Annotated in this window: 40 protein-coding genes and 8 pseudogenes (1 of these 48 running past the window's edge); 24 read left to right on the forward strand and 24 right to left on the reverse strand. The window is 73.3% G+C overall.

Annotation, left to right across the window (positions count from 1 at the left end):
* Positions 1 to 118: 118 nt before the first annotated feature.
* Positions 119 to 889, reverse strand: coding sequence for a hypothetical protein (locus tag AB0L74_RS03335; RefSeq protein ID WP_365645089.1), 771 nt, complete (start codon positions 887 to 889; stop codon positions 119 to 121).
* 275 nt (positions 890 to 1,164) lie between these two features.
* A pseudogene (locus tag AB0L74_RS03340) lies at positions 1,165 to 1,403 on the reverse strand (chaplin).
* A gap of 302 nt (positions 1,404 to 1,705) precedes the next feature.
* On the opposite strand from AB0L74_RS03340, the gene AB0L74_RS03345 reads away from it, so the two are divergent.
* The 8 genes and pseudogenes from AB0L74_RS03345 (at position 1,706) to AB0L74_RS03380 (ending at position 11,640) form a co-directional block, all read left to right on the forward strand.
* Complete coding sequence (locus AB0L74_RS03345) at positions 1,706 to 2,905, forward strand: glycosyltransferase (protein ID WP_365645091.1); 1,200 nt, start codon at positions 1,706 to 1,708, stop codon at positions 2,903 to 2,905.
* Positions 2,902 to 4,362 carry an exopolysaccharide biosynthesis polyprenyl glycosylphosphotransferase gene (locus AB0L74_RS03350; RefSeq protein WP_365645093.1) on the forward strand — a complete coding sequence of 487 codons (1,461 nt, stop codon included), beginning with the start codon at positions 2,902 to 2,904 and terminating at the stop codon, positions 4,360 to 4,362. Before AB0L74_RS03345 ends, AB0L74_RS03350 begins: the two co-directional genes overlap by 4 nt.
* A gap of 74 nt (positions 4,363 to 4,436) precedes the next feature.
* Positions 4,437 to 5,678, forward strand: a pseudogene (locus AB0L74_RS03355) (O-antigen ligase family protein); the annotation flags it as partial.
* Positions 5,679 to 5,980: 302 nt separating this feature from the next.
* Complete coding sequence (locus AB0L74_RS03360; RefSeq protein ID WP_365645095.1) at positions 5,981 to 7,648, forward strand: lipid II flippase MurJ; 1,668 nt, start codon at positions 5,981 to 5,983, stop codon at positions 7,646 to 7,648.
* 196 nt (positions 7,649 to 7,844) lie between these two features.
* Entirely contained in the window at positions 7,845 to 8,534 is a 690-nt protein-coding gene (locus tag AB0L74_RS03365; RefSeq protein WP_365645532.1) for a polysaccharide deacetylase family protein, read from the forward strand.
* A gap of 12 nt (positions 8,535 to 8,546) precedes the next feature.
* Positions 8,547 to 9,701, forward strand: coding sequence for a glycosyltransferase (locus tag AB0L74_RS03370; protein WP_365645097.1), 1,155 nt, complete (start codon positions 8,547 to 8,549; stop codon positions 9,699 to 9,701).
* Positions 9,698 to 10,501 (forward strand): lipopolysaccharide biosynthesis protein, encoded by an 804-nt coding sequence (locus AB0L74_RS03375; RefSeq protein ID WP_365645099.1) that lies wholly within the window; start codon positions 9,698 to 9,700, stop codon positions 10,499 to 10,501. The genes AB0L74_RS03370 and AB0L74_RS03375 overlap by 4 nt, the downstream gene beginning before the upstream one ends.
* Positions 10,498 to 11,640, forward strand: a complete 1,143-nt coding sequence (locus tag AB0L74_RS03380) for a GNAT family N-acetyltransferase (RefSeq protein WP_365645101.1) — start codon at positions 10,498 to 10,500, stop codon at positions 11,638 to 11,640. Before AB0L74_RS03375 ends, AB0L74_RS03380 begins: the two co-directional genes overlap by 4 nt.
* A 23-nt stretch (positions 11,641 to 11,663) precedes the next feature.
* Here AB0L74_RS03380 and AB0L74_RS03385 read toward each other — a convergent pair whose 3' ends face one another.
* Positions 11,664 to 13,148, reverse strand: a complete 1,485-nt coding sequence (locus AB0L74_RS03385) for a glycosyl hydrolase (protein WP_365645103.1) — start codon at positions 13,146 to 13,148, stop codon at positions 11,664 to 11,666.
* 217 nt (positions 13,149 to 13,365) lie between these two features.
* Between AB0L74_RS03385 and AB0L74_RS03390 the strand changes: the two genes are divergently transcribed.
* On the forward strand, positions 13,366 to 14,727 hold the full coding sequence (locus AB0L74_RS03390; protein WP_365645105.1) for an ATP-grasp domain-containing protein: 1,362 nt from the start codon (positions 13,366 to 13,368) through the stop codon (positions 14,725 to 14,727).
* Between the two features lie 294 nt (positions 14,728 to 15,021).
* On the opposite strand, the gene AB0L74_RS03395 is transcribed toward AB0L74_RS03390, so the two are convergent.
* The 8 genes and pseudogenes from AB0L74_RS03395 to iolC form a co-directional block, all read right to left on the reverse strand.
* The gene (locus AB0L74_RS03395) at positions 15,022 to 15,822 is read right to left on the reverse strand and encodes a chaplin family protein (protein ID WP_365645107.1); all 801 of its coding nucleotides are present in this window, start codon (positions 15,820 to 15,822) and stop codon (positions 15,022 to 15,024) included.
* A gap of 156 nt (positions 15,823 to 15,978) precedes the next feature.
* Positions 15,979 to 16,173, reverse strand: coding sequence for a chaplin family protein (locus tag AB0L74_RS03400; protein WP_365645109.1), 195 nt, complete (start codon positions 16,171 to 16,173; stop codon positions 15,979 to 15,981).
* Between the two features lie 182 nt (positions 16,174 to 16,355).
* Entirely contained in the window at positions 16,356 to 18,281 is a 1,926-nt protein-coding gene (locus tag AB0L74_RS03405; protein ID WP_365645111.1) for an AMP-dependent synthetase/ligase, read from the reverse strand.
* Between the two features lie 143 nt (positions 18,282 to 18,424).
* Positions 18,425 to 19,357, reverse strand: a complete 933-nt coding sequence (locus tag AB0L74_RS03410; RefSeq protein ID WP_365645113.1) for an ABC transporter permease — start codon at positions 19,355 to 19,357, stop codon at positions 18,425 to 18,427.
* Positions 19,354 to 22,002: a CocE/NonD family hydrolase gene (locus AB0L74_RS03415; RefSeq protein WP_365645115.1), complete on the reverse strand. Its 2,649-nt coding sequence runs from the start codon at positions 22,000 to 22,002 to the stop codon at positions 19,354 to 19,356. The genes AB0L74_RS03410 and AB0L74_RS03415 overlap by 4 nt, the downstream gene beginning before the upstream one ends.
* A 299-nt stretch (positions 22,003 to 22,301) precedes the next feature.
* Positions 22,302 to 23,804 carry a CoA-acylating methylmalonate-semialdehyde dehydrogenase gene (gene mmsA / locus AB0L74_RS03420; RefSeq protein ID WP_365645117.1) on the reverse strand — a complete coding sequence of 501 codons (1,503 nt, stop codon included), beginning with the start codon at positions 23,802 to 23,804 and terminating at the stop codon, positions 22,302 to 22,304.
* 229 nt (positions 23,805 to 24,033) lie between these two features.
* A pseudogene (locus tag AB0L74_RS03425) lies at positions 24,034 to 24,147 on the reverse strand (5-deoxy-glucuronate isomerase); the annotation flags it as partial.
* A 218-nt stretch (positions 24,148 to 24,365) separates the two neighbouring features.
* Positions 24,366 to 25,316, reverse strand: a complete 951-nt coding sequence (iolC, locus tag AB0L74_RS03430; RefSeq protein WP_365645119.1) for a 5-dehydro-2-deoxygluconokinase — start codon at positions 25,314 to 25,316, stop codon at positions 24,366 to 24,368.
* 412 nt (positions 25,317 to 25,728) lie between these two features.
* Between iolC and AB0L74_RS03435 the strand changes: the two genes are divergently transcribed.
* Together AB0L74_RS03435 and AB0L74_RS03440 are read left to right on the forward strand one after the other, a co-directional pair.
* The gene (locus AB0L74_RS03435) at positions 25,729 to 25,929 is read left to right on the forward strand and encodes a MerR family transcriptional regulator (RefSeq protein WP_365645121.1); all 201 of its coding nucleotides are present in this window, start codon (positions 25,729 to 25,731) and stop codon (positions 25,927 to 25,929) included.
* Positions 25,930 to 25,995: 66 nt separating this feature from the next.
* Positions 25,996 to 26,604, forward strand: a complete 609-nt coding sequence (locus AB0L74_RS03440) for a GNAT family protein (RefSeq protein ID WP_365645123.1) — start codon at positions 25,996 to 25,998, stop codon at positions 26,602 to 26,604.
* On the opposite strand, the gene AB0L74_RS03445 is transcribed toward AB0L74_RS03440, so the two are convergent.
* A complete protein-coding gene (locus AB0L74_RS03445) occupies positions 26,573 to 27,628 on the reverse strand; it encodes a zinc-dependent alcohol dehydrogenase family protein (RefSeq protein WP_365645125.1) in 1,056 nt (351 codons plus the stop codon). The two genes, AB0L74_RS03440 and AB0L74_RS03445, sit on opposite strands and share 32 nt — an antisense overlap.
* Positions 27,629 to 28,117: 489 nt before the next feature.
* Here AB0L74_RS03445 and AB0L74_RS03450 point away from each other — a divergent pair, with 489 nt between their 5' ends.
* Both AB0L74_RS03450 and AB0L74_RS03455 read left to right on the forward strand, forming a co-directional pair.
* Positions 28,118 to 28,357, forward strand: a complete 240-nt coding sequence (locus tag AB0L74_RS03450) for a heavy-metal-associated domain-containing protein (RefSeq protein WP_365645127.1) — start codon at positions 28,118 to 28,120, stop codon at positions 28,355 to 28,357.
* 140 nt (positions 28,358 to 28,497) lie between these two features.
* Positions 28,498 to 30,756 carry a heavy metal translocating P-type ATPase gene (locus AB0L74_RS03455; RefSeq protein ID WP_365645129.1) on the forward strand — a complete coding sequence of 753 codons (2,259 nt, stop codon included), beginning with the start codon at positions 28,498 to 28,500 and terminating at the stop codon, positions 30,754 to 30,756.
* A 712-nt stretch (positions 30,757 to 31,468) separates the two neighbouring features.
* Here the strand turns inward: AB0L74_RS03455 and AB0L74_RS03460 are convergent.
* Together AB0L74_RS03460 and AB0L74_RS03465 are read right to left on the reverse strand one after the other, a co-directional pair.
* Entirely contained in the window at positions 31,469 to 32,758 is a 1,290-nt protein-coding gene (locus AB0L74_RS03460) for a citrate synthase (RefSeq protein ID WP_044381654.1), read from the reverse strand.
* A gap of 262 nt (positions 32,759 to 33,020) precedes the next feature.
* The gene (locus AB0L74_RS03465) at positions 33,021 to 35,297 is read right to left on the reverse strand and encodes an ATP-dependent RecD-like DNA helicase (RefSeq protein WP_365645132.1); all 2,277 of its coding nucleotides are present in this window, start codon (positions 35,295 to 35,297) and stop codon (positions 33,021 to 33,023) included.
* Between the two features lie 307 nt (positions 35,298 to 35,604).
* Between AB0L74_RS03465 and AB0L74_RS03470 the strand changes: the two genes are divergently transcribed.
* A complete protein-coding gene (locus AB0L74_RS03470; RefSeq protein ID WP_365645134.1) occupies positions 35,605 to 40,293 on the forward strand; it encodes a DUF6531 domain-containing protein in 4,689 nt (1,562 codons plus the stop codon).
* A 71-nt stretch (positions 40,294 to 40,364) separates the two neighbouring features.
* Positions 40,365 to 40,916, forward strand: coding sequence for a hypothetical protein (locus AB0L74_RS03475; RefSeq protein WP_365645136.1), 552 nt, complete (start codon positions 40,365 to 40,367; stop codon positions 40,914 to 40,916).
* A gap of 136 nt (positions 40,917 to 41,052) precedes the next feature.
* Here AB0L74_RS03475 and AB0L74_RS03480 read toward each other — a convergent pair.
* The 5 genes and pseudogenes from AB0L74_RS03480 to AB0L74_RS03500 all read right to left on the reverse strand — a co-directional run.
* A pseudogene (locus AB0L74_RS03480) lies at positions 41,053 to 41,181 on the reverse strand (DUF397 domain-containing protein); the annotation flags it as partial.
* 10 nt (positions 41,182 to 41,191) lie between these two features.
* Complete coding sequence (locus AB0L74_RS03485) at positions 41,192 to 41,404, reverse strand: hypothetical protein (protein WP_365645138.1); 213 nt, start codon at positions 41,402 to 41,404, stop codon at positions 41,192 to 41,194.
* 120 nt (positions 41,405 to 41,524) lie between these two features.
* A pseudogene (locus tag AB0L74_RS03490) lies at positions 41,525 to 41,641 on the reverse strand (IS5/IS1182 family transposase); the annotation flags it as partial.
* A 99-nt stretch (positions 41,642 to 41,740) separates the two neighbouring features.
* Positions 41,741 to 42,014 (reverse strand): annotated as a pseudogene (locus tag AB0L74_RS03495) (transposase); the annotation flags it as partial.
* Complete coding sequence (locus tag AB0L74_RS03500) at positions 41,951 to 42,154, reverse strand: winged helix-turn-helix domain-containing protein (protein WP_365645140.1); 204 nt, start codon at positions 42,152 to 42,154, stop codon at positions 41,951 to 41,953. The pseudogene AB0L74_RS03495 and the gene AB0L74_RS03500, both read right to left, overlap by 64 nt.
* A 634-nt stretch (positions 42,155 to 42,788) precedes the next feature.
* Here AB0L74_RS03500 and AB0L74_RS03505 point away from each other — a divergent pair.
* The 3 genes from AB0L74_RS03505 to AB0L74_RS03515 all read left to right on the forward strand — a co-directional run bounded on the left by AB0L74_RS03505 (position 42,789) and on the right by AB0L74_RS03515 (position 46,782).
* Entirely contained in the window at positions 42,789 to 44,864 is a 2,076-nt protein-coding gene (locus AB0L74_RS03505; protein ID WP_365645142.1) for a hypothetical protein, read from the forward strand.
* A gap of 1,087 nt (positions 44,865 to 45,951) precedes the next feature.
* Complete coding sequence (locus AB0L74_RS03510) at positions 45,952 to 46,212, forward strand: hypothetical protein (protein WP_365645144.1); 261 nt, start codon at positions 45,952 to 45,954, stop codon at positions 46,210 to 46,212.
* A 12-nt stretch (positions 46,213 to 46,224) separates the two neighbouring features.
* A complete protein-coding gene (locus tag AB0L74_RS03515) occupies positions 46,225 to 46,782 on the forward strand; it encodes a hypothetical protein (RefSeq protein WP_365645146.1) in 558 nt (185 codons plus the stop codon).
* A 74-nt stretch (positions 46,783 to 46,856) separates the two neighbouring features.
* Here the strand turns inward: AB0L74_RS03515 and AB0L74_RS03520 are convergent, their stop codons facing one another.
* Entirely contained in the window at positions 46,857 to 47,039 is a 183-nt protein-coding gene (locus AB0L74_RS03520; RefSeq protein ID WP_365645534.1) for a DUF397 domain-containing protein, read from the reverse strand.
* Positions 47,040 to 47,061: 22 nt separating this feature from the next.
* Positions 47,062 to 47,160: pseudogene (locus tag AB0L74_RS03525) on the reverse strand (transcriptional regulator); the annotation flags it as partial.
* 24 nt (positions 47,161 to 47,184) lie between these two features.
* Here AB0L74_RS03525 and AB0L74_RS03530 point away from each other — a divergent pair.
* The 6 genes and pseudogenes from AB0L74_RS03530 to AB0L74_RS03555 form a co-directional block, all read left to right on the forward strand.
* Positions 47,185 to 47,497, forward strand: a pseudogene (locus tag AB0L74_RS03530) (ATP-binding protein); the annotation flags it as partial.
* Between the two features lie 112 nt (positions 47,498 to 47,609).
* On the forward strand, positions 47,610 to 48,539 hold the full coding sequence (locus AB0L74_RS03535; RefSeq protein WP_365645148.1) for an SMP-30/gluconolactonase/LRE family protein: 930 nt from the start codon (positions 47,610 to 47,612) through the stop codon (positions 48,537 to 48,539).
* A gap of 159 nt (positions 48,540 to 48,698) precedes the next feature.
* A complete protein-coding gene (locus AB0L74_RS03540; RefSeq protein ID WP_365645150.1) occupies positions 48,699 to 49,733 on the forward strand; it encodes a LacI family DNA-binding transcriptional regulator in 1,035 nt (344 codons plus the stop codon).
* Entirely contained in the window at positions 49,730 to 51,268 is a 1,539-nt protein-coding gene (locus tag AB0L74_RS03545; protein WP_365645152.1) for a sugar ABC transporter ATP-binding protein, read from the forward strand. Before AB0L74_RS03540 ends, AB0L74_RS03545 begins: the two co-directional genes overlap by 4 nt.
* Positions 51,258 to 53,201, forward strand: coding sequence for a substrate-binding domain-containing protein (locus tag AB0L74_RS03550; protein ID WP_365645154.1), 1,944 nt, complete (start codon positions 51,258 to 51,260; stop codon positions 53,199 to 53,201). Before AB0L74_RS03545 ends, AB0L74_RS03550 begins: the two co-directional genes overlap by 11 nt.
* Positions 53,202 to 53,258: 57 nt before the next feature.
* Complete coding sequence (locus tag AB0L74_RS03555) at positions 53,259 to 54,200, forward strand: ribokinase (protein WP_365645156.1); 942 nt, start codon at positions 53,259 to 53,261, stop codon at positions 54,198 to 54,200.
* A gap of 1,136 nt (positions 54,201 to 55,336) precedes the next feature.
* On the opposite strand, the gene AB0L74_RS03560 is transcribed toward AB0L74_RS03555, so the two are convergent.
* The 3 genes in view from AB0L74_RS03560 to AB0L74_RS03570 are tightly spaced (each overlapping or abutting the next) and all read right to left on the reverse strand, a layout consistent with a single transcriptional unit that may run on beyond the window.
* Complete coding sequence (locus AB0L74_RS03560) at positions 55,337 to 56,173, reverse strand: sugar phosphate isomerase/epimerase family protein (RefSeq protein WP_365645158.1); 837 nt, start codon at positions 56,171 to 56,173, stop codon at positions 55,337 to 55,339.
* Positions 56,170 to 57,321 (reverse strand): dihydrodipicolinate synthase family protein, encoded by a 1,152-nt coding sequence (locus AB0L74_RS03565; protein WP_365645160.1) that lies wholly within the window; start codon positions 57,319 to 57,321, stop codon positions 56,170 to 56,172. Before AB0L74_RS03565 ends, AB0L74_RS03560 begins: the two co-directional genes overlap by 4 nt.
* Positions 57,318 to 57,671 carry the 3' end of a Gfo/Idh/MocA family oxidoreductase gene (locus tag AB0L74_RS03570; protein WP_365645162.1) on the reverse strand. It continues 798 nt past the right edge of the window, so the window shows 354 of its 1,152 coding nt (coding positions 799–1,152); its start codon lies beyond the right edge, outside the window — the gene reads right to left on this strand; it ends in the stop codon at positions 57,318 to 57,320. Before AB0L74_RS03570 ends, AB0L74_RS03565 begins: the two co-directional genes overlap by 4 nt.

The following is a 57,671-nucleotide window of genomic DNA, read 5'->3' on the forward strand; positions in this document are numbered from 1 at the left end:
CCGCACGGGGATGAAGCCGGGGGCGAAGAAGGTGCACAGGCGCAGCAGGTCGACCGATTCGGGGACGGTCTCGCCCCGCCCGGATAGGCGGGTGCGACGGCCCGTCGGGCCGGGTCCGTCAGGAGGGGTTCACCGGTGTGTTCACCGGGGTGTCGGCCGGGGTCTTCACCGGCGTCGTGCCGTTCGGGGCGGCGGGCAGCGGCGGCAGTCCGGCCAGGTTGGGAGCGGGCAGCCCGCCGCCGAGCAGCGTGGCCGCGACCACGTTGACGACGTCGGTCACCACACCGGTGGCCGCCGGGCGCACCTGCTCGGGCTGGGCGGCCGTACTGGCCCCGAGCAGGGTCTCGACCGACTTCCGCAGCGAGTCCAGCGCCACCCCGAGGAGACCGGTCGACGCCGTAGCGGACTCGCCCGCGGCGGGAGTGACCGGGGCCGGCAGCGTGGTGGCCGGCTCCTCATCGCTCGGCTGGGCCACTGCCGGGGGCTGGAGCGCCACCGGCGGCTGGGCCGGCATGCCGATACCGGGGACCGTGGCGCCGGGCGTGGTCGTGCCCGGCGCGATCGGCGTGCCCGTCGCCTGGGCCTTGGCGAGCGCGTCCTCCACGGCCTTGGCGAGCCGGTCCGCCTGCTCCGCGCTGAGACGGCCGTCGTCGGCCTTGAGTACGGCGCCGAGCAGGTCGGTGACCGGCGTCACCACGCCGCCCAGGCCGGTGAGCGCCTGAACCTGGGCGTTGAGCGCGTCGGCGTCGGGCAGGGGCGCCCGGGACGCCGCGCCGGCGCGCTCCCGGGCCGAGTCGCCGTCGGCCGCCATCGCCGCCGGCCCGGTGACCCCGAGCAGGAGAGTGGCGCAGAACGCGGAGGTGGCGATTGGCCGTACGGGCAGACGCATGAGGGGTTCCTTTCGGTGGTGTGCAGGGTCGTACTGCCACCGTGAGAGCCACCCTCGCGCTCTGCAACCGATCCCTCGCGCGGCGTGGTCGCCCGGTCGTCACCGCGACGCGTCCCTACCTGCTCAGACGGTATGGCGGAGCCGCGCGCCGGGCCGCTCTCGCCACCCCCCGTTCGGGGCAACGGGCGGCCTGCGAGCGGCCCCCGCACCCGCCCGCGGGCCGCCCCGCCCACAGGGGAACCTCCGGCCGGCCGGGCGGGGGCGGGGAGCGCGGATCAGGCGGTGGGGCACTTGTTGCCGAACGACGGGTTCAGCAGACCGATGAAGTCCACCGTGTCGCCGCAGATGTTCACCGGGGCGTACACCGGGACCTGCACGACGTCGCCGGTCAGTTCCCCGCGGAGTCCGCGGCGGTCGCCTGCGCGCCGACGTCGGCGGCCGCGACGTCGGCGGTGCCCGTCACCGCTCCGGCGACGAAAGAAGTCAGGACCAGGCCCTTCGCGATACGCGACATGGAGAGGTGCTCCTCGGCTTTGACGACCATCTGGGCGAACGCCCGGCGCACTGTCAACGCGGGGCGTCCACACGAGTTGCGCCGCCATCGGGGTGACGCCGCGCGGCACGCTTGTCACCCGATCCGAGACACTCATCCGGTTTCGCGGTATTAGTCCCCTCTTGGGGACTAGGGTTGCTCACCGTCCGACGCACCCCCGGTGCCGGCATTGCCATCACCGTGCCGGCGTATCGCACTCGGGCGGCCACCCTCGGCGCGTTCCCGCCCGTACCGAGCACCATCCGTGAGCGAGGAAACCGCGCATGCACCAGCCCGCGACCGACCCTGCGCCGCGAGTCCTTCACCTCACCCAGCCCGTGGACGGCGGGGTCGCCCGGGTCGTGGCGGATCTGGCGCGGGCGCAGCTCGCCGCCGGGCTGGGCGTCACGGTCGCCTGCCCCGACGGCTCCCTGGCCGCCGTACTGCGCTCGCTGGGCGCGGACGTACGGCTGTGGCGCGCGGCGCGCTCGCCGGGCCCGTCGCTCGGCGACGAGGTGCGGCGGCTCGCGCGGATCGTCGAGGACGTACGGCCCGACCTGGTGCACGCGCACAGCGCGAAGGCGGGACTCGCCGGGCGGCTCGTCGTCCGGGCGCGGATCCCGACCGTGTTCCAGCCGCACGCCTGGTCGTTCGAGGCGGTCGGCGGGGCCACCGCCGCCCTGGCGCTCGGCTGGGAGCGGTGGGCGGCGCGCTGGGCCTCGCGGGTGGTGTGCGTCAGCGAGGCGGAGCGGCGCCGGGGCGTGTCGGCGGGGATCCGCGGGCGGTGGGCGGTGGTGCCGAACGGCATCGACCCGGACCGCTTCCGGCCCGGCCTCGGCGTACGGCCGGCGCTGCTCGCGGGCCTCGGTCCGCGGGCCCGGCTCGTGGTCTGCGTGGGGCGGCTGTGCCGGCAGAAGGGGCAGGACGTCCTGATCGCCGCCTGGGACCGGATCGCCGAGCGGGTCCCGGACGCCCGGCTGGTGCTGGTCGGGGACGGGCCGGACCGGTCGCGGCTGCGGGCGCTCGCCCCGCCGTCCGTGCGGTTCGCGGGGGCCGTCGCCGACGCCGTCCCCTGGTACCGGGCCGCCGACCTGGTCGTACTGCCCTCGCGCTGGGAGGGCATAGCGCTCGCCCCGCTGGAGGCCATGGCGTGCGGGCGGCCCGTGGTGCTGACCGACGTGGACGGCGCCCGGGAGGTGCTGCCGCCCGCGCTCGCGCCGCACTGCCTGGTGCCGCCCGCGGACCCGGCGGCGCTGGCGGGCGCCGTCACCACGCTGCTGCTCGACCCGGCGCTGCGCGCCTCGGCGGCCCGTCAGGGGCGAGCCCACGTCCTGTCCGTCCACGACGTACGGCGCACGGCCGAGGCCGTCGCGGCCGTGTACGGCGAACTCCTCGGCGGCGGGCCGGGCGCGGCTGGCCCGCCCGCCGTCGCCAGCGAGTACTCCGCCGTCCCCACCGAGTACAGGGAGTCCATCAAGTCGTGACCGCGGAAAGCACCGTCCCCTCTCCCGCGGGGCAACCGCGGGACCTGGGGCTCTCCCCCCTCCGGGTCCTGCCGCCGCGCACGCGCCGGGCCGGGTTCCCGCTGCCCGCCCGGCGCCCCGCGGCGCGGCCGGCCTCCCCGCTGCCGCTGCTCGCCGCGGACGGCACGGCGGCCCTGCTGGGCGCGCTGGCGCCCACCGGTGTCGCGGACCGCCCGCTGCTCGCGGTCCCGCTGGTGACGGTGACGCTGCTGCTGCGCCCTCGCGGACTTCCCCGGGTGCCGGCCGGCGTCCTGGACGAAGTGCCCGCCGTCTGCGGCCGGATCGCCGTCGCCTGGCTCGCGCTGGCCGCGCTGGTGGCGGCGTACGCCCCGCACCACGCGCTGTCCGCCCGCGGCCTGCTGCTCGGCTTCACCGTGCAGGCGGCGGCGAGCTGCGCGGGCCGCGGCGCGGTGCACTGGCGGCGCCGCGCGGCGCTGCGCAGCCGCCCGCACGCCGCGCTCGTCGTGGGGCCGGCCGGGGTGGCGCAGCGCGTGGCCGCGGCGGTGCTGCGCCACCCGCGCTGCGGGGTGCGCCCGGTGGGTGTCGTGGCCGGGGGGCTGTTCCCGTCCTCCCCGCTCGGCGGGCCGGGCAGGGGCGCCGCGACGCTGCCGGTCCTGGACACGGAGGAGGAGGTGCGGCGGGCGGTCGTCCAGAACGGGGTGCGGGAGGTACTGGTAGTGCATCCCTCGGAACGGACGCGGCGGGCGCCGCTGCTGCGGGCGCTCGCCGAGTCCGGCTGCGCGGTCTGGGAGCTCGACCCGCGGTCCCCGTCGTCCGGGAGCCGCGACGCGATCGCCGGGTTCTCCCGCCGGCGGCTGGAGCCGGGGGCCGGGCGGCCGGGCGGCACCCCCGGCAAGCGGGTGCTGGACGTGGTGGTGTCCGGGGTGCTGCTGCTGACGGTCAGTCCGCTGCTGCTGGTGTGCGCGGTGGTGCTGCGGGTCAGCGACGGTCCGGGGGTGGTGTTCCGGCAGGTGCGTGTGGGCCAGGGAGGAAAGACGTTCACCCTGCTGAAGTTCCGCACCCACCGGCCGGTGAGCGAGCACGAGTCGGCGACCCGGTGGACGGTGGCGGACGAGCGGCGGATGCCGTGGTTCTGCCGCTTCCTGCGCCGCACCTCGCTGGACGAGCTGCTCCAGCTGTGGAACGTGTTCCGGGGCGACATGAGCCTGGTCGGGCCGCGCCCCGAACGCCCGTATTTCGTCACCAAGTTCAGCGAGACCTATCCCGGTTACGCGGCCCGGCACCGGATGCCGGCCGGCATCACCGGGCTCGCCCAGATCCACGGGTTGCGCGGGGACACCTCCATCGAGGACCGGGCCCGGTTCGACAACGCCTACATCGACAACTGGTCGCTGTGGCAGGACGTCTGCATCCTGCTGCGCACGGCCGCCACGCTCGTGCGCCCCACCGGAAGCTGACCGCGGTGAGCCACGCGCTGACCCCGCACCGGCACCCGTACCGGCGCCCGTACTCGTCCCTTCACCGGCCCTGCGTGCGGACGCTGCCGCCCGTGCTGGCCGTGGCCGCCGTGATCGCCCTGCTCGCGGTGCCGCCCGCGCCGGGCGGGGCGGGCGGGGCGCATCCGGTCGACGCGGCCTCCGCGCTGGTCGTGGTGTACTGCGCGGCCCGGCTGGTACGGGACCGGCGGCGCCCCCTGTCCCGTACGGCGGCCGTGGTGCTCGCCCTGCCCGTGGCCGGGATCGCCCTGGCCGCCGTGGAGGCGCCGTCCCCCGGCGCCGGGCTCACCGGGCTGGTCCGCTACCTCCAGATCTTCGTGCTGTTCCCGGCGGCCGTCGCCCTGCTGGTGCGCGAGCGGCGCGACGCACGGCTGCTCGCCTGGTCGCTGGTGGGGCTGGCGCTGTGGCAGGGAGCGGTCGGCGCGCACCAGTACGCCACCGCGACCGGCGCCTCCTACCAGGGGGAGCCGATCCGGGCGGTGGGCACGTTCGGGGCGCAGGACGTGATGGGGATGGCGACGGTCGTCGCCCTGGGGCTGGTGGCGGCGCTCGGCCTCGCGCTGGGCCGCACGCCGGTGGGGCAGCGGGTCGTGGCCGCCGGATGCGCGGTGGCGCTGCTGCCGCCGCTCGCGGTCTCCTTCAGCCGGGGGGCGTGGATCGCCACGGCGGTGGCGTGCGCGGCACAGCTGCTGCTGGCCGGGGCGCGGCGGGCGCTGGGCGTGGCGGCGGGCGTCACCGCGGCCGGGATCGTGCTGGTGGGCGGGCTGGGGGTCGGCACGGCGATGCTCCACGAGCGTCTCGACAGCATCACCCGGGTCGCCGACGCCCCCGACCAGTCGGTCACCGACCGGTACGCCATGTGGGCGGCGGCCGGCGACATGTGGCGCGAGCGGCCGCTGACCGGCGTCGGGCTCAAGGGTTTCCCCGAGCACCGGGACGCGCACGCCTCCCTCGCGCTGTCCTCGGGCAGTGACACGGAGGGCGCGGGCGCGGCCTTCCGCCGGCAGCCGCTGCTGTCGCCGCACAACATGTACCTGCTCGTCCTCGCCGAACAGGGCCTGACCGGGCTGCTCGCGCTCACCGGGAGCTGGCTCGCCCTGCTGGTGCGCGGGGTGCGGAAGGTCAGGCTCCGCGGCGCCGCCGCGCGGGACTGCGGGCTGGTCGCGTGCGGGCTGCTGGTGTGGCAGCTGACCAACTTCGCGTACGCCGACATCGGCGGGCCGTCGACCGTGCTGACCGCCGTGTGCCTCGGGCTGGCGGCCTGGTGGGGCGTCGGGGGCGGCCGTGGCGGGGGCGCCTCGGGACCGGTCGCGGGCGGCGGGGCGGGCGCCGCGACCGGGCCCGGCGCGGGCAACGGGGGGAGCCCGGCCACGGGAGCCGGTGCGGACGGAGGGGACAGAGCCTCGACGGGGCTCGGGGCGGGCGGCGCGGCGGAGGTGCTGGCGGGGGCGGTCGCGGGCGGCGCGCGGGGAACGATGACGGAGGCGATCGCGGGCGGCGCGGCGGGAACGGTCGCGGGCGGCCGGGAGGGTGCCGGGGCCGGGACGGCCGGGGGCGGTCCGTGGGAGGCGCCGGCGCGATGAAGGTGACGCCTCCCCGGGCCGGCGACGCGGCGGCGGTGCCGGCCGCCCGGACCGCGGCCGCGCCGGACGCCGCCGGTACCGAACAGGCCGGCGGCTCCCGGCGCTTCCTGGCCCGCGCGGCCCTGCTCACCGCCGCGCTGTCGGTCGCCGCGTCCGTCCTGGGCCTGGCCCGGGACCAGGCGCTGGCCCGGCTGTTCGGGGCGGGGAGCGAGACGGACGCGTTCCTGGTGGCGTGGACGGTGCCCGAGTTCGCCGCCACGCTGCTGATCGAGGACGGGCTGGCCTTCGCGCTGATCCCGATGTTCAGCCTGGCCCTGTCCCGCCGCGCGCGGGGCGCCCCGGGCGACCCGGTCCGCACCCTGGTCACCACCACCCTGCCCCGGCTGGCGTTCGCCTTCGCCACGGTCGCCGCGCTGGCCGTGGTCTTCGCGCCCCAGCTCGTCCGGGCCCTCGCCCCCGGGCTGCCCGGCCACGCCCTCGCGGTGGAGTGCACCCGGCTCACCGCGACCTGCGTGCTGAGCTTCGGCCTGGCCGGGTACTGCTCCGCCGCGCTGCGGGCCCACCGCCGGTTCCTGGCACCGGCGGCCATCTACGTCGCCTACAACACCGGCATCATCACCGCGATGTTCACCCTCGGCGGCCGCCTGGGCGTGCGGTCGGCGGCGGTGGGCGTCGCGGCGGGCGGCTGCCTGATGGCGGCGGCCCAGCTACCGTCGCTGCTGCGGCGGCTGCGGCGGGACGACGCCGGGCGGCCGGAGGCGGCGGACGACGGGGCGTGCCCGCCGGCCCTCGCCCTGTTCGCCACCGTGCTGCTCTTCGCGCTGTGCCGGCAGTCCCAGGTGCTCATCGAGCGGTTCCTCGCCGCCGGGCTGCCCGCCGGTGCCATCTCGCACCTCAACTACGCGCAGAAGGTCGCCCAGATCCCGATGACGCTGTCGCTGATGCTGTGCACGGTCACCTTCCCGGTGGTGGCGCGGGCCCTGGCCGACGGCGACACCGCGCGGGCCCGCGCCCGGGTGGAGCGGGACGTGGCCCTGGCCGCGTGCGTGGTCCTGCTGGGCGCGGCCGTGGTCGTGGCCTGCGCGCCGCAGATCGTCGGACTGCTCTTCCAGCGGGGCGCGTTCACCGCCTCGGACACCGCGGCGACCGCCGGCGTCATGCGCGTGTACGCCCTGGGACTGCTCGGCCAGACCGTGGTCGGCGCGCTGGCCCGCTCGTACTTCTCGGCGGGCCGGGCCAGCTGGTACCCGCTCGGCGCGATGGCCGTCGGCATCGCGGCCACCGCCGGGATCGGCGCGTGCACGGCCGGCTCCTGGGGCGTGACGGGCATCGCCGCGGCCAACGCGGCCGGCATCACCGTGACCGCCGCGCTGCTGCTGGCCGGGATGGGTGAGCGGAGCGTCCCCATCCGCGTCCGGCGCGTCCTGGCCGGGCTGGGCGGTCCGGCGGGGGCGGCCGCGGTCGCCACCGCGGCGGGGGCGCTGGCCGCGGGCCGGTGCGGCTCGCCCGCCCTGGGTCTCCTCGCCGGTGCCGTGACCGTCACGGCCGTCTTCGTCCTGCTCGGCCGGGCCCTGGGCGTCCAGGGCGTCGCGACCGCTCTCGGTTCCGTCCGTTCCGTCGTCTCCCGAAGGCTCCCGCATGACTGTTTCCACCGATCCCGCTGACTCGACCGATCCCGCTGGCCGCACGGGCCCCGTGAGCCGCGCGGCCGCCGCGGACGCCCCGCGCCCCGCGGACGCCGCGCCCGCCCACGTCGCGTACCCGGCGCCCGCGGGCCCCGCGAGCCGCGCCGGCACGCTCCCGCGCCCCCGGTCCGGCGCCCGCGCGGGCCGCCGCCCCGCTCCCGTGCCCTGGGTGGCGATGTACCACTCCGTCGGCGACCGCTCCGACGACCCGTACCGGATCACGGTCACCCCCGGCCGGCTGGACGCGCAGCTCGGCTGGCTGCGGCGGCGCGGGCTGCGCGGGGTGTCCCTGGGCGAGCTGCTCGCCGCGCGCGCCCGGGGCGAGGGCCGGGACCTGGTCGGGCTGACCTTCGACGACGGGTACGCCGACTTCACCGAGCACGCGCTGCCGGTGCTGCGGCGCCGGGGATGCGGGGCCACCCTGTTCGTCCTGCCGGGCCGGCTCGGCGGCGTCAACGCCTGGGATCCCCTGGGCCCGCGCAAGCCGCTGCTGACCGCCGACGGCATCCGGCAGGCCGCCGCCGAGGGCGTGGAGATCGGGTCGCACGGACTGACCCACGTGGACCTGACGAAGGCGGACGACGCCACCCTGCGCGCCGAGGTCGCCGACAGCAGAGCGCTGCTCACCGAGCTGACCGGCGCGCCGGTCGCCGGCTTCTGCTACCCGTACGGCACGGTCGACCGGCGGGCCGCCGACGCCGTACGGGACGCCGGATACGCCTACGGCTGCGCCATCGACCCGGGCCCGCTGACCGGACCGTACGCCCTGCCGCGGGTGCACGTCGGGGAGCGGGACACGGCGGTGCGGCTGCTGCTGAAGACGCGGCTGCACCGGCTGCGCCGGCGCGCGGCCGAGGGGATCTGAGGTGGGGGCCGCGTGAAAGTCCTGCACGTCATCACCGGCCTCGGCGTCGGCGGCGCCGAGCAGCAGCTGCGGCTGCTGCTGCGTCACCTCCCGGCGCGGTGCGAGGTCGTGACCCTCACCAACCCCGGCCCGGTCGCCGACGGCCTCGTCAGCGACGGGGTGCCGGTCGTCCACCTCGGCATGACCGGCAACCGCGACCTGTCCGCGCTGCCGCGCCTGGCCCGTCTCATCCGCTCCGGCGGCTACGACGTCGTGCACACCCACCTCTACCGCGCCTGCCTCTACGGCCGTCTCGCCGCGCGCCTGGCCGGTGTCCGCGCGATCGTCGCCACCGAGCACTCCCTGGGCGAGACGCAGATGGAAGGGCGCCGTCTGACCGCGGGGGTGCGTGCCCTGTACCTGGCCGGGGAGCGTCTGGGCCGCACCACGGTCGCCGTCTCCCCCACCGTCGCCGCCCGGCTGCGGCGCTGGGGCGTGCCCGCCTCCCGCATCGAGGTCGTCCCCAACGGCATCGACCTGGACCTCTTCCGCTTCGACCCGGTCCGGCGGCACCGCACCCGGCGCCGGCTGGGGCTGCCCTACGACGCGTTCGTCGTCGGCGGCATCGGCCGGCTCATCTCCGGCAAGCGGTTCGACGTCCTCGTCCGTGCCCTGGCCCGCCTGCCCGGCGACTGCTGGCTGCTGCTCGTCGGCGGCGGCCCGGACGAACACGTGCTGCGGCGCGAGGCCCGCGAGGCCGGGGTCTCCGACCGGGTGCTGCTCACCGGCGAGCGCCCCGGCCTCCCCGACGGCTCCCCGGGCCTCGATCTGCCGTCGCTGGCCTGCGCGATGGACGTGCTCGCCTCGCCGTCTCCCGAGGAGGCGTTCGGGCTGGCCGCGGTGGAGGGCCTGGCGTCCGGGCTGCCGGTGCTGTACGCCTCCTGCCCGGCGCTGGAGGACCTGCCCCCGCACACCGCGCCCGCCGCCCGGCGCGTCCACGGCGGTGACGAGGAGTTCGCCCGCGCCCTGGCCGAGGTCCGCGCGGGAGGTCCCGGCCCGCGCACGGCCCCGGAGGCCGCCCGCCACTACCGCATCACCCGCAGCGCCGCCCGGCTGATGGACGTGTACGCCACCGCCCTGGCGCAGCACTCGTTGTCCCCGGCATCCCAGGGAGCCAGCTCCGCATGACCGAGAACGTGACCGACAACAGGAACGGGCCCCGGGCCGGAGACGGGAGCGAGGGCGGGACGGGCGACCGGACCGACGCCAGGACCGGGGGCAGGGCCGGCGACGGCGTCCCGGTGGCCGCCTCCGCCGCACCCGCCGCACCCGCCGCACCCGCCGGGGGCCGCCGGGCCGGTGCCCTCCGGCCGCACACCCGCGCCCGGGCCCTGCCGCCCTGGTCGCTCCTCGCCACCGGTGCCCTCGTCGGCGGCCTGCTCGGCGGCGGCTACGGCCTGGTCAGGACACCGGCCTACACGGCGACGAGTTACGTCGTCGCCGTACCGGCGCGGGACTCCGACCCGGCGTCCGCGCTGGGCTTCGCGCAGGCCTACGGCCGGGTCGCCACCCAGCTGGCGGTGCTCGCCGACGCCCAGGTGTGGGCGGGTGTACCGGCCGCGACACTGAGGAAGAGCGTGCGGACGTCGACCTCGCCGGACGCGCCGATGGTCGCGGTCACCGCCACCTCCCACCGGCCCGATCTGGCCGCCGACATGGCCAACGCCGTCTCCACGGCGCTGACCCGGCACGCGGGCAACGCCTCCGGCTCCACCCATGTCACCCTCCGCCTCTTCGCCCGCGCCACCCAGCCCACCGAGCCGTCCTCGGCCTCGGCCCCCCTCACCGGGCTGGTCGGCGCGAGCGCGGGCGGCCTGCTCGGCGGACTCATGCTGCTGGTCCGGCCGCGCCGGCCCGCGGGGCCGCCCGCCCGGCCGGCCGCCGTACCCGCGCCCGCGCCCGCCGCCGACGTCCGCGGGCAGCTGTGACGTACCCGGCGTACACCACCGAGCTGGTCACCGACGAACGCGCCTTCGCCGCGCTGGCACCCGAGTGGTCCCGGCTGTACCGGCGGTGCGCGACGGCGACCCCGTTCCAGAGCCACGCCTGGCTGCACTCGTGGTGGCTGTCGTACGGCCGTCGCGGCCGGCTGCGGCTGCTGCTGGTCCGGGAGGGCGGCGAACTGGCCGCCGCGGCGCCCCTGATGCGCGTGGTGCGCCCGCTGCCGGCGCTGGTGCCGCTCGGCGGGTCCCTCTCCGACTACGGGGACGTGCTGGTGGACGACGAGCGCGGGGACGCGGCCGTGGCCGCGCTCACCGAGGGCCTGTCCGCCGCCGCCCGCACCGCCCTGGTCGACCTGCGGGAGGTCCGGCCCGGCGGCGCGGCCGAACGCGTCTACGACCGCTGGCGCGGGCCGCGGCGCCGGGTGGACGACTCGCTGTGCCTGGAGCTGCCCGCCGTACCGGTGGCCGAGCTGGCCGCCCGGCTGCCCTCGGCGAAGGCGCAGCAGCGGGTCCGCGCCAAGCTGCGCAGACTGAACACCCTCGGGGTCAAGAGCCGGGTCGTCCTGCCGGAGGAGGTGGAGGCGGCCCTGGGGCGGCTGCTGGAGCTGCACCGGTCGCAGTGGCAGGGGCGCAAGGTGACGGGTGAGCACCTCAGACCGCGCTTCCGCGAGCATCTGGTGCGGGCGGTGGGGCCGATGGTGCGCTCGGGGGACGCGGTGGTCACCGAGTTCCGGCTGGCCGACGAGGTGGTGGCCGTGGACGTCACCCTGCTGTCGCCGGCCCTCGCGGGCGGCTATCTCTACGGCGCCCATCCCCGGCTGCGCGAGTGCAAGGCGGACGTGGCGGTGATGCTGCTGGACGCCTGCACCGGGCACATCGCGGGCGGGGACCGGGCGGGCGGCACGCTGAGCCTGCTGCGCGGCGACGAGCCGTACAAGCACCACTGGCGTCCGCAGCCGGTGGTGAACCAGCGGCTGCTGCTGGCCCGGCGGCGCACGGCGCCGCTGCTGTCGGCGGCGGCCGGCGGCGACGCGGCGCGGCGGCGGGGCAAGGAGCTGCTGCGGCGGTGGCGGGGCAAGGAGCTGCTGCGGCGGTGGCGGGAGCGCGGGGGCGGCGGGCCGTGAGGGGGCCCGCCGCCGCCCGGGGGTCACCGCTTGCCCGACCACCAGCCGAATCGGACGCACGGCTTGCCGCCGAGCCAGCGCTCGACCCAGCCGCCCAGGTTCAGCGGCGAGCAGCCGGCCGGGGGCTGGGCCGGCTGCGCCGGGGGGTGGGCCGGGACCGGGCCGGGAACGAAAGCCGGGGGCGCGCCGGGCGCGCCGGACGCGCCGGTGCGGCCGGAGAGGACGGCCCGGTAGGCCTCGGCGGACCGGGGGTTCTCGGCGCACTGCCACACACCGTGCGGGCAGTAGTCCGTCAGTGTGTGGTAAAGGGGTTTGTGCTCGTCCATCCAGGCGAGCATTCCCTTCACGTAGGCGGCGTTGTCACCGTTGCGGAAGAGTCCCCATTCAGGGTAGGAAATGGGCTTGCCGTGGGCTTTGGCGAACTCGACGTGCGCCCGGAGTCCGTAGGGCTCTCTCACCTGTTCGTCGAAGGGCATGCCGCGCGGCTGGTCGTACGCGTCCATGCCGATGATGTCGACGGTGTCGTCCCCCGGATAACACTCCGTCCACGGAATGGCGTCCCGGCCGCGGCTCGGCGTGAAGTCGAACCGGAATCTCTGGCCCGGCACCGAACGCATGGTGGTGACGATCCTGTTCCAGTACGCCTTCCAGGCCGCCGGGTCCGGCCCGCAGCGATGGGTGTACGTGATGCCGTTCATCTCCCAGCCGAGCACGATCACCGTGTCGGCGGCGTTCAGCCGGACCAGCCGCTCGCCGAGAGCCCGGAAGTGGTGATCGAACCACCCTGCCGCGCCCTCGCGCAGCAGCCGGCGCACCTCGTCGTCCGGGACCCCCTCCTCGTTGCGCTCCAGCATCGGCACGTTGAGGACGAACATCCGGTCGGCCTTCTCGTTCCGCCAGCGGGCCCACACGTCGAGGAAGCCGGGGGCGCCCGCGATGTTGCTCCAGCGGTCGCCCGGGAGATAGGTGTGGCCGACGCGCAGCTCGGCACCGCCCAGCCAGTGGCTGAGCCGGGCCATCCGCTCCACACCGGGCGAGCCGTAGTGGAGGTAGGCGCCGAAGGCGGGGGCCCGGTCTTCCGGCTCCTTGGGGTCTCTGGGGTCCTTCGGCTCCTTGGGGTCTCTGGGGTCCTTCGGCTCCTTCGGGTCCCTGGGCTCCTCGGGGTCTCTGGGATCTCTGGGATCTCTGGGATCCTTCGGCTCCTTGGGGTCGGTCACGGCCGGCGGGACCTGCGTGACCTGCGGGGCCTGTGTGACCTGGACCAGCGGGACCAGGGGCATCGCGGGGACGGCGGGCGCCCCGGGGACCGGATCCGCCGCGGGCGCGACCACGGCCGGGCCGGGCGGGGGCACGGGTGCCGCCGGGGCCGGGACGAGCGGCGCGGCGGCTCGGGCCGGACCCGCGCCCGCTGCGAATCCCGGGCCCGCGGCCAGTACGGCCGACGCCGCGACGAACGCCGCGACGAACGCCAGCCGGCCGGACCGGGCCCGTGGCTGCTGTGGGGACATGCGGCTCCTCTTCCCGTTCTCGTACTGCCGAATTCGTCTACGTATCCCGGCGGATTCCGGCGCCTTTCGCCGCCATCCTCGGGAAACCCTTCTCTTTCTTCTTGATTGACACTCAGTCATATGAAAGGCAATCACGCCACCGTCGCTACGGCTTTCGGGTGTTCCGGTCGCCCGCACCGGTGACCCGGCACCCGTCCGACCCTAAGGAATAAATCCCGTGTCGCTGTTTGACACCCGTGTCCCCGCCGTACTGCTGCGGATCGACCGGAACCCCTTTCACCACGGAACGCTGGGTGCCGTGCGCTCGCTCGGCCGGGCGGGAGTGGCGGTGCACGTGGTCGCCGACTGCGCGAAAAGCCCCGTGGGCGCCTCCCGTTTCGTACGGCACACGCACACGCCTCCCCCGCCCGGGGCGTCCCCGGACGAGATCGCGGAGGTGCTGCGCCGGGTCGCCGCCCGGATCGCGCGGCCCGCCGTCCTGGTCCCGATGGACGACGCGAGCGCCATCGCCGTGGCACGGATGCGCGCGGAGCTGGCGCCCGCCTATCTGCTGCCCGCCGTGCCGGGCACGCTGCCCGGCCGGGTCGCCGACAAGGCGGAGCTGGCCGGTGTGTGCGCCGCCCTGGACGTTCCGCACCCGGTGACGGTGGTGCCGGACAGCCCCGCGGAGGCCGCCGCGGCCGCCTGCCGGCTCGGGCTGCCGGTGGTGGCGAAGTGGAGCCGGCCCTGGCTGCTGCCCCCGGGCAGCGGGCTGCGCAGCACGGTGCTGGTGCGCTCGGCGCGGGAGGCGCGGGAGTTGTACTCGCGGACCGGTGAGGCGGGCTGCCGGCTGCTGCTGCAAGCGTTCCTGCCACCGGGCACGGACCTCGACTGGTTCGCCCACGGGTACACCGACCGCACCGGTGCCGTGCGCGCGGGCGGCTGCGGCCGCAAGACGCGGGCCCGGCCGCGCGGCGCCGGTCTGACGGCGGCCGGCCGCTGGACGCCCGACGCCCGGGTGCAGGCCCTCACCGAGCGGATCGCCGGTGCGCTGGGCTACCGGGGCATCTTCGACCTGGACTTCCGCCGCTGCGGCTCGACGGGGCGCTACCACCTGCTGGACTTCAATCCGCGCCCGGGCGCCCAGTTCCGGCTCTTCACCGACAGCTCCGGCCTGGACGTCGTACGCGCCCTCCACCTGGATCTGACGCACCGGCCGCTGCCCGAGGGCGTGCCGCTGCCGGGGCGGGTGTTCGTGGTGGAGAACTACGCGCCGCTGACCGCCCTGCGGCCGGCGCCCGCAGGGCGGGAACTCGCCTGGCACGCGCGCGACGACCGGCTGCCCGGCCGGGCGCTGTGGGCGCTGTGGGGCCGCCACGCGGCGGGGCGGCTGGTACGGCGGCCGCGGCGCGGGGGGCACGCGGAGGCGGTGCCCTGCCGGGCGGGGGGCAGCGTGGTGCCGCGGGCGGTGACGGCGCCCTCCGTGCCCGGGCAGGCCGAACCGGTCGAGGCCCTCGGGCCGATGGAGGCGATCGGGCCGATGGAGGCGATCGGGCCGGTCGAGCAGGTCGAGCCGGTCGATCTGACGGGCAGTCGCTGAGCGGCGGCCTGTCGCGGCGGGGGGGGCGGCTCCGGGGAGCCGGTCCCGGGGCGCCGGGGCGCCGGAGCCGGGGCGCCGGTGGTCCACGTGGGCCGATGTCACCGGTGGGTGTCTCGCGTCGCCGTCGCGGCGAGGGACCACGGAGAACGGCGACGGCCTTCACGACCACGACGGGTCGTGAAGGCCGTCTACCGGATCGCCCCCGGGGGTGTGGCGGTGCTGCCGTCACGACCGGCGGGAGCGATCGCACCCGGCCGCGACGGGCCGGGGTCCGGTGCGTGGGGAACGGGCGTCCTACCGGTGGGACATGCCGCGCCGCCCGCGGCGGTACAGCGCCGTTCCGCCGGCGAGGAGCCCGGCGCTCGCGGCCGCGGCGGAGAGGAGCGCGCCGGCGCCGGTCTGCGGCAGCGAGGGCGGGTCCTCGCCGTCGGCGGGCGGCTCCTCGTCCGGCGTCGGGGTCTTCTCCTCGGCCGGCGGCGTCACCTTGTCGTCCACCGGCGGCGGGGTCTGCTTCGGCGTCTCGGCCGCGGGGGGCGTCTCGTCGCCGTAACCGCCACCGTAGCCGTCCTCGCCGTAACCGTCCTCGCCGTAACCGTCCTCGTCGCGGTCACCGCCGTAGCCGTCCCCGCAGACGTCGCCGAACAGCGGGTTCAGCACGCCGAACACGGCGGCCAGATCACCGCAGTCCCCGGCCGGCTCCTCGTCGGTGACCTGCACGGTGCTGCTCGTGCCGCCGGTCGACGCCTCGGCCCGGCCCTGCGTGAGGGCCGCCGGCGTCTCGTCGCCGTGTCCGGGGAGGGAGCGCTCCGGGGCCCGGTCGCCGTGTTCCGGGTCGTGGCCGTCGGAGGCTTCCTTCGGGCCGTCGGCACACGTGCCGCCGATCACCGAGCTCAGCGCGGTGGTCGCGTCGGCCGTGACGGCACAGTCGTTCTCCGGCGTGTGGTCCGGGGCCTGGACGGTGCTGCCGGACAAGGCGCCCGGCGTATTCATGGCATTGCCGTCCGCCTGCGTGTCGGCCATGGCGGAACTGCCGCACAGGGACAGAACGCTCGTCGCGGCGACGGCGAACACTCCCCTGCTCAGGGTCTGTCGCACTCTTGTTGTCTTCCTGCTGGTGGATGTGGGAGAGCCGGCCCCGGGCCCGTATGCGGGGGCCAGGGTCGGCCGTGGCGCAGCCGGGCGGCCGGTGCGGGACGACTCAGTCGTTCCGGCACATGTCGCCGTACGCCGGGTTCAGGGCGCCGACGGTGTTCACGGTGTTGCCGCCGTGGTGACCGGAATGGTGACCGGAAGGCGCGCGTGCACCGGGACCTGGGCGACGTCGCCGGACAGGAGACCCCGGGAACCGGTGGCGGCACCCTGGGCCACCGCGTCGGCGAAGGCCGGGGCGGCAGAGCCGCCCCGGGTGACGACCGTGCCGGTGACGGCTGCGGCGCTCCTCTTCATGGGCTTCCCCTTCTCTGCGGTCATGCCTGAGACGACGGCCGGAACCGCGCGAGCACGACATGGACGGCTCGCACCATGACCCGCAGGCTGCTAACGAGAAGTAGGCACCTGAGGAACCCTCACCGACGGAACAACACAGGGGATTTCACCCGAATGTCCCACAGCGCGGGGGCGCCCGGATTTCAGCGACCGGGCGCGTACAGCGCCTCTATCTCCTCGGCGTACGCCGTCACCACCGCCTGCCGCTTGACCTTGAGCGAGGGGGTCAGCAGCCCGTTCTCCTCCGTGAACTCGCCCTCGACCACGGCGAAGGCGCGGATCGACTCGGCGCGGGAGACGGCCTCGTTGGCGTGGTCGACGGCCTTTTGGACATCGGCGCGCATCCGCGGGTCCCGTATCACCTCCGACAGCGGGGTGCCGGGCGGCAGCTTGTGGACGGCCAGCCAGTGGGCGACGGCCTCCGGGTCGAGGGTGACCAGGGCGGCGACGAAGGGGCGGTTGTCGCCGACGACGACACACTGGGCGATCGGCGGGCGGCTGCGCAGGCGGTCCTCCAGGACGGCCGGGGAGACGTTCTTGCCGCCGGAGGTGACGAGGAGGTCCTTCTTGCGGCCGGTGATGGTGAGGTAGCCGTCCTCGTCGAGGCGGCCCAGGTCGCCGGTGGCGAACCAGCCGTCGTCGAGGACCGCGTCCGTGGCCTCGGGGTCGTTCCGGTAGGACCCGAAGACGATGCCGCCCCTGATGTGCACCTCGCCGTCGTCCGCGATGCGCACCGCCGTGCCGGGGACCGGGAGGCCGACCGTGCCGGGGCGCGGCGCGAGGGGCGGGACGAGGGTGGCGGCGGCGGTGGTCTCGGTCAGGCCGTAGCCCTCGTAGACGACGATTCCGGCGGCGTAGAAGAACAGGTTCAGATCGCGGTCGAGCGGGGAGCCGCCGCTGATGGCGTAGCGCGTGCGGCCGCCGAGCTCCCTGCGGATGCGGCGGTAGACCAGCAGGTCGTACAGGGCCCAGGCGGCGTACAGGCCGGGGCCGGGGCCCTTGCCGGTGCCGAGGAACTTGCGCAGACGCGCCTCGCCGAAGCGGACGGCGACGCGGTGCGCGCGGTCGAAGGAGGCGCCGCGGCCCAGCTTCTCGGCGGTGGCGCGGCCGGTGTCGTGGATCTTTTCGAAGAGGTAGGGGACGCCGACGAGGAAGGTCGGGCGGAACGACTTCAGCGCGGGGCGGAGTTCGGCGGGCTTGATGCTCGGCCAGTGGCCCAGTTCGATCCGGGCCGTCAGGCAGGCGATCTGGAGGGTGCGGCCGAGGATGTGGGCGAGGGGGAGGAAGAGGAGGGTGGAGGCCGTCCGGCCGGTCGCCGCCTGGAAGACGGGGTGGAGGAGTTCGACGGTGTTGGCGGCCTCGGCGTGCAGGTTGGCGTGGGTGAGCACACAGCCCTTGGGGCGGCCGGTGGTGCCGGAGGTGTAGCAGATGGTGGCCACGGTGTCGGGGGTCAGCGCGGTACGGCGCCGGGTGACCTCCTCGGCGGCGAGGCCCCGGCCGAGGGCGGTGAGGTCGTCGATCGCGCCCGCGTCGAGCTGCCAGGTGCGCGGCGGGCCGGGGTGGCCGGCCGTGCCGGTCAGGACGGTGGCGGTGTGCTCGGCGGTCTCGGTGACGACGTGGCGGGCGCCGGAGTCGCGGACGATCCACTCCACCTGCTCGGCGGAGGAGGTGGGGTAGACGGGGACGGTCTGGCCGCCGGCGGCCCAGATCGCGAAGTCCAGGAGGGTCCACTCGTAGCGGGTGCGGGACATCAGGGCGACCCGGCCGCCGGGTTCGAGGCCGGCGGCGATCAGCCCCTTGGCGACGGCGGTCACCTCGCGGGCGAACTCGGCCGCGGTCACCGGCTGCCAGGTGCCGGCGCGCTCCCGGCGCAGGACCACGGCGCCGGGGTCCTCGGCGGCGTTGGCGAAGGGAAGGTCGGCGGTGCTGCCGGTGAGGGCGCGGGGCACGAGGGGGGCCGTGCGGACCTCGCGCACGGTGCCGCTGCCGTCCCGGACGGTCTCGGGCCGGGCCCGCGCGGCCAGGTCGGTGCGCTGCCTCGCCCGTTTCAGGTCCTTGCGTACGCCCATGACGGCTCCCGGTCGCGGCGGTGACTGCTGCGGCGTGCTTACTTACTCCAGAGTCAACTTACTGACGCGTAGGAAAAGGTCAATGGGGCGCCCGGGGCGGGACTGTTCCGGCGCGGTGGCCGCAGGGGGGCGGGCGGGGCCGCCTAGGACACCACGTCCTTGCCGGCGAAACCCCGGAAGGCCAAGGCGAACAGCACCAGTGCGTAGGTGAGGGAGACCGCCGCTCCCTGGATCATGCCGGACCACTCCGGGCGCGGCTGGAGGGCGTCCGCCCAGGCGAACTGCCAGTGCGCGGGCAGGAAGTCGCGCCAGTGGCCGAGGGCGGTGACGGCGTCCAGCACGTTGCCGGCGATGGTGAGGCCGACCGCGCCGCCCACCGCGCCGAGCGGGGCGTCGGTCTTCGTCGACAGCCAGAACGCGAGCCCGGCGGTGACCAGCTGGGAGACGAAGAGGTACGCCACGATCACGGCCAGCCGCCGCACCGCCGTCCCCGGGTCGAGCGAGCCGCCGGTGGGGATCTCCAGGGGGCCCCAGCCGTAGGCGGCCGTGCCGACGGCCAGCGCGACCAGCGGCAGCAGCACCATCGCGGCCAGGCTGAGGCCGAGCCCGACGGCGAGCTTGGACACCAGCAGCCGGGCGCGCGGCACCGGGGCGGCCAGCAGATAGCGCAGGGAGGACCAGCTCGCCTCCGCGGCGACGGTGTCGCCGCAGAACAGGGCGACGGGGATGACCAGGAGGAATCCGGCGGAGACGAAGAAACTGACGGCGGCGAGGTTGGCGCCCGACGCGGTCGCCGTGTCCATCAGTGTCACGCGGTCGTCGGGCCCGTCCGGCTCGCCGCCGATCGCGAAGGCGACGAGCAGGACGAACGGGAGGGCCGCGAGGATCGCGCCCATGACCAGCGTGCGGCGGCGCCTCAGCTGGCGGACCAGCTCGACCCGCGGGGGCAGGGTGCGGGCCGCCCGGTAGCCGGGGGCGGCTTCGGCGAGGGCCCCTTCGGCGGCCACCGCGCCGTCCGTCGGGCCGGTGCCCGCGGCCGGGCCGGTGTGTGCGGTGCGCTCGGTGAGCGGGCTCATGCGGAGCCTCCGATCAGGGTGAGGAAGGCGTCCTCCAGGCGGCGGTGGGGGCCGACCGACTCCACCGGCACCTCCAGCCGGACGAGTTCGGCGACCAGGCGGGAGGCGGTGCCCTCGGCGCCGAGCCGGACCAGCAGCCCGTCGTCGGTGGGCACGACGGAGGCGACGCCCGGCAGGGCGGCGACCTTCTCGGCGACGGGCTCCGCCACGGGCACGCCGGTGCCGATCAGGAGCGTGTCGCCGGAACCGGTGATCTCGCCGACCGGGCCCGCCTGGACGAGCCGGCCCCGGTCCATGACGACGAGGTGGGTGCAGGACTGCTCGACCTCGGCGAGCAGGTGACTGGAGACGATCACGGTCCGCCCGGTGGCGGCGTAACGGATCATCACTTCCCGCATCTCGCGGATCTGGGGTGGGTCGAGGCCGTTGGTGGGTTCGTCGAGGATCAGCAGTTCCGGCAGGCCGAGCATGGCCTGGGCGAGGGCGAGGCGCTGGCGCATGCCCTGCGAGTAGGTGCGCACCGCGCGGGCGAGGGCGTCGCCCAGGCCGGCGATCCGCAGGGCCTCGTCCAGGTGCGCGTCCTCGGGCGGGCGGCCGGTCGCCCGCCAGTACAGCTCCAGGTTCTCCCGGCCGGAGAGGTGGGGCAGGAAGCCCGCGCCCTCCACGAAGGCGCCGACCCGCGACAGGACGGGCGCTCCGGGCCGGACGGCGTGGCCGAAGACGCGGATCTCGCCGGCGTCCGGCCGGATGAGGCCCATGAGCATGCGCAGGGTGGTCGTCTTGCCCGCGCCGTTGGGTCCCAGCAGGCCGAGCACCTGGCCTTTCTCGACGCGGAAGGACAGGTCCCGGACGGCGTAGCGGTCCGCCGAGCCCGCGTACCGCTTGCTCAGGCCGGTGATCTGGAGGGGGACGGCGGCGAGCGCGGGGTCCGGTGCGGGGGCGGCGGTGCGGCGGCGTGACGACAGCAGCAGCGCCGCCGCGGCCAGCGCGCCGGCGGCGGGCAGCCACCACACCCACGCGGGCAGCGGGGCGGCGGCGGTGGCCAGGCCGGGTGCCGTCGGGACGCTCAGGTCGCTCACCAGGGAGACGGTGTGGGCGGCCGGGGCCGTCGGGGAGGCATAGCCCAGGTCGGTGGAGGCGAGGACCAGCCGCAGCCGGTGGCCCTTCTCCACCTCGTGGTCGATGGCCGGGAGGGTGATCGTCACGTCCTCGCCGGTCCTCGCGCCCTCGACACGGACCGGCGTGACCAGCTGGGCGGGCAGGACCGGGCGGGTGCCGCCGGGGCCGACGTCGTAGAGCTTCGCGAAGAGCACGGCGTCGTCACGGGTGGAGCGCACCCGGACGGTGACGGCCGGCGATCCGGTGACGCGCAGGTCGCCGCCGAGGGGGGCCGAGTCGAACCGGGCGTACTGGCCGGGGAAGTCGAGCGAGACGCCGACGCCCAGGGAGGACAGCCGGGACAGACCGCCGGCGCCGCCGAGGCCGGGCAGGGCGGAGACGGCGGGCGGGGTGCCGCCCGGGGGGTTGTCGAAACGCTGCTCGCCGCCGGTGAGCGGGATGTCCCGCGGGCCGCCGCGCAGGCCGGGGTAGCGGTCCGCGGTCGCGCCCCTCGACTGGGCCCGCCCGTCCGTGGAGTCGACGCCTCCGGTGCGGGTGACGCGGAACGCCGGTCCCGTACGGGCGCCCTCGTCGCCTTTCAGATGGCGGTCGAACCAGGCCCGTACACGGGTGTGGACGCGGCCGGTCTCCTGGTCCCCGCCGTCGTGGCCGCCCGCGATCCAGTCGACGGCGACGGGGGCGCCGTTGGCCCGGATCGCCCGCGCCGCCTCGTCGGCCTGGCCGAGCGGGAAGAGGGAGTCGGACTGGCCCTGCACCAGCAGCGTGGGCACGTCGACTCGGTCGGCGACGGCCGAGGGGGAGCGCGCCTGGAGCAGCGCGCGTGCCTCGGCGTCCGGGGTGCCGGAGGCGGCGACCCGCTCGTACATCCGGCACAGCCGGGGCTCGAACCGGTGGCAGCCACCGCCCGAGTTGACGAAGAGACCGGCCCACAGCTTCTTGAACACGCCACCGGGGAAGAGGGCGTCGGCGAGATCCCAGTAGGTGATCGCCGGGGCGATGGCGTCCACCCGGTCGTCGTGCCCGGCGGCCAGCAGCGCGACCGCGCCGCCGTACGAGGCGCCGGCCACGCCCACGCGCGGGTCGCCCTTCGCGTCGAGTTCCACCTGGGGCTGCCCGGCCAGCCAGTCGATCAGCCGGGAGACGTCCGCGACCTCGCCGTCCGGGTCGTTCAGCCCGATCTTCCCGGTCGAGCCGCCGAAGCCGCGCGCCGACCAGGTCAGCACCGCGTACCCGTCCTCGGCCAGGCGCTCCGCCTGTGCGCGCACATCGGCCTTGCTGCCGCCGAAGCCGTGCGCCAGCAGGACCGCCGGGCGGCGGCCGGCGGGACCGGCCGTGAAGTACGAGGTGTCCAGGCGCACCCCGTCGGCCACGGCCATGACCCGGTCGGCGCGGTGCACCGGGGGCGCGTCGTCGGAGGCGACGGCCGTCCATGTACCGGCACCGGCGAGGACGGCCACGGCGGCCACGGCGGCGAGCAGCCGCCGGGGCCCGCGCGGCCCCCGCAGTCCGGGCAGTCGAAGATCCATGCGTCCACGGTACGGGCCGCCACCGACAACCGGGGCGGCCCCTGAGCCGAACCTCCGCCCCTCCCGCGGGAGTACGGCACCCGGCCGCGTACCGCGACGGCGGTAGGCGGCGGTAGGCGGCGGCGCGCGCCGGGGGCCGGGCCCCGCTCGGGCGCGGGCTCCTTCGGGACGCCGGGACTCCGGGACTGCGAACCCGCAAAACCCCGGGTCCCCGGGACCCCGGGACCCCGGGACCCCGGGATCGACACCAGCCCGGCGGGGGTCGCGGCGCGGCCCCGGGGCCGGGGCGCCGGGCGGGCTCAGTGGTTGCGCGGGAAGCCCAGGTCCACGCCGGCCGGAGCGTCGGCCGGGTCCGGCCAGCGGGTGGTGACGACCTTGCCGCGGGTGTAGAAGCGCGTGCCGTCGTTGCCGTAGATGTGGTGGTCGCCGAAGAGCGAGTCCTTCCAGCCGCCGAAGGAGTGGTAGCCGACGGGGACCGGGATCGGCACGTTGACGCCGACCATGCCGGCCTCGGCCTCCAGCTGGAAGCGGCGGGCCGCGCCGCCGTCCCGGGTGAAGATCGCGGTGCCGTTGCCGAACGGTGAGGCGTTGATGAGGGCCACGCCCTCCTCGTAGGTCCCGGCGCGCAGCACGCACAGCACCGGGCCGAAGATCTCGTCCCGGTACGCCGTGGCCGTGGTCGGCACCCGGTCCAGCAGCGAGATGCCGATCCAGTGGCCGTCCTCGTAGCCGTCGACGGTGAACCCGGTGCCGTCCAGGACGACTTCGCAGCCCTCGGCCGCCGCGTTCCGCACGTAGGAGGCGACCTTGTCGCGGTGCGCCCGGGTGATCAGCGGGCCCATCTCGGAGGCCGGGTCGTCGCCCGGACCGATCTTGATCTTCTCGGCGCGCTCGCGGATCTTCTCCACCAGCTCGTCGCCGATCGAGCCGACCGCGACGACCGCGGAGATCGCCATGCAGCGCTCGCCCGCGGAGCCGTAGGCCGCCGAGACGGCCGCGTCCGCCGCCGCGTCCAGGTCGGCGTCCGGCAGGACCAGCATGTGGTTCTTGGCGCCGCCCAGGGCCTGCACCCGCTTGCCGTTGGCGGAGGCGGTGGTGTGGATGTGGCGGGCGATCGGGGTGGACCCGACGAAGGAGACGGCCTTGACGTCCGGGTGCTCCAGGAGGCGGTCCACGGCCACCTTGTCGCCGTGCACGACGTTGAAGACGCCGTCCGGCAGACCGGCCTCGGACAGCAGTTCCGCGAGGCGTACGGAGGCCGACGGGTCCTTCTCGCTGGGCTTCAGCACGAAGGTGTTGCCGCAGGCGATGGCGAGCGGGAACATCCACATCGGCACCATGGCCGGGAAGTTGAACGGCGTGATGCCGGCGACGACCCCGAGCGGCTGCCGGATCGCGGCCACGTCGACACGGCTGGCGACCTGCGTCGACAGCTCGCCCTTCAGCTGCACGTTGATGCCGCAGGCCAGGTCGACGATCTCCAGGCCGCGCGCCACCTCGCCGAGCGCGTCGGAGTGCACCTTGCCGTGCTCGGCGGTGATCAGGGCGGCGATCTCGTCGCGGTGCGCGTCCAGCAGCGCGCGGAACCGGAACAGGACCGTCGTCCGCTGGGCCAGGGACGACTGGCCCCAGGAGACGAAGGCCTCCTTGGCGGCGGCGACCGCCGCGTCCACCTCCTCGGCGGAGGCGAAGGCGACCTTCGTGGTGACCGCGCCGGTCGCCGGGTCGGTCACCGGCCCATAGGTGCCCGAGGCGCCTTCGACGGTCTTTCCGCCGATCCAGTGGTTGACGATGTTCGTCATGACCGAGAACTCCTTCACACAGGGCGGCGTCGGGTCCAGACGTGCCGTTCGTACAGCTCACGGGCCGTGACCGGCGACGGCCGGGTCGCGGTCGCGGCCTGAGTCCATCCCATCAGGCCCGGGGCGGGGACGCGCCCGACACAGTGTCGGGCGTTTCGGTCTCCGCGTAGACAGGAGACACACCGGGACGGCGCCCGCCTCCGGGGTCCGGCGGCCGGCCCCGTGTGCGTGGCACCTCCGGCGCGGGGCCGTAGCGGGCGGGGAGTCGACGCTCGCTCTTCGCTCCTGCCAGGGCGAAGCGGTCTCCCGCGCCGGAGGCGATCGGTGTCCGGGCGCCGCGGGGCGCGGGCCCTCGCCCGGTGAACGGCGCGGACGGCGCGAACGGCGCCTCCTGGTCCGGCGATCGGACGGTGAGGGTGGCGCGCCCGCGGCGCCGCGCTGCCTGCACCGTACAAGCACCACCGGGGTTCAGGTGGCCGCATGGCGGCAGAAACAGCGGGGACGGCAGGGACAGAGGGGCGAGGGGCAGGGACAGGGACAGGCACGGCGGGGGCATCGGTCTCACCGCACGGCCCCGGCGGCGAGCGCCGCCGCCACCTCGTCGAGGGTGGGCATCGCGGAGGAGCATTCCAGACGGGAGGCGACGATGGCACCGGCCGCGTTGGCGTGCCGCATGGTCCGCTCCAGGTCCCAGCCTGCGAGCAGGCCGTGGCAGAGCGAGCCGCCGAAGGCGTCACCGGCGCCGAGGCCGTTGAGGACCGTCACCGGCAGCGGGGGCACCTCGGCCGAGGTGCCGTCCCGGGCCACGGCCAGGACCCCCTTAGGGCCCTGTTTGACGACGGCGAGTTCCACGCCGGCGGCCAGGAGCGCGCGGGCGGCGGCGTGCGGTTCGCGGACGCCGGTGGCGATCTCCACCTCGTCGAGGTTGCCGACGGCGACGGTGGTGTGGCGCAGGGCCTCCCCGTAGAAGGGGCGGGCGGCGTCGGGGTCGGACCAGAACACGGGGCGCCAGTCGAGATCGAAGACCGTCGGCCCGGCCTTGGCGCGGTGGGCCAGGGCGGCCAGGGTCGCCGTGCGGCTGGGCTCCTCGCTCAGTCCGGTACCGGTCACCCAGAACAGCCGGGCGGCGCGGACGGCGTCGAGGTCGAGCTCGCGGGCGTCGATCTCCAGGTCGGGGGCCTTGGGCTGCCGGTAGAAGTACAGCGGGAAGTCGTCCGGCGGGAAGACCTCGCAGAAGGTGACGGGCGTCGGCAGCCCGGGGACCGAGGTGACCCAGCGGTCGTCGACGCCGAAGCCGCGCAGCGCCTCGTGGAGGTAGGCGCCGAACGGGTCGTCGCCGGTGCGGGTGATCACCGCCGTACGGCGCCCGAGGCGGGCGGCGGCGACCGCCACGTTGGCCGCCGAGCCGCCGAGGAACTTGCCGAAGGACGTGACCCGCGACAGCGGGACGCCCGCTTGCAGCGGGTAGAGGTCCACTCCGATCCGCCCCATGGTGATCAGGTCGTACGTCATCGTGACCCCTTCGTCGCGGCTCGCCCCGGTTTTCTAGTCCTGCCCGCCGGGGCGGCCCGTCATCTGTCCGGGCGGGGGAACGGCCGGGATGGGGCAGGGGTGGGGCGGGGCGGATCGCCCGCGCCGCGGCACGGCGAGGGGGCTGGGAAAAGCACGGGCGACCCGACGTTGTCAACTCGGCGCGCCCCGGCGCGGGCTGGCGTCATTGCGGTACTTCTGTCACGAAGTCCCCGTTCGTGTCACGCATGTCGCGGGCGTGCGGGTCTTCCGTCACGCCCGCGCACGGGCCCTGCCCGGCCGGCGCCCGCCCTCGTTCACCGGTCACTGGCTTGGTCATCATCAGCGCGTGCCCGGCTCCCGAGGGACGGTCGTCCCCGGCCGCCGCCGCGGTGCGCGCGGGGAGGTGCACGACATGGCCGATCGACGGCTCTGGACCTACAAGGACATCGCGGCCCACATCCGGGTGCAGCCGGACACCGTGCGCTCCTACCGCAAACACGGCCTGCTGCCGCCGCCCGACCACGTGGAGGGCGGCAAGCCGTACTGGTACGCCGACACGGTCCGGGCCTGGGTCGCCTCCCGCCCGGGCAACCGCCCCCGGGGAGCGGGCTGAACCCATCGCGGGCCCCGCCCCGGACCCCGCCGCGGGCCCCGCCACCGGCTGCGGCATGGTCGTCGTATGGACTTCACCGTCAAGCCGGTCCTGACCGGCGGGAAAGCCGTGCTGCGGCCGTTCACCGAGGCCGACGCGGACGTCATGCACGAGATCCTGCGCGACCCGGAGGTCATCCGCTTCACGTTCGAGCCGTCGACCGAGCTGACCCTGGAACATCTGCGCTCCTGGTACGGCTCCCGCGCCGGAGCGCCCGACCGGCTCGACCTCGCCGTCACCGACCGCGTCACCGGCGAGCTCCTCGGCGAGGTCGTCCTGTACGAGTGGGACCCCGCCGCCCGCGCCTGCGCCTTCCGCACCCTCCTCGGCCCCCGGGGCCGCGGGCGCGGCATCGGCACCGAGGCGACCCGGCTGATCGTCGGCCACGGGTTCGAGCGACTGGGCCTGCACCGCATCGCCCTGGAGCTCTACGGCCACAACCACCGGGCCCGGCGGGTGTACGAGAAGGCGGGCTTCGTGGTGGAGGGCGTACGGCGCGAGGCGGCCTGGCGCGACGGTGCGTGGGTCGACGAGGTCCTCATGGCGGTCCTCGACCACGAGTGGGCCGCCCACCGGGGGCGTCCCGGGGACAGTACCGGGGTGGTCAGTCCCGGGGCCGGCTCCACGGTTCGATGACCGTCATCCCCGCCCCGGGGGCCGTCCCCAGCGCGGCCAGGGCGGCGGGGGCCGCGTCCAGCGGGAGGGTGGAGGTGACCAGCAGCTCCGGCCGCAGCGCGCCGGAGCGGACCAGCTCCAGCATCGGCGGATAGGTGTGCGCGGCCATGCCGTGGCTGCCGAGCAGTTCGAGCTCCAGGGCTATCACGCGGGCCATCGGGACGGGCGTGGTGCCGGACGCCGAGGGCAGCAGGCCGACCTGGACGTGGCGGCCCCGGTGGCGCAGGCCGTCGACGGAGGCGGCGCAGGTCGCCGGGGAGCCGAGCGCGTCGAGGGAGAGGTGGGCGCCGCCGCCGGTGAGCTCGCGGACCGCCGCCGCCGTGTCCTCGGTCCGGGCGGCGTCCACGCACCGTGCCGCCCCGAAGGTCCGCGCCAGTTCCAGCGCCGCCGGTGACACGTCGACGGCGACGACCCGCGCGCCCGAGGCCGCCGCGATCATCACCGCCGACAGGCCCACCCCGCCGCACCCGTGCACCGCGACCCATTCCCCCGCCGCCACCCGGCCCTGCCGCACCACCGCCCGGAACGCGGTGGCGAACCGGCAGCCGAGCGAGGCCGCCGTCGCGAAGGACATGTCCTCGGGGACGGCGACGAGGTTCACGTCGGCGTGGTCCAGGGCGACGTACTCGGCGAAGGAGCCCCAGTGCGTGAAGCCGGGCTGTGTCTGCCGTTCGCACACCTGCTGGTCGCCCGCCGCGCACGCCGCGCAGGTGCCGCAGGCGCAGACGAAGGGCACGGTGACCCGGTCGCCGGGGCGCCAGGCGGTGACCCGCTCGCCCACCGCCTCGACGACACCGGCGAGTTCGTGGCCGGGCACGTGCGGCAGGGTGATATCGGGATCGTGGCCCTGCCAGCCGTGCCAGTCGCTGCGGCACAGCCCGGTGGCCTCGACGCGCACCACGACCCCGTGCGGGGCGGGCCGGGGGTCGGCCACCTCCCGGACCCCGGCCGGCTCCCCGTACCGCTCGAACACCACCGCTCGCACGCGCGTCCCGTCCTTCCCGGCCGATCCGCCCGGACCCTCCGAACCCGCCCGGCCTCGGGTGCCACGCTATCCACGGCCATCGCGGCCCCCCGCCGCACCCCCCACACCGCGGGGCCCGCTCCGCGCGGTGGCGCACCGGGGCCGGAGCGACCGGAGGAGCCGGGCAGAGCCGGAGCGACCGGAGGAGCCGGGCAGAGCCGGTGGTGCCGGAGGAGCCTCCTCCGGCATGCCGCCCCGCGGTGAACGACGTCCATACCCCCTAGGGGTACAGTGGAGGATGTGGGATCCCACCGTGGGTCGCACCGGCCCCTCGGGGCGCGTCCCACGGCCCGGCCTGCCCCGGGCGCCGCCTGCGCGGCACGGCTCTCGCGGCCCGCCGCCCCGGTGGCACACCGCCTCACCGGCCCGCCGCCCCCGTGGCACGCGGCCGCGTGGGCACCCGTCCAGGGACAGCAGCCCCGTACCCAAACCCCGACGAGGAGATGCGACATGACCGCCCAGACCGACACCCCGGGTTCCGTCACCACCGTCTACAAGGTGAGCGGAATGAGCTGCGGACACTGCGAGGGCGCCGTCTCCGGCGAGATCTCCGCGATCCCCGGCGTCAGCTCGGTGCGGGCCGTGGCCTCCACCGGTGAGGTCACCGTCGTCTCCGCGGCCCCGCTCGACGAGGCGGCCGTGCGCGCGGCCGTCGACGAGGCGGGCTTCGAGCTCGTCGGCACCGTCTGAGGCACCGCCGCCGCACCCGGCAGAACCCGCCGCACCCGGCCGAGCCCGCCGGGCCGGGCCGCCCGCCGCCTCCCCCGGCGCCGCGCGGCCCGGCCCGGCGCCGCCCGGAGCCCCGACCCGTCGCCGCCTGGAGTCCCGAGATGACCAGCACCACCGCCCGTACGCCCCAGGACACCGCGCCGGAGCTCTCGGAGGCCGAGCTGCTCATCGGCGGAATGACCTGCGCGTCCTGCGCGGCCCGCGTGGAGAAGAAGCTCAACCGCATGGACGGCGTCACCGCCACGGTGAACTACGCGACGGAGAAGGCCCGGATCACCTTCCCCGCCGGCACCGAGGTCGCCGACCTGATCGCGACCGTGGTGAAGACCGGTTACACGGCACGCGAACCCGAACCCCCGCGGCGGGAGACGCCCACCACGGCCGGGGACGGGGCGGACGACCCGGAGCTGGCGTCCCTGCGCCGGCGACTGGCCGTCTCCGCCCTGCTCGCCGCCCCCGTCGTCCTGCTCGCGATGGTCCCGGCGCTCCAGTTCGACAACTGGCAGTGGCTCTCGCTGACCCTCGCCGCGCCCGTCGTCGTCTGGGGCGGTCTGCCCTTCCACCGCGCCGCCTGGACCAATCTGCGGCACGGCGCGGCGACCATGGACACGCTGGTCTCCCTGGGCACGCTGGCCGCGTTCGGCTGGTCGCTGTGGGCGCTGTTCCTCGGCGAGGCGGGCATGCCGGGCATGCGGCACGGCTTCGACCTCACCGTCTCCCGCGCGGACGGCGCCTCGACGATCTACCTGGAGGTCGCCGCCGGGGTCACCGCCTTCCTGCTCCTCGGCCGCTTCCTGGAGGCCCGCTCCAAGCGGCGCGCCGGTGCCGCGCTGCGGGCGCTGATGGAACTCGGCGCCAAGGACGTGGCCGTGCTCCGGGACGGGCGCGAGGTGCGGATCCCGGTGGACCGGCTGGCCGTCGGCGACCGGTTCGTCGTCCGCCCCGGCGAGAAGATCGCCACGGACGGCACCGTCGTGGAGGGCTCCTCCGCGGTCGACGCCGCCCTGCTGACCGGCGAGTCCGCCCCGGTGGACGTGGTGCCGGGCGACCCGGTCACCGGCGCCACGGTCAACGCCGGCGGGCGGCTGGTCGTCGAGGCCACCCGGGTCGGCGCCGACACGCGGCTCGCGCGGATGGCGAAGCTGGTGGAGGACGCGCAGAGCGGGAAGGCCGAGGTGCAGCGCCTCGCGGACCGCGTCTCCGGGATCTTCGTCCCGGCCGTGCTGCTGATCGCCGCCGCCACCTTCGGCGGCTGGCTGGGCACCACCGGCGACACGGCCGCCGCGTTCACCGCGGCCGTCGCGGTACTGATCATCGCCTGCCCGTGCGCGCTGGGCCTGGCCACGCCGACCGCGCTGATGGTCGGCACCGGGCGCGGGGCGCAGCTCGGCATCCTCATCAAGGGCCCGGAGGTCCTGGAGTCCACGCGCCGCGTCGACACCGTCGTCCTGGACAAGACCGGCACCGTGACCACCGGCCGCATGATCCTCCAGGAGGTGTACGCCGCCGAGGGCACCGACGAGAAGGAGCTCCTGCGGCTCGCGGGCGCCGTCGAGGACGCCTCCGAGCACCCGGTGGGCCGGGCGATCGCCGCCGCTGCCGCGGAGCGGGTCGGCCCGCTGCCCGCCGCGCGGGACTTCGTGAACGTGCCCGGGCGCGGCGTCCGCGCGCGCGTGGAGGGCCGTGAGGTGGCCGTGGGGCGCCTGGCCGAGCACACCGGTCCCCTCTCGCGGGAGACGGCGCGCGCCAGGGAGAAGGCCGAGCGGGAGGGCCGTACGGCCGTCGTGGTCGGCTGGGACGGGGTGGCGCGCGGGGTGGTCGCCGTCGCCGACGCGGTGAAGGACACCAGCGCCGAGGCGGTGCGCGAGCTGCGCGCGCTCGGCCTGACGCCGGTGCTGCTGACCGGGGACAACCGGGCGGTGGCGGAGGCGGTGGCCCGCGCCGTGGGGATCGACCAGGTGATCGCGGAGGTGCTGCCCGAGGACAAGGTCGCCGCCGTACGGCGGCTCCAGGGCGAGGGGCGGACGGTCGCCATGGTCGGCGACGGGGTGAACGACGCCGCCGCGCTGGCCGCCGCCGACCTGGGCCTGGCGATGGGCACGGGCACGGACGCGGCGATCGAGGCGGGCGACCTGACGCTGGTGCGCGGGGACCTGCGGGTGGCCGCGGACGCGATCCGGCTGGCCCGCGCGACGCTGGGCACGATCAAGGGAAACCTGGTCTGGGCCTTCGGCTACAACGTGGCGGCGCTGCCGCTGGCCGCCGCCGGACTGCTGAGCCCGATGATCGCCGGAGCGGCGATGGCCCTCTCCTCCGTGTTCGTCGTCACGAACAGCCTGCGCCTTCGGGCCTTTCACTGAACCGCCGCCTCACATAAGCTCTTCACAAGGCTCGCGCATCATCCTTACGATCGCGCCTCGATCGACGTATCGGGGCTCTTGCGCATCTAAAGGACATATGCAAGAGACGCAGATCACAGTGACGCGAACGTAACCATCGAAGGGGTTCGAAGGTCTAAGTTGGCGATGTCAGGCAGCGTCTTGGGGGGCGCTTCCTGGCATCTGAGGATGTCTTGGGGGACTTCCTCAGTTGGGGGTACCTCCGGCTCGAGCGACATCGAGAGCCCGGAGGAGCGTTGCCGGGGCACGTACACCGGGAAGCTTTGAGCGGCCCTCCCGGGCGTGCGCTGTCCCGGCAGACCGCACACTGCGACTGCACGAGCGCGGCGGGTTCCGCCCGCCGCGCCCACACAGCGATTCAGGCGCTGTCCTCACAGGCGCCCGGCCGGATCCCGTGGGGGGAATCCGCACCGGGACATGAGAAGGCGCCCTGGTCGCCGGCCCGTGGGGGGACCGGCGTGCCGGGGCGCCTTCTGCCGTTCCAGGACCCGTGGGGCGGGGCGGGCCCGCACGCGCGACGGGCGGCGCCGCACCCGCCCGTCCGGCCCGCACACACGACGGGCCCGCGCAGCCGGCCGTCAGCCCGCACGCGCGGCATGCGACAGGCCCCGCACCGGCGGTCCGGATACGGGGCCCGTGGCCCAGGCCCAGGGCCCGGGAAGAGGGACGAACCTCAGCGCTCCTCGACCGGCACGAAGTCACGCTCGACCACGCCGGTGTAGATCTGGCGCGGACGGCCGATGCGGGAACCCGGCTCCTTGATCATCTCGTGCCACTGGGCGATCCAGCCCGGCAGGCGGCCGAGGGCGAACAGGACCGTGAACATCTCGGTCGGGAAGCCCATGGCCCGGTAGATCAGGCCGGTGTAGAAGTCGACGTTCGGGTAGAGGCTGCGCGAGACGAAGTAGTCGTCGGAGAGCGCGTGCTCCTCCAGCTTCAGGGCGATGTCGAGCAGCTCGTCGGACTTGCCGAGAGCGGACAGGACGTCGTGCGCCGCGGCCTTGATGATCTTGGCGCGCGGGTCGAAGTTCTTGTAGACCCGGTGGCCGAAGCCCATCAGTCGGACGCCGTCCTCCTTGTTCTTCACCTTGCGGATGAAGGAGTCGACGTCGCCGCCGGCGTCGCGGATGCCCTCCAGCATCTCCAGCACCGACTGGTTGGCGCCGCCGTGCAGCGGACCCCACAGGGCGTTGATGCCGGCCGAGATGGAGGCGAACATGTTCGCCTGCGAGGAGCCGACCAGGCGGACCGTGGAGGTCGAACAGTTCTGCTCGTGGTCCGCGTGCAGGATCAGCAGCTTGTCCAGCGCCGAGACCACGATCGGGTCGAGCTCGTACTCCTGGGCCGGGACCGAGAAGGTCATGCGCAGGAAGTTCTCTACGTAGCTCAGGTCGTTGCGCGGGTAGACGAACGGGTGGCCGATCGACTTCTTGTAGGCGTACGCCGCGATCGTCGGGAGCTTGGCGAGCAGGCGGATCGTGGAGAGGTTGCGCTGCGTCTCGTCGAACGGGTTGTGGCTGTCCTGGTAGAAGGTGGACAGCGCCGAGACGACCGACGACAGCATGGCCATCGGGTGGGCGTCGCGCGGGAACCCCTTGTAGAAGTTCTTGACGTCCTCGTGCAGCAGGGTGTGCTGCGTGATGTCGTTCTGGAACGCGGTGAGCTGGTCGACGGTCGGCAGCTCGCCGTTGATCAGCAGGTAGGCCACCTCAAGGAAGGTGGAGCGCTCGGCGAGCTGCTCGATCGGGTAGCCGCGGTACCGGAGGATGCCCGCCTCGCCGTCCAGGTAGGTGATGGCGGATTTATAGGCGGCGGTGTTGCCGTACCCGCTGTCCAGCGTCACCAGACCGGTCTGGGCGCGCAGCTTGCCGATGTCGAAGCCCTTGTCGCCGACGGTGCTGTCGATCACCGGGTAGGTGTACTCGCTGCCGTCGTACCGCAGTACTACAGAGTTGTCGCTCACGTCTTCCCTCACCGACGTAGTGCCTCATCTTCGAGGTGCCCTGACTGTCTCTACCATCCCCCACTTGGCTCAGGAGAGTGCACTCGGGGTCGACCATCGGGCCTATTGACGGCACTCAGTGCCGTCAACTTGCTCATCCTGCCCCTTGTGTTCCCCTTCCGGAAGTGGCTTGTGACCTTCACGACTCGTTTGATCGATCATTTTTACCCGGAGGCCGGTGCGGGGCCGGTACGGGGACCGGTGAAGGGCGCCGCGGCGGGCCTCAGGGGCCCGCGAGGCGGAAGTCGAGCGCCGTGCAGCGCCGGCCCGCCGACACCGTGCGCACCGCCTGGCCGATCGCCCGGCGCGACCCGACGAGGACCACCAGCCTCTTGGCGCGGGTGACCGCCGTGTAGAGCAGATTGCGCTGGAGCATCATCCAGGCGCCCGTGGTCACCGGGATCACGACGGCCGGATACTCGCTGCCCTGGGAGCGGTGGATGGTGACCGCGTAGGCGTGGGCCAGTTCGTCCAGTTCGTCGAATTCGTACGGGACCTCCTCGTCCTCGTCGGTCAGCACCGTCAGGCGCTGGTCGACCGGGTCGAGCGAGGTGACCACGCCCACGGTGCCGTTGAAGACGCCGTTCTTCCCTTTCTCATAATTGTTGCGGATCTGGGTCACCTTGTCGCCGACGCGGAAGACCCGGCCGCCGAACCGCTTCTCGGGCACCTCGGGACGGCCGGGGGTGATGGCCTGCTGGAGGAGGCCGTTGAGGGTGCCCGCCCCGGCCGGACCCCGGTGCATGGGGGCCAGCACCTGGACGTCCCGGCGCGGGTCCAGGCCGAACCGGGCGGGGATGCGGCGGGCGGCGACGTCGACCGTGAGCCGGCCGGCCTCCTCGGTGTCGTCCTCGACGAAGAGGAAGAAGTCCTTCATGCCGTCGGTGACCGGGTGCTGCCCGGCGTTGATCCGGTGGGCGTTGGTGACCACGCCCGACTGCTGGGCCTGGCGGAACACGCGCGTCAGCCGCACGGCCGGGATCGGGCTGCCGTCGGCGAGCAGATCGCGCAGCACCTCCCCGGCGCCGACGCTGGGCAACTGGTCCACGTCCCCGACGAAGAGCAGGTGGGCGCCGGGCGGGACCGCCTTGACCAGCTTGTTGGCGAGCAGCAGGTCCAGCATGGACGCCTCGTCGACCACGACCAGATCGGCGTCGAGCGGGCGGTCCCGGTCGTAGGCGGCGTCGCCGCCGGGCTTCAGTTCCAGCAGGCGGTGGACGGTGGACGCCTCGGCGCCGGTCAGCTCGGCCAGGCGCTTGGCGGCCCGGCCGGTGGGCGCGGCGAGCACCACCTTGGCCTTCTTCGCGCGGGCCAGCTCCACGATCGAGCGGACCGTGAAGGACTTGCCGCAGCCGGGGCCGCCGGTCAGCACGGCGACCTTCTCGGTCAGCGCCAGCTTGACGGCCGCCTCCTGCTCCGGGGCCAGGTCGGCGCCGGTACGGCCCTTCAGCCAGGTCAGCGCCTTGTCCCACGCCACCTCCCGGAAGCCGGGCATCCGGTCCTCGCCGGTGCGCAGCAGGCGCAGCAGCTGGGCGGCGAGGGAGAGCTCGGCCCGGTGGAAGGGGACGAGGTAGACGGCCGTGACCGGGTCCCCGCCGTCGCCGTCCGGGCCGGGCACCTTCTCGCGCACGACACCCGGGTCGCCGCCGTCCTCGGGCGGCTCGGCCAGCTGGGCGAGGCACTCGATGACCAGGCCGGTGTCGACCTGGAGCAGCTTGACCGCGTCGGCGATCAGGCGCTCCTCGGGCAGATAGCAGTTGCCCTGGTCGGCGGATTGCGACAGCGCGTACTGAAGGCCCGCCTTGACGCGTTCGGGGCTGTCGTGCGGGATGCCGACGGACTGAGCGATCTTGTCGGCGGTGAGGAAGCCGATGCCCCAGACGTCGGCCGCGAGCCGGTAGGGCTGGTTCTTCACCACGGAGATGGAGGCGTCGCCGTACTTCTTGTAGATCCGTACGGCGATCGACGTCGACACCTCGACGGTCTGGAGGAAGAGCATGACCTCCTTGATCGCCTTCTGCTCCTCCCAGGCGTCGGCGATCCGCTTGGTCCGCTTGGGGCCGAGCCCCGGCACCTCGATGAGCCGCTTGGGCTCCTCCTCGATGATCCTGAGCGTGTCCAGCCCGAAGTGCTGCGTGATGCGGTCGGCGAAGACCGGTCCGATGCCCTTGACCAGGCCGGAGCCGAGGTAACGCCGGATGCCCTGGACGGTGGCCGGCAGCACGGTCGTGTAGTTCTCGACGTGGAACTGCTTGCCGTACTGCGGGTGCGACCCCCAGCGCCCCTCCATGCGCAGGGACTCCCCGACCTGGGCGCCGAGCAGCGCGCCGACGACCGTGAGCAGGTCACCGGCGCCCCTGCCGGTGTCGACCCGGGCGACCGTGTAGCCGTTCTCCTCGTTGGCGTACGTGATGCGCTCCAGGACGCCTTCGAGGACGGCGAGGCGCCGTTCGCCGCTCCCCGTGCTTCCCGCCTGGGTGCTTCCCGCCTGGTTGGACATGATCCGACGGTACCGCCCGGCACCGACAGGCCGTCCGGGCGCCGGTGGTCCCGGCCGCCGGTGGCCCCGGAGGGCGGTCGCCTTCCGGACGCCCGGCCGCCCGAACCGGTCCCGGCCGTGTGTACCGGGCCGCGCTGCCGGGCCCCGGGTGACGTGGACAGTGGCCGAGCGGCCCACCGCCTTTCGGTCGACTCCCGGCGACACCTGTGGGGCGCGGGTGTCCGATCACTACGATGTTCGACGCCGCCGAACGCGTGACCGGCCAGGCGCGGCGGTTCAGCGCGCCGACGGGGAGGGGTGACGGGGATTGGGCTACGTACTGCCCGGGTGGCTGGACGAGATCCTGGACTTCATCGGCATCAACTGGCCCAACGTGGACGAGGACGACTACCGCGAGATGGCCGAGGCCATGCGGGAGTTCGCCGACCGCTTCGAGACCCACGGCGGGGAGGCCGTCGCCGTCGTCAACCGGGTCATCGCCTCCAGCGAGGGTGCGGCCGTCGACGCCCTGGCCGAGCACTGGGGCAAGGTGAAGTCCTCCCATCTGGAGCAAGTGCCGCAAGCCGCCCGGACGTTCGCCACCGCCTGCGACGTGGTCGCGGACGTCATCTACGGCATGAAGATCAAGGCCGAGATCGAGCTGGGCGCCATGGCCGCCTCCCTCGGAATCTCCATCGGCCTGGCTTTCGTCACCGGCGGCCTCTCCGCCCTCATCGGCGCGGCTCAGACCGCCGCGATGCGGGAGCTGATCCGACGCATCATCAAGGAGGCGCAGGAGGAGATCGTCGACCGGCTCATCGCGGAGGTGACCGAACCGGTCACCGGCAAGCTGGAGAAGCTGGCCGAGGACGTGGTCCTGGACATCGCCTCCGGCGTCCTGGACCTCCCCGCGGACGCCGGACCGGGCACGGGCGCGGGGGAAGGCGGTGGCCACCACGGAGGGCTGGCCCTCGCCTCCGCCGGCGGCGGACCGTCCTCGGACGGGATGCGGCTGGACTCCGCCGGTGCGGGCGGGGTCGGCGCCGGACAGGTCCGTATCGATCACAGGGAGTACGAGGAGGGCGCCACCCGCCTGGCACGCCACGGCCAGGACCTCCAGACCAGTGCCCTGCGCTCGCTCACCCGCGCCAAGGGCGCCTTCGGCCGCAGCAAGGGCCGGGACTCCTTCACCCAGGCGTTCGACTCCGTCCTCGACGGCGCTCTCAACGGAACCGAGAAGGCCCTGAAGAAGGTCGGCCGCCACCTCACCGAGAACGTGCCCAACGGCATACGGACGAACTCCCGCAACCACCAGCGCAACGAGCAGCGCATCACCGACGCCCTCGACCGCCTCCGCTCCCGCGCGGCCGGGGGTGACGGCAACGGCCCCTCCTCCTCCGGCGGCCCGCACTCCCCCCGTACGCCGGGTGCCGCCGGGCGGAGGGACGGAAACCACTCCGGCGGCGACATCCGGCTCTCCTCAGCCGAGCTGACCCGCAGGGCCCGCTCCGCCGCGGCCAAGACCTGCGAGAACGACCCCATCGACATGGCGACCGGGGAGATGCTCCTCCCCCAGACCGACCTCGAACTGCCCGGCGTCCCCCCCCTGGTCCTGCGCCGCACCCACCTGTCCACCTACCGTCACGGCCGCTTCTTCGGCCCCTCCTGGGCCTCCACGCTCGACGAGCGCCTGGAACGCGGTGCGGACGGCATCTGGTGGCACCGCGAGGACGGTTCCTCCCTCGTCTACGAGCGTGAACCCGGCACCGGCGACGAGGTCCAGCCGGCAAAGGGCGAACCGTTCCCCCTCATACGCCTGGAGGAGGGCAGCGGGTACGCGCTGGCCGTCACGGACCCGCACTCCGGCCTGACCCGCGTCTTCCGCGCCGCGCCGGAGAGCGGCCCGGACATCTGGTGGCTGGCGGCGCTGGAGGACCGCAACGGCAACGAGATCCACTACGACCGCGCCCCGGACGGCACCCCGTCCGCCCTCGTCCACCTCGGCGGCTACCACGCCGAGGTCCGCACCGACCCCGGCACCGGCCTGGTAGGCGCCCTCTTACTGCGTACCCCGGACGGGCCCGCGCAGGTCATGGCGTACTCCTATGACGGCCGCTCCGACCTGACCGGCGTCACGAACTCCTCGGGCCTGCCGCTGCGCTTCACCTACGACGAGGCCCACCGCATCACGTCCTGGACCGACCGCAACGGCTCCGTCTTCACCTACGTCTACGACGACCGCGGACGCGTCGTGCGGACCGTCGGGCCGGAGGGCGTCCTCTCCTCGCGCCTCGCCTACGACACCGACGGGGACACCGGCGAGCGCGTCACCCGCTACACCAACTCCCAGGGCGCGACCACCACCTACCGGATGAACGACCGCTACCAGGTCGTCGCCGTCACCGACCCGCTCGGCCACACCGTTCACCAGGAGTGGGACCACCGGGACCGCCTGCTGTCCCGTACGGACGCGCTCGGCCGGACCACCCGCTACACCTACGACGAGGCCGGTGACCTCACCGCCCTGGAGCTTCCCGACGGCAGCAGGTCCCGCGCGGCCTACAACCGCCTCCACCTCCCCGAGACGATCACCGGGCCGGACGGCGCGACCTGGCACCAGACCTACGATCCCCGCGGCAACCGCACCGTCGTCACCGCCCCCGACGGCACCACGACCCGCTTCACCCACGACCCCACCGGGGCCGTCACCTCCGTCACCGACCCGGCGGGCGCCACCCACCGGCTGACGAACGACGCCACCGGCCTGCCCGTGTCGGTGACCGACCCGCTGGGCGCGACGGAGTCCCTGACCCGGGACTCCTTCGGCCGCCCGGTCACCCTCACCGACCCGCTGGGCGCCGTCACCCGCCTGGAGTGGACCACCGAAGGCCGCCTCTCCCGCCGTACCGCCCCGGACGGCACCACCGAGAGCTGGACCTGGGACGGCGAGGGCAACTGCCTCACCCACACCGACCCCAACGGCGGCGAGACCCGCTACGAGTACGGACACTTCGACAAGCTCACCGCCCGCACCGGCCCCGACGGCGTCCGCTACGCCTTCCGCTACGACACCGAACTCCGCCTCGCCCAGGTCCTCGCCCCCCGAGGTCTCACCTGGGACTACCGCTACGACCCCATCGGCCGCCTCACCGCCGAGACCGACTTCGACGGCCGCGCCCTCACCTACACCCACGACCCGGCCGGCCGGCTCGTCTCCCGCACCACGCCCCTCGGCCAGGAGATCACCTACACCTACGACACGCTGGACCGGCCCACGGCCAAGAACGCCGACGGCGCCCGCACCACCTACACCTACGACCCCGCCGGCCACCTCATACGCGCGGTCTCCCCCACCTCCGCCCTCGCACTGGAACGGGACGTCCTGGGCCGCGTCCTGTCCGAGACCGTCGACGGCCGCACCACCCGCTACACCTACGACGCCGCCGGACGCCGCACCTCCCGCACGACCCCGACCGGCGTGGTCACCGAACTCGCCTACGACGACGCCGGAAACCGCACCCGCCTCACCGTCGACGGTCACACCCTGGCCTTCCGCCACGACGCGCTGGGCCGGGAACTCGAGCGCGCCTTCGGCGGTCCCCGCCAGCCGGTGACCCTCACCACCGCCTGGGACGCGATCGGCCGCCCCGCCCAGCAGTCCCTCGCCGCGCGGGGACGCACCCTGCGCTCCCGGTCCTACACCTACCGGCCGGACGACCACCTCACCGCCCTCACCGACCACCTGACCGGTACCGTGCGGCAGTTCGCACTCGATCCGGTCGGCCGCCCCCTCGCCGTCACCGCCGACGGCTGGAGTGAGCGCTACGCCTACGACGCCGCCGGCAACCAGACCCACGCCTCCTGGCCCGACGAGGCACCCCACCCCGAGGCCCGGGGCGACCGCTCCTACACCGGGACCCGCCTGCTGACGGCGGGCCGGGTCCGCTACGAGTACGACGCCGCGGGGCGCACCGTCTCGCGCCGGAAGACCCGCCTGTCCCGCAAGCCCGGCATCTGGCGCTACGAGTGGGACGCCGAGGACCGCCTCACCGCCTGCACCACGCCCGACGGCACCCGCTGGACCTACGCCTACGACCCGCTCGGCCGCCGCACCGCCAAACACCGCGTCGGCCCCGACGGCTCACCCGCCGAAACGGTTCACTTCACCTGGGACGGCACCCGCCTCGCGGAGGAGACCACCTCCACCACCGGCGTCACCCTCACCTGGGACCACGACGGCCACCGCCCCCTCACCCAGACCGAGCGCCGGCTCTCCCCGGCCGACCGGTCCGAGCTCGACCGCCGCTTCTTCGCCCTGGTCACCGACCTGATCGGTACCCCCACCGAACTCGTCGACGAAACCGGCCACATCGCCTGGCACACCCGCGCCACCCTCTGGGGCACCACCACCTGGAACCGCGACGCCACCGCGTACACGCCCCTCCGCTTCCCCGGCCAGTACGCCGACCCGGAAACGGGCCTGCACTACAACTTCTTCCGCCACTACGACCCGGACACGGGACGGTACGCGAGCCCGGATCCGCTGGGGCTGGTGCCTGCGCCGAACCCCATGACGTACGTCCACAACCCCGCTACCGCAATGGACGTCCTCGGCCTGGCTCCTTGCCGGGTCTTCGCGGTGAGCAGCGCCGGCACGGTCAACGTCCTGCCCGTCGCCCACTTCAGCGAACGCGACTTCCCGGGTGTCAACGAAAACCTGGCCGAGGCACTGGCCCGGGGCGAGAGCCCCATAGTCACCAGGCAGACTGGTCGCCGTAACATCCGCCGGAACCGACGCCATGCGCAGCAGGGGCTGGACAGGCCGCCGTCGGACATGACGTGGGAGGAATACCCCTTCGCCTCTTCTGCCGAGGGCGGGCGTGGTGCCGTGACGACCCTGGTGGAGAGGGCGGAGAACAACAGGCAAGGTGGTTTCCTGAGCGCCTTCTACACGCAACATGGGATTCGGAACGGAGACCAATTCTACGTCGCCCCGGAAGGATGGTTGGGTCGTTGAAGACGAATGATGCCCCGACGAGCGATACAACACGGTCAGGAGGTCTGCGGCAGAGCCGCTGATACGTCAACATGAGCAGAGTAACGAACCTTTTGGACGACATCGCTGCCAGTCTCCAGAACCTCGAGCGTCCCGTGGTGCGAGACCTCGAACGGCCCGGGCTCCCGGCTGAAGACGTGGCGGCTCAGATCGGCGACGCACCGCAGGCAGTTCGAGATTGGTACACATGGTGCAACGGAACAGCGCACCGAACAGGGCAGACCGTAGGAGACTCCTACTTCATCCCCGGGTATTTCTACCCGGCCCTCGATGAAGCGCTGAGAATCCGCGGCCAGGGACATCGCGATCTCGACACACTGGGAGATTGGCTGCCCGTGCTGACGTCGGCGTCTACCGACATGTACGCGGTCGTCTGGCGTTCGGACCGCACTCTCGGAGTGGTCGGCGTGCTGGAAGGAGCCGAGTCGGAGATCGAGTATCTGTCAGTGGAGGAGATGCTCGAAGTATTCTCCGCAGCGCTGCGTGAGGGCGCCTTCTTCGTCCAGGGCGGGACCTTCGAAGTCGACGACGACCGCATGGACGAGATCTACCGGCGGGTGACCGGACGCGAGCCGCTCTACTGAGTGACTCAGCCCGCCTCTCGGGACCTGTGGCCGCGGAACGGCTCGCAGGCAAGAGAGGTGCGCGGGTACCAGTCTTCGAGTCCGAGGTGGATGGGCGGCGGTGCGGTGACGTGACGTCTCGGGACGCCATCGCAACTCAGAACTCTTCCGGCTTCTTGAGTGCTTCGACGAAGGCGACGAAGGCAGTGGCCGGAAAGGTGAGGGGCGCACGGCCGGGAGCCTTCGAGTCGCGAATCGCCACATGATTGCGGCGAAGGGCGGCCTCAACGCATGCGTCATGGCTTGATCAAGTTCCCTGAGCGTCGGAATTGTTGGTGATGCCAAGGGGGGAATACTCGTTCGGGTTGCTCGCGGACCGCCCGGGTGGTCTTGGCGATGTTGTCGGCTCCGAGGGTTCGCAGCAGGCCGATGGCGAGGTTGCGGAGGGTCGCCATGGCGCGGGGTGCGGTGCCGGTGTGGATGGTGGAGGCGCCCTCGGCGAAGGTCACGTCTCTCCGTGGGCGTGGGGTCCTCCAAGGGCCTGCATTTGATGCCCATGGTCTGCCAGGGCCGCCGCCCTGGCAAGCAAGATCCGCCAGGATGGGAACGCCTTGGCGCTCGCAGGTCCGGATGATCCGATGGGTGCGGGCGGCGGTCAGGCCGTGGGCACGGCCCGGCAGCGCGGGTGAGAGCCACAGCAGCCGTCTGTCCGGGTCGGTGACCACCTGCACGTTCACGCCGTGCCGACAGCGCGGTCGTCGACCCGCTCGCCGAACGCGCGCCGGACCTGCCCCAGACCACTCCGGCAGAAATCGCCCGGTCAGCCAGTAGTGTCGTGCCCTTGGTCAGGCGGGGCTGATGGTCAGGCCGGTCTCGGCGAGGCAGCCGTCTGCGAGGTGGCTGCGGTACTGGATGTGCCGCGGACCGCGTCGGATGCGCTGGACGAAATGTCGCGAGTGCCGGAAGCGACGTTGGACAGCCATCCGGGTCGCAGGAGCGACCAGATGCCTTCGACGGGTTTGAGGTCGGGGCGTAGGGCGGCAGGTAGTAGATGGTCAGCCAGTCCATGGAGGCCGCGCACGCCTGCACGTCGGCGGCCTTGCGGACGTTGAGATTGTCACCCAGCCGGCCACGGCTTCATCGTCCCGCTCGACGGCCCGTCGGGCCGGGACCCGGCAGGACCAGCCGTCGCTGACCAGCAGCTTGCGCACGCCCTGAAGCGCCGACCGATCACGGTCCTGATCCGCGCCAGGGTCCACCGCTGGTCCTCCCAGCCGTGTGCGGCCGGCCCCTTGGCCAGCTCCGCCTCCAGCTGTGCGAACTGCTTCTTCCGCTCAGCCTCGGCAACGACACCGGCCCCTGCGACCGCAGAGCACGCGGACCATCCTCGTCCCACGCCTGCCGCCATCACTGCACCGACCGGACACTGACACGCAGGTCTTTGGCGATCAACGAGCTCGCCTCGCCCCTGGCGAACCGTTCGGCCGCCTGAAAGCGTAAGTCCTCGCGGTGCTGCTGCCGTTCGGCGGTCAGCCCGCCACCCTGTGGATATCGCACGCCCCGGTGATACCGCAGAGGACCAAGGCCCGTCAGCCCCTACGACAACGCGAGTTCGACTTCAGTGGCTACCCTGAACACCCAGGCAGATGCCATGCAGGCCGCGATCATGGAATGCCGGAACGGTCACACCGTGACGCGCCACCTGCTGGAAAGCCGCCGGCGACACTGGTCGACCGGTCCCGGCCTGGCTCGTGAGCCGGTTCTGGCGAACACTTCGATGCCGGTCCCCGTGGTGCAGTGCATGCGGTACACATATGAGCTGTGGCGAGATCACAGTTGCTCAGACGGAAACGGCTATACATCCTGCTTGCCCTGGCAGGTGTAGCTCTGGCGATGTGGCTGACGAAGCACTACGAGCTGGGCCGCATGTCAGCTGTCCTCGTTGCCTTCGCACCCACCGTGCCCCCTCTGGTGGCAGCTTGGTGGTCCTATCAACGTGACCATGAGGAGGCTGCGCTCGATCTGAGTGCGGTTGCCCAGATGCTGGCTGATCTGGTCAAGGCGTCGGAGACAGAGCAGCGGGCTCAGCTCCTTGCTGGGAGCCCCCACCGCATCCCTGTTTCCTGCACTTGGTCTGACCCGGCTGATCCAGCCGTAGAACGACAGGGAGATCTATCTGGAGTGCTGGCCTTCTACGAAGGGTTGCAGCACCGTCGGCTGGTCGTAACGGGTGCCTCAGGTGCCGGTAAAACAGTTCTTGCCATCGAACTCCTCCTGCAGCAGCTCCGGCAGCGGGAAGGAGGGGCGGTCCCCTTGCGAATGCCCCTGGCCGATTGGGATCTGGGCCTGCCATTCGAGGACTGGGTGGCTGACTACGTGATGACGTTGCTCCAGGGGCGGGGTGTTAAGCGAGGAACTGCCGTAGATCTAGTACGCGCCCGCCTCATTCTGCCGGTCCTTGATGGCCTTGATGAGATGGATACGGAAGCTACACCTGTCGCGGAGCGGCGGGCTGCTCGGGCTCTGAGTCAACTTAACCGTTACCACGATATTGGCGGCGGGGCCGCGATCATCCTTACGTGCCGTACTGAGCAGTATGACGAATTAGGTACGATGGATTTGCGGCTCCAACAAGCGGTCCGCATTCGGGTCAATCCCGTCGATTCGGAACAGATGTGCAAGTATTTCGAAGATCGTTCCGACAACCCGCAACGATGGCAGCCTGTCTTGGATGCGATCAGGACGGCGCGAACGGGCACGCTAGCTCAAGCTCTTAATACTCCATGGCGACTCAACCTGGCTGCAACGGTTTATGAGAGGGATCCGCACACCCTTACCTATACGCGAGATCCCGCAGAGCTTCTAAGCTTTGCCGCGCCCAGCGATGTGCGAGATCACTTGCTTAGGCATTTCATCCCAGCTTCAGCCGAACATCATCCAACCAGCCCCAAGAAATACCCACCACATCTCATTCATCGCGGATTGGCGGCATTCGCTGGCCATCTGAGGTTTCAAACATGCAGCCATCCAGGATGCAGCCATTCCGACAGTAGTAGCCTATTCTTGCACCGATTGTGGCCCATTCCAGGAAGGAACCTCGTCCGCCTCTTGGATGTCGTGTTCCTACTGCCGTTCCTTGCCGCACTCTTCCTCGTGGTCCCCCCATATCTTTCCTTTGATTCAATCATGGGTTCCCCGGTGGAACGATACGCACTCACGCTCCTAATCGCTGTAATTATTGGATGGGAAGGGGTGCGTGATGTCTTCACATTGAGAGATAGATATCCAGTATCCGTACCAATGAGGAAGAGCGGCTCGACGGCGCGGATTCCGGAAGTCCGTTACATGATTTTCACATTTACGGGTATGGTCGCACTCGGGGGACTCCTCGGGTGGGCAATAGCCAAGCGCTCCTCTGATCAGGACGTACCCCCCATCGCAGCAACTCACACCGCAACGGTGCTTCTATCTCTATTCTTGGCGCTGTTGCTGTGCGGGTTTTGTCGTACAATCATCGGGCTTCGCGTTACGCGACGCTTCCTCCCGTCGGGCACACTCCTGCTGGTGGATCGAGATGAGAACTTTATTGATCCGCGCGATCAAGTAAAGGGAAATCTTGCCGCTGGCATCTTGGTTGCCGCAGGGGTTCCCGCATCGATCGGTGTCGCGCATTGGTCGGGAGGGCTGTTCCCACCTTCCGCTCATGGGGCTACGGATCTGCAGTTCGCGTCCTACTTGCTACTCCTTGGAGTGTTCCTGGGATTCTTCAACGTCGCAAGCGCGAGCCGACGTTTTCTGTTGTTTACTCTAGGGGTGCGGGTTCGCAGAATTCTCCCGCTGCGCGTGGCGCGATTTATGCACTGGTCCTATCAAGCGGGCTTGTTGCGTGTGGCGGGCTCGTCTTATCAGTTCCGCCATCGAGAATTGCAGGATTGGTTGGCGAGAAATCCTTCCCCTGTGAATCATTGAGCGCTTCCAAATTGTCGTTTTTGTGGTCAGTTGCAGGGGCGGATCGAGCCTCGGACGCCATGCTGACGGCCGTCGGGGTCCGGCGGCATCCGCTCAAGTGGCGTCGCTCGCCCTCGCGGACCACGATCGGCCGTGTGCTCACGGCCGTCGACGGTGATGCTCTGGACCGGGCGGTCGGCGACTACCTCGCCGGCCGGAACACCGCGGAGGCTCCCTCGGGGCAACGGCGGGTGATCGCCGTCGACGGCATGTCGCCGAGAGGATCAGCCCGTCTGTCCGTCAAGCGCAGGCATCTGCTCTCCGCGGTCACCCACCACCGGGCCGTGACCCTCGCCAAGGCGGAGGTCGACGCGAAGACAAACGAGACCGCGCACTTTCAGCCCCTGCTCAGGCCACTGGACCTGGACGGAACCCTCGTCACCTTCGACGCTCTGCACTCGGTCCAGGCGAACGTCACCGACCGCACACCGGCAGCTCGCCGCCCTGCCCTGGCGGGACATCGCCGTCGAACACACCACGACCTCCACCGGCCACGGCCGCCACGAGCCTCGCTCGATCAAGACCTGCGGCATGGCCGACCACCTCGGCGGAATCGCCTTCCCCCACGCCCGCCTGGTCATCCGCGTCCACCGTCGCCGCCGATCCACCGGCCGGCGCGAGAGCCGCGAGACCGTCTACGCCGTCACCAGCCTCCACGCCCACCAGACCACCCCCGGCCCAACTCACCACCGCGATCCGCGGCCACCGGACGGTGAAGCCCCTGCATCACGTCAGAGACGTGACCTTCGCCAAGGGCGCCTCCACCATCCACACCGGCACCGCACCCCGCGCCATGGCGACCCTCCGCAACCTCGCCATCGGCCTGCTGAGAACCCTCGGAGCCGACGACCTCTACCTAACGGAAGAGCGTTCGGTCAGCGCGGGCTGTGCCTCGGAGGCGAGGACGAGGAGAACGAACCGGGCCCCGAGGGTCCGAGGCTCTGGCGAGGTTGGCCCAATACCCTTTCAGACCAGCGCCATTGGTCGTCTGACGTCCGGAACCCGGGGTAGCCGGGTATTCCAAGCCGACCATCGCGAGGAATGACCCATGACACAGCCGGAGACATCTCGATCGTCCGGGCTCGGTGATCTCGAACCCGGCACCAGGCAACGCGACCAGTTGTCCGTCCGCATCGCCGACATCGCGTGGAGCGCGCTGTGCGTCGTGGTGGCCCTGTGGGTCCTCTGGAGCTCCCTCGGCGCCCTGCGCGGGGCAGCGTCGTGGGGGTACTGCGCCGCGACCTGGGTCCTGCTGGCCGTGGCCCTGACGGTGCGGGTCCTCACCGCGCGCCGCAGGGCACGGCAGTGAACGGAGGCGCGCGTGGAACGCGTCAACTCCTACCTGGGAAAGCACCTGTGGGCACAGATCGTCCTGTCCCTTCTGGTCGCGAGCGCCGTGAGCATGCTGTTATTCCCCGGGCGCTCGTTCGGGACGGTCCTGGTGCGCACGGCCGTCATCGCGGCCGGAGGCATGGCCATCATGATGGCCATGCGGCGCAAGGAGGAACGCGCCGCCGGCGGTTCGGCCGACCGGCTCGTGACGCTGGAGCGGAAGCTGCGCAAGGGGGACGTCCCCGTCGACCCGCGGGAGCGCCGGGCCATGCGTGACCTGGTCGAGCGGCGCCTGCACCGCACACGCCACCGGGTGGCGGCGCAGGTCTTCCTGGTCGTCCTCTTCTGCGCCGTCGTGATGGCGACGGCCGCGACCTCGGGTCCGCGGCAGACCATCGGCCTGGCGGTGTTCAGCGGAGCCTTCCTGAGCTGGCTCATCCACTACGGCAACCGCCAGCACCGTCGGCTGCGCACGATGCGGGACGCCCTCGCCTCCGAGACTCCCGAGACCTCCGAGACCTCCGACGCCTTCGACCGGTCGCGCTGAGGGAACGCCGGTTCCAGGACGAGGTGGAGGCCCCGCCCGCGCGGTGTCCTCGGCACGGGCGGGGCCTCGAAGGGTCACCGCTCCCTTGACGGCTCCTTGAGTGCTTCGACGAAGGCGGTGAAGACGGCAGCCGGGAAGGTGAGCGCTCCGTGGGCCGGGTCCTTCGAGTCGCGTATGGCCACATACGCGGGAGAGGGTGCGATCTCGACGCAGTCGTTGCCGTCGCCCTCACCGGAGTACGACGACTTCCGCCAGATGCCAAGGGGGGACGTGGGTGCCTCACAGCTCCTTCGCCAGCGTGTGGATGAAGTCGCGCGACCGGTCGGGCTCAAGTGATACGGCCTCCACCTTACGGAAGCGCGTTCGGCAAGCGTGGAGCGGCCTCCGCGCCGTCACCACGCCAGCCGGCGCACCCTCCGTCTGATCCTGACCTTGCACGGCCTGATCGCCCTCGTCGATGTGGCCGAGCCGCTCGCCGCCGAGCTGGTCTCCAACGCCGTACGTCACACGAAGGGCCCCGCCGCGCCGCGGGTGCGCTGGTCGCCGCCGGGCACGCTGCGGATCGGGGCGTGGGACGCGGACCCCGAGCCGCCGGAGCGGGTCGCCGCACGGAGGGCGGGCGAGGTCTGGCGCTGGTGCGGCCTGCACCGGCATGTGGGGGTGGCAGCAACAGAGCAGCGGCGGCAGCCGGGGAAAGTACGTGTGGTGTGAACTCGGCAAGCCGCCGCCCCTCGCCGTCACGTCCCCGCTTGATCCACCGCCTGCCATTCCCCATAGTCGGGGGGAGCAGGTCGATCTTCGTCCCGACAGACAGAGAGGGCGGCCCCATGCCCGGCGAGCACCCCGAGTTGTACGACATCCTCGACGAGCGGTTCCGCACCGGCCGGTGCGCCGCCGGGGACTCCCGGCTGGAGAAGCTCTACGACGGCTGCCGCTGGGCCGAGGGGCCGCTCTACGTCCCGGCCGGGCGGTACGTCGTATGGAGCGACATCCCCAATGACCGCCTCCTGCGCTGGGACGAGACCACCGGCGCGGTCGGCGTCTTCCGCTCGCCCGCCGGTCACCCCAACGGCAACACCCTGGACACCGAGGGGCGCCTGGTCACCTGCGAGCAGGGCAACCGCCGCGTCACCCGCACCGAGCACGACGGCACCATCACCGTGCTCGCCGACCGCTTCCAGGGCAAGCGGCTCAACAGCCCGAACGACGCCGCCGTGAAGTCCGACGACTCGATCTGGTTCTCCGACCCCGACTTCGGGATCGTCTCCGACTACGAGGGCCACCGCGCCGAGAGCGAGATCGGCGCCTGCAACGTCTACCGCGTCGACCCTCGCACCGGTGAGGTCACGCTGGTCGCCGACGGCTTCCAGGGCCCCAACGGCCTGGTCTTCTCCCCCGACGAGACCCGGCTGTACGTCTCCGACAGCCGCGCCAACCACATCCGCGTCTTCGACGTCCGCGACGACGGCACCCTCGGCGGCGGCGAGATCTTCGTCGAAGGCCGGCTCGGCAAGTTCGACAACATCCGCTTCGACGACACCGGCCGCCTCTGGGCCGCCGCCATGGACGGCGGCGTGCACTGCTACGACCCCGACGGCACCCTCCTCGGCCGCATCCTGGTCCCCGGCACCGTCGCCAACATCCGCTTCGGCGGCGCCAAGCGCAACCGCCTGTTCATCGCCGCCGACACCGCCCTGTACTCCCTCGTGACGTCCGTCACCGGCACGCCCGCCCTGCCGGCCGCCGCCCGCCCGTAGAACCCGTTCCAGGAACCGGCGCCGCCCGCGGCGAGGTCGCGTGGTGGGTGCCGGCTGTCATCACGATCTGGTTTCGGCCACCCCGGTCCCCCTTGCCCTTGTCCGTGGAATCGATTCCAATCCTTCGTGTAATCGATTCCACGAGGAGGTGGGCCGGCGATGGCGAGTATCAAGGACGTCGCCGCCGAGGCGGGGGTGTCCGTCGCGACGGTGTCGCGGGTCCTGAACGAGCATCCGTCGGTCAGCGCCGACGCGCGCACGCGCGTGCTGGCCGCCGTCGAGGCGCTGGGCTACCGTCCGAACGCCGTCGCCCGGTCGCTGCGCACCGACACCACCCGCACCCTCGGGCTGGTCATCAGCGACGTGATGAACCCGTACTTCACCGAGCTGGCCCGGTCGGTGGAGGAAGAGGCCCGCGCGCTCGGGTACAGCGTGATCATCGGGAACGCCGACGAGCGGCCCGAGTTGCAGGACCACCACGTTCGGACGCTGCTGGACCGGCGGATCGACGGGCTGCTCGTCTCCCCCGCCGACGGCGGCTCCCCGCTGGTGCTGGACGCCGCCCGCGCGGGCACCCCGATGGTCTTCGTCGACCGGTGGACACCGGGCGTCGACGTGCCGGTGGTGCGGGCGGACGGGCGCGGGGCCGTACGGGATCTCGTCGCGCACCTGCACGGGCTCGGGCACCGGCGGCTGGCGATCATCGCGGGACCGGCCGCCACCACCACCGGCAGTGAGCGCGTGGCCGCCTTCCGGGACGCCTTGCGCGCGTACGGGCTGGAGCTGCCCGACGCCTACATCGGCCAGGGCGACTTCCAGGCCGAGAGCGGGCGGCGGGTCACCGAGGGGTTCCTGGATCTGCCGGAGCCCCCCGAGGTCGTCTTCGCCGCCGACAACCTGATGGCGCTCGGCGCGCTGGACGCCGTACGCGCGCGGGGCCTGCGTGTTCCGGACGACCTCGCGCTGGCCGCGTTCGACGACATCCCCTGGTTCGTGCACACCGATCCGCCGATCACCGCGATCGCCCAGCCGACCGGTGAACTGGGGCGCGCCGCGGTGCGCGCCCTGGTCGACCGGATCGAGGGGCGGACGCCGCGGTCCGTCACCCTCCCCGCCCGGCTCGTCGTCCGCCGCTCGTGCGGCGAGCCGGAACCCCCGCGGTCCCCCTCCCCCGTACGAAGGAGTACGACGTGAGCGACCCGGACGAGTTGCTGCGCATCGAGGGCATACGCAAGACCTTTCCCGGCGTGGTCGCGCTCGACGGCGTCGACTTCGATCTGCGCCGGGGCGAGGTGCACGTGCTGCTCGGCGAGAACGGCGCCGGCAAGAGCACGCTCATCAAGATGCTCTCCGGCGCCTACACCCCCGACGCGGGCCGGATCCTCGTAGGCGGCCGGGAGGTGCGCGTGGGCGGGGCGCGGGACTCCGAGCGCCTCGGGATCGCCACGATCTACCAGGAGTTCAACCTCGTCCCCGATCTCACGGTCGCCGAGAACATCTTCCTGGGGCGGCAGCCGCGCCGCTTCGGGATGATCGACCGCAAGCGGATGGAGGCCGACGCCGAGGTGCTGCTCGCACGCGTGGGCGTCGACGTGTCGCCCCGCGCGCGGGTGCGTGAACTCGGGGTCGCCCGGCTCCAGATGGTCGAGATCGCCAAGGCGCTCAGCCTGGACGCGCGCGTGCTGATCATGGACGAGCCGACCGCCGTGCTGACCTCGGAGGAGGTCGAGAAGCTGTTCGCCATCGTGCGGCGGCTGCGCGCGGACGGCGTCGGGATCGTGTTCATCACCCATCACCTGGAGGAGATCGCCGCGCTCGGCGACCGCGTCACCGTCATCCGGGACGGCAGGAGCGTCGGGCAGGTCCCGGCCGCCACGCCCGAGGACGAGCTGGTACGGCTCATGGTGGGGCGGTCGATCGAGCAGCAGTACCCGCGTGAGCGAGCCGGCGGCGGTGAGGTGCTGCTGAAGGTGGAGGGGCTCACCCGTGACGGGGTCTTCCACGACGTGAGCTTCGAGGTGCGCGCCGGGGAGGTCGTCGGCATCGCGGGACTGGTCGGTGCCGGGCGCACGGAGGTGGTGCGGGCGGTGTTCGGCGCCGACCCCTACGACGCGGGCAGCGTCCGGGTCGGGGACGTGCCCCTGCGGCGGCACGACGTGAACGCCGCCATGGCGGCCGGGATCGGGCTCGTACCGGAGGACCGCAAGGGGCAGGGGCTGGTGCTGGACGCCTCCGTCGCGGAGAACCTCGGGCTGGTGACGCTGAGGTCGGCCACCCGCGCGGGGTTCGTCGACCTCAGGGGGCAGCGGGCGGCGGCGGACCGGATCGCGCGGCGGCTCGGCGTGCGGATGGCCGGCCTTGGGCAGCAGGTGCGCACCCTGTCCGGCGGCAACCAGCAGAAGGTCGTCATCGGCAAGTGGCTGCTGGCCGGCGCCCGGGTGCTCATCCTCGACGAGCCCACGCGCGGCATCGACGTGGGCGCCAAGGTCGAGATCTACCAGCTCGTCAACGACCTCACCGCGCGGGGCGCCGCCGTCCTGATGGTCTCCAGCGATCTGCCGGAGGTGCTCGGCATGAGCGACCGGGTGCTGGTGATGGCGCAGGGCCGGATCGCCGGTGAACTCGCCGCCGAGGCGGCCACCCAGGACGCCGTGATGGCGCTCGCCGTCGGCACTCCCGCCGGCGGCACGGACCACAGCGACGGAACGGAGGCCCCCGGTGGCCACTGACACCCTCAAGAGCGGGCCGGGCGCCGCCGGCGGGCTGCGCCGCCTGCTGCTCGACAACGGCGCGCTGACCGCCCTCGTCGTCCTCGTCATCGCCATGTCGGCGCTGTCCGGTGACTTCCTGACCGCCGACAACCTGCTCAACGTCGGTGTGCAGGCCGCCGTGACCGCGATCCTCGCCTTCGGTGTCACCTTCGTGATCGTCTCCGCGGGCATCGACCTGTCGGTCGGGTCGGTCGCCGCCCTGTCGGCCACCGTGCTGGCGTGGAGCGCCACCGAGGCCGGGGTGCCGGTCGCCCTCGCGGTCGTCCTCGCGGTCGTGACGGGCGTCGCGTGCGGCCTGGTCAACGGTTTCCTCGTCTCCTACGGCAAGCTGCCGCCGTTCATCGCGACGCTGGCCATGCTGTCGGTGGGCCGGGGCCTGTCGCTGGTGATCTCGCAGGGCTCGCCGATCGCGTTCCCCGGCTCCGTCTCGCACCTCGGTGACACGCTCGGCGGCTGGCTTCCGGTGCCGGTGCTGGTGATGGTCGTCATGGGGCTGATCACGGCCGTGGTGCTGGGCCGGACGTACCTCGGCCGCTCCATGTACGCGATCGGCGGCAACGAGGAGGCGGCCCGCCTGTCCGGGCTGCGGGTCAAGCGGCACAAGCTCGCCGTCTACGCGCTGTCGGGGCTGTTCGCCGCCGCCGCGGGCGTCGTGCTCGCCGCCCGGCTGTCCTCCGCGCAGCCGCAGGCCGCGCAAGGCTACGAGCTGGACGCGATCGCCGCGGTCGTCATCGGCGGCGCCTCGCTCGCGGGCGGCACCGGCAAGGCGTCGGGCACGCTGATCGGCGCGCTGATCCTGGCGGTGCTGCGCAACGGCCTCAACCTGCTGTCCGTCTCCGCGTTCTGGCAGCAGGTCGTCATCGGTGTCGTGATCGCGCTGGCGGTGCTGCTGGACACGGTGCGCCGCAAGGCCGGGGCGACGCCGGTCGCGGCCGGCACCCCGCGGGGCGGCAAGGGCAGGCAGGCGGTGACGTATCTCGTGGCGGCCGTCGCCGCGGTCGCGGTGGTCGGCACCACCTCCCTCCTGCACGGCGGGGGCTCCGCGGGCAAGGAGCGGAGGATCGGCCTGTCGCTGTCGACGCTGAACAACCCGTTCTTCGTGCAGATCCGGGCCGGCGCCGAGCAGGAGGCGAGGCGGCGGGGCGTCGACCTGACCGTCACGGACGCGCAGAACGACGCCTCGCAGCAGGCCAACCAGCTCCAGAACTTCACCAGCGAGGGCCTCGGCGCGATCGTCGTCAACCCGGTGGACTCCGACGCGGCCGGTCCCTCGGTGCGGTCGGCCAACCAGGCGGACATCCCCGTCGTCGCCGTGGACCGGGGCGTCAGCGGGGCCGACACCGCGGCGCTGGTCGCCTCCGACAACGTCGAGGGCGGGCGGCTGGGCGCCAGGGCGCTGGCCGGGAAGCTCGGCGGCGAGGGCACCATCGTGATCCTCCAGGGCCAGGCCGGCACCTCCGCCAGCCGCGAGCGCGGCGCCGGGTTCGCCGAGGGCCTCCGGGCCTACCCGGGCATCGAGGTCGTCGCCAGGCAGCCCGCCGACTTCGACCGCGCCAAGGGGCTGGACGTGATGACGAACCTGTTCCAGGCCCACCCGGACATCGACGGCGTCTTCGCCGAGAACGACGAGATGGCCCTCGGCGCGGTCAAGGCGCTCGGCGCCAAGGCCGGCAGGTCCGTCCAGGTCGTCGGCTTCGACGGCACCCCGGACGGCCTGAAGGCGGTCGAGGCGGGCACGCTGTACGCCTCCGTGGCACAGGTGCCGAAGGAGCTGGGCAGGATCGCCGTGGACAACGCGCTGCGCGCCGCCGACGGCAGGCGGGTCGAGGAGACGGTGAAGGTGCCGGTGAAGGTGGTCACCAGGGAGAACGCGGCCGGATTCGGCGGCTGACGGCGGCGCCCGGGCGGGCCCGCCGCGACGGACTCGGAAGATGCGGGGAGAGGGTTCATGAACGGCTACGACCTCCTGGTCGTGGGGTCGGCCAACGCCGACCTGGTGATCGGCGTCGAACGGCGGCCGGGTCCGGGCGAGACGGTGCTCGGCTCGGACCTGGCCGTCCATCCGGGCGGCAAGGGCGCCAACCAGGCGGTCGCCGCCGCCCGGCTGGGTGCCCGTACGGCCCTGCTGGCCCGGGTCGGCGCCGACGACCACGGGCGGCTGCTCCTGGAGTCGCAGCGGGCGGCCGGTGTGGACACGGTGGGCGTTCTGGTGGGCGACGCCCCGACCGGCGTCGCGCTGATCACGGTGGACCCGTCCGGGGACAACAGCATCGTGGTCTCGCCGGGCGCCAACGCACGGCTCACCCCCGAGGACGTCCGCGCGGCCGGGAGCCTCTTCCACGCCTCCCGCGTCGTCTCGGCGCAGCTGGAGATCCCGCTGGAGACGGTGGTGGAGGTCGTACGGAACCTGCCGCCGGACCGCCGGTTCGTCCTCAACCCGTCACCGCCGCGCCCCCTGCCGGGGGAGGTGCTGGCGGCCTGCGATCCGCTGATCGTCAACGAGCACGAGGCGCGGGTCGTCCTCGGCGACGCCTGTGTGAGCGGGGAGCCGGAGGACTGGGCGCGGATCCTGCTGGCGAAGGGGCCCCGCTCGGTGGTGGTGACGCTGGGCGCCGCCGGCGCGCTGGTGGCCTCGTCCGCGGGGGTCGTACGGGTCCCCTCCGTGTCGGTGGACGCCGTGGACACGACGGGCGCGGGAGACGCGTTCACCGCGGCGCTGGCGTGGCGGCTCGGCACCGGCTCGGACCTGGTCCGGGCGGCGGCGTACGCGGCCCGGGTCGGCGCGGCGGCCGTCACCAGGCCGGGAGCGCAGGCGTCGTATCCGACGGCGGCCGAGGTGGACGCGCTGGACGGCGGGCGTCGGGGGGACGCGGCCGAGGGGACGCGGTGAAGCGGACCGGGGAGGCCCGGCCGACCGGCCCCCGGCGCCTGCCGGACCTCTCCCCGACCCTTCGCAACTGCTCACTTGGTGAACGAGGACGACCGTTCTCTGGCATATGTCACCCTGCTGCCCGCTCGGAGCGAGAAGGACTGCGGTCACCGGTGACATATGTACGGACTTTGACGGAGGGTCCACCGTTCCCGGGGGTGTGATTTTCGCGACTTTCGAGGCGGGAACTGGCACGCCGTCACTTCTGGAACTTCCGCAACGGCGCTGGCAGTTGCCTTGATCGCCACAACCGTGGCATCTCGGTCGGCCGGTACGGCACGCCGTGCCGGTCCCGTACCGCGATGATCACCCACAGGAGTGACACGCACACGCCGTCGTTGCCGTTGTGCCCGGTACTGTATTGCGCTACCACCGCTCCCCGGAAGGTTCGCGATGCGCCGTGAGCCCTCGCGAGGTTCACGAACGTGGACCAGAAAGGGGGCGGCCCAATGGCTGCACAGCCGGAGGGGCACCAGAACACCAAGGCGGACCGGTTCTACAACAGGGTCCGCTGGCTCGGACCGATCGTCGCGATCTACAAGATCCTGCGGGAGTTCCTGAGCCACTGAGGGGAAGAGCCCCGACCTCTCGGCCGGGGCCCAGCCCGTTCCGGTGCTGCCGAGGGCCTCATCTCTCCAGCTGCCAGGCGTCGGAGATGGGGCTCTCGTTCTGTCCGCGGTGATCACGTGATCAGGCCGAAAAGGCCATGCCCACGCGACCCCCATACGGGCAGCCTCCATCTTGCCTTGCCGGGAAGGCCGTTAGCGAGACCTGCCCACGGGTTGAGCCGCGGAACGGATATCTGTTTCCGCTGTGGAATCGAGCATTCGGCCTGCTAGCAAGCGTTCCGGCCAAAGCGGCGTGACGCATACCACAGGTGACGGGTGACGTACGGCACAGCCGTACCCGGCAGCCCGGTCGCTCCACATGTCCCGATCGCCCCGATCTACTGATCCGTAAGCCGAGGCTCCGCACAGCGGCCGGGCATCGTACAACACCCCACCGACAACGCGGTTCGCCTGCGATCCGGCCTCGCCGCCGCCCGGCCCCGAGCACAGGCCGGGCCGCACGCGCGGCGGCGGAACCGGCCGCCGCCGTCACGCGCCCGCGTGCTCCACGAACCGCGCCGCCGTCTCCGCCAGCACCTCGCGCCCGTCACGCGCCCACAGCGCGTCGTTGAACAGCTCGACCTCGATGGGCCCGGTGTACCCGGCCGCCTCCACGTACCCCCTCCACTCGCGCATGTCGACCGCGCCGTCCCCGATCTGGCCGCGGCCGTTCAGGACGCCTTCCGGCAGCGGTGTCGTCCAGTCGGCGAGCTGGAAGGTGTGGATACGGCCGCCCGCGCCGGCCCGGGCGATCTGCGCGGGCGCCGTGTCGTCCCACCAGATGTGGTACGTGTCCACCGTGACGCCGACCTGGCGGGCCGGGAAGCGCTCGGCGATGTCCAGCGCCTGGGCGAGGGTGGAGACCACGCAGCGGTCGGAGGCGAACATCGGGTGCAGCGGCTCGATGGCCAGGCGGACCCCGTGCTCCTCGGCGTACGGGCCGAGTTCCGCGAGCGCGTCCGCGATGCGCTCCCGGGCGCCGCGCAGGTCCCGGGAGCCGGCGGGCAGGCCGCCCGAGACCAGCACGAGCGTGTCGGTGCCGAGGGCCGCGGCCTCGTCCACGGCCCGCCGGTTGTCCTCCAGGGCGCGCGCCCGCTCACCGGCGTCGATCGCGGTGAGGAAGCCGCCGCGGCACAGCGTCGTCACCGTCAGGCCCGCGTCGCGGACCAGCTTGGCCGCCGCCTCCACGCCGTAGGACTGGACCGGTTCGCGCCACAGGCCCACGTTACCGATGCCGGACTCGGCGCAGGCGGCGGTCAGTTCCGGCAGCGACAGCTGCTTGACCGTCATCTGGTTGATGGAGAAGCGGGAGAGAAGGTCGGTCACTGGCTCACTCCGTACAGGGACAGCAGGGTCCTCATCCGCTCCTCGGCCAGCTTCGGGTCCGGGAACAGGCCGAGTCCGTCGGCCAGTTCGTAGGCGCGGGCGAAGTGCGGCAGCGAGCGGGCCGACTGCAAGCCGCCGACCATCGTGAAGTGGTCCTGGTGACCGGCGAGCCAGGCCAGGAAGACCACGCCCGTCTTGTAGAAGCGGGTGGGGGCCTGGAAGAGGTGGCGGGAGAGTTCGACGGTGGGATCCAGCAGGGCGCGGAAGCCCTCCGTGTTCCCGGTGTCCAGGACGCGGACCGCCTCGGCCGCCAGCGGCCCCAGCGGGTCGAAGATGCCGAGGAGGGCGTGGCTGAAGCCCTGCTCGTCGCCCGCGATCAGCTCGGGGTAGTTGAAGTCGTCGCCGGTGTAGCAGCGCACGCCCTGCGGGAGGCGGCGGCGCAGGTCGATCTCGCGCTGGGCGTCCAGGAGGGAGATCTTGACGCCGTCGACCTTGTCGGGGTGGGCGGCGATGACCTCCAGGAACGTGTCCGTCGCCGCGTCGAGGTCCAAGGAGCCCCAGTAGCCCTCCAGCGCCGGGTCGAACATGGGGCCGAGCCAGTGCAGGACGACCGGTTCGGCGGCCTGGCGGAGCAGATGGCCGTAGACCTCCAGGTAGTCCTCGGGGCCCTTCGCCGTGGCCGCGAGGGCCCGGGAGGCCATGAGGATGGCCTGGGCGCCCGACTCCTCCACGACGGCGAGCTGCTCCTCGTAGGCCCGGCGGACCTCGTCCAGGGTGCCGGCGGCGAGCTGGTCGGTGCCCACGCCGCAGGCGATCCGGCCGCCCACCGCCTTCGCCTCGGCGGCGCTGCGGCGGATCAGCTCGGCGGCGCCCGCCCAGTCCAGGCCCATGCCGCGCTGGGCGGTGTCCATCGCCTCGGCGACCCCGAGCCCGTGCGCCCACAGGTGGCGGCGGAAGGCGAGGGTGGCGTCCCAGTCGACGGCGGCGGGCCCGTCGGGGGTCGTGTCGGCGTACGGGTCGGCGACCACGTGGGCCGCCGAGAAGACCGTACGGGAGGTGAAAGCGCTTCCAGAGGACAGCGCGAGGGGCTCGCCGCGGGGCTCGTACGTCCGCAGGGAGCCGTTCGCGTCCGGCAGGCGGAGGGTCACAGCGCGACCTCCGGCACGTCGATGCGGCGGCCCTCCGCGGAGGACTTCAGGCCCAGCTCGGCGAGCTGGACGCCGCGGGCGCCGGCCAGCAGGTCCCAGTGGTAGGGGGCGTCGGCGTAGACGTGCTTGAGGAACAGCTCCCACTGGGCCTTGAAGCCGTTGTCGAACTCCTGGTTGTCGGGGATCTCCTGCCACTGGTCGCGGAAGGAGTACGTGGCCGGGATGTCCGGGTTCCAGACCGGCTTGGGGGTGGCGCTGCGGTGCTGGACGCGGCAGTTGCGCAGGCCGGCGACCGCGGAGCCCTCGGTGCCGTCGACCTGGAACTCCACCAGTTCGTCGCGGTTGACGCG

Source organism: Streptomyces sp. NPDC052020, assembly GCF_040680575.1.
Lineage (GTDB): Bacteria > Actinomycetota > Actinomycetes > Streptomycetales > Streptomycetaceae > Streptomyces.

What these genes read in the sequence shown, in the direction of transcription:
- AB0L74_RS03335 (WP_365645089.1), bottom strand. Translation starts at nt 889, where the DNA reads ATGCGTCTGCCCGTACGGCCAATCGCCACCTCCGCGTTCTGCGCCACT.
- AB0L74_RS03345 (WP_365645091.1), top strand. Translation starts at nt 1,706, where the DNA reads ATGCACCAGCCCGCGACCGACCCTGCGCCGCGAGTCCTTCACCTCACC.
- AB0L74_RS03360 (WP_365645095.1), top strand. Translation starts at nt 5,981, where the DNA reads ATGAAGGTGACGCCTCCCCGGGCCGGCGACGCGGCGGCGGTGCCGGCC.
- AB0L74_RS03365 (WP_365645532.1), top strand. Translation starts at nt 7,845, where the DNA reads ATGTACCACTCCGTCGGCGACCGCTCCGACGACCCGTACCGGATCACG.
- AB0L74_RS03375 (WP_365645099.1), top strand. Translation starts at nt 9,698, where the DNA reads ATGACCGAGAACGTGACCGACAACAGGAACGGGCCCCGGGCCGGAGAC.
- AB0L74_RS03385 (WP_365645103.1), bottom strand. Translation starts at nt 13,148, where the DNA reads ATGTCCCCACAGCAGCCACGGGCCCGGTCCGGCCGGCTGGCGTTCGTC.
- AB0L74_RS03400 (WP_365645109.1), bottom strand. Translation starts at nt 16,173, where the DNA reads ATGAAGAGGAGCGCCGCAGCCGTCACCGGCACGGTCGTCACCCGGGGC.
- AB0L74_RS03405 (WP_365645111.1), bottom strand. Translation starts at nt 18,281, where the DNA reads ATGGGCGTACGCAAGGACCTGAAACGGGCGAGGCAGCGCACCGACCTG.
- AB0L74_RS03410 (WP_365645113.1), bottom strand. Translation starts at nt 19,357, where the DNA reads ATGAGCCCGCTCACCGAGCGCACCGCACACACCGGCCCGGCCGCGGGC.
- AB0L74_RS03415 (WP_365645115.1), bottom strand. Translation starts at nt 22,002, where the DNA reads ATGGATCTTCGACTGCCCGGACTGCGGGGGCCGCGCGGGCCCCGGCGG.
- mmsA (WP_365645117.1), bottom strand. Translation starts at nt 23,804, where the DNA reads ATGACGAACATCGTCAACCACTGGATCGGCGGAAAGACCGTCGAAGGC.
- iolC (WP_365645119.1), bottom strand. Translation starts at nt 25,316, where the DNA reads ATGACGTACGACCTGATCACCATGGGGCGGATCGGAGTGGACCTCTAC.
- AB0L74_RS03435 (WP_365645121.1), top strand. Translation starts at nt 25,729, where the DNA reads ATGGCCGATCGACGGCTCTGGACCTACAAGGACATCGCGGCCCACATC.
- AB0L74_RS03440 (WP_365645123.1), top strand. Translation starts at nt 25,996, where the DNA reads ATGGACTTCACCGTCAAGCCGGTCCTGACCGGCGGGAAAGCCGTGCTG.
- AB0L74_RS03450 (WP_365645127.1), top strand. Translation starts at nt 28,118, where the DNA reads ATGACCGCCCAGACCGACACCCCGGGTTCCGTCACCACCGTCTACAAG.
- AB0L74_RS03455 (WP_365645129.1), top strand. Translation starts at nt 28,498, where the DNA reads ATGACCAGCACCACCGCCCGTACGCCCCAGGACACCGCGCCGGAGCTC.
- AB0L74_RS03465 (WP_365645132.1), bottom strand. Translation starts at nt 35,297, where the DNA reads ATGTCCAACCAGGCGGGAAGCACCCAGGCGGGAAGCACGGGGAGCGGC.
- AB0L74_RS03475 (WP_365645136.1), top strand. Translation starts at nt 40,365, where the DNA reads ATGAGCAGAGTAACGAACCTTTTGGACGACATCGCTGCCAGTCTCCAG.
- AB0L74_RS03505 (WP_365645142.1), top strand. Translation starts at nt 42,789, where the DNA reads ATGTGGCTGACGAAGCACTACGAGCTGGGCCGCATGTCAGCTGTCCTC.
- AB0L74_RS03510 (WP_365645144.1), top strand. Translation starts at nt 45,952, where the DNA reads ATGACACAGCCGGAGACATCTCGATCGTCCGGGCTCGGTGATCTCGAA.
- AB0L74_RS03535 (WP_365645148.1), top strand. Translation starts at nt 47,610, where the DNA reads ATGCCCGGCGAGCACCCCGAGTTGTACGACATCCTCGACGAGCGGTTC.
- AB0L74_RS03540 (WP_365645150.1), top strand. Translation starts at nt 48,699, where the DNA reads ATGGCGAGTATCAAGGACGTCGCCGCCGAGGCGGGGGTGTCCGTCGCG.
- AB0L74_RS03555 (WP_365645156.1), top strand. Translation starts at nt 53,259, where the DNA reads ATGAACGGCTACGACCTCCTGGTCGTGGGGTCGGCCAACGCCGACCTG.